The organism is Flaviaesturariibacter aridisoli (genome assembly GCF_004343705.1).
Classification (GTDB): domain Bacteria; phylum Bacteroidota; class Bacteroidia; order Chitinophagales; family Chitinophagaceae; genus Flavisolibacter; species Flavisolibacter aridisoli.
In genome coordinates this window covers 1-57,671 of record NZ_SKFH01000002.1, presented here as the reverse complement: position 1 = coordinate 57,671, position 57,671 = coordinate 1, and the positions used below count along the sequence as shown (strand labels likewise).

The following is a 57,671-nucleotide window of genomic DNA, read 5'->3' as shown; positions in this document are numbered from 1 at the left end:
TGAGGCGGTCCATCTGCGAGGCTACCAGGCGGTCGCCGAAGGTGGAGATCTTGCGCAGCGGCTCTTTGAGGTCGTGCGAGGCCACGTAGGCGAACTCCTCCAGCGAGGCGTTGCTCTGCTCGAGCTGGAAGGCATTCTGCAGCAGCGTGCGCTCCATTTCCTTGCGCCGGTTGATGTCGAGGGCGGCGCCGAGGATCTGCTGCACGCGGCCGTCGCCGTCTTTGCGGAATACGATCTCGCGGGCGAGGAGCCAGTACCAGCTGCCGTCTTTCTTCCGCAGGCGGCATTCATACTGCATCATCGATTCGTGGTATTGAAAGCGGCTGTCGCTGCCGGCCCGCTCGGGCAGCAGCGGACGGTCGTCTGGGTGATAGAGTTCGGATACTTCCTCGGGCGTCATTGCCAGCACTTCCTCGGGCGTATAACCGAGCACGTAAAAGATCTCGCGGTTGAGGTAGTGAAAGCGGCCGCTGCCGATGTCGAACACATACAGCACTGTCGGCGAGGCGTCGGCGATCTGCTGGATGAAATATTCCTGTTCTTCGATCTTGTGTTGCGCCTCCATCTGCGACGTGATGTCGAGGCTGATGTTGAGCACGTGCTCCACCTGGCCCTGCTCGTTGCGGTCGAACACGGTTCCGAAGGTCTGGAGCCAGCGCCAGGAGCCGTTCTTATGGCGTGCCCGGTACCGGAATTCGGCTACGGGCTCCGAAAGCGGGTGGGCATTGGCTTCTTCGAGGATGCGGCTGTTGCGGGTCCGCAGCGTTTCGCGGTCATCGGGGTGCACGAGGCTGCTTACGAACGGAAACCCGCCGTCGTAGACCTCGAAGGGCCGGTAGCCCAGGATCTTTTCCATGCCCTCGCTTACGAACGTGTATTGCCCTGTATGGATGTTGTAGGAGGAAATGATCGAAGGGGTGGCATCGGCAAGCTTGCGCAGGAAATTCTGGTTTTCCTTGAGCGCCTGCTCGGTACTGTGCTGGTCGGTGATGTCTTTTTCGGTGCCGTATACCTGCAGCAGGGTGCCGTCGGGGGCACGGCGCGCGCGCGCCAGCGAGTGGAGCACGCGCAGGGTGCCATCGGGGCGCAGGATGCGGAAAACGTGATCTTCCGAATCATCGGGGAATCCTTTTTCGAGGCTTTCAGTGACCCGTGCCCGGTCGGCGGGATGTACCAGCGAAAGGAAGCGGTCGAGGGTAACTTCTTCTGCCTGCGGCTCGAGGCCGTAAATGCGGTAGAGATTATCGGTCCACGACAGCTTGCCGCTGGAAGGCTCCCAGCACCAGTTGCCCATTTGCGCCAGCTCCTCGGCCTGCTGGTAGAGGCGCTCATTTTCCTGGGCGCGCTCGTGAAGCAGCTCCCGGTCGGTAATATCGAGCACGGTGCCGCTGATGGTGGCGGGGGCGCCATTCTGGTAATGCACCTTCCCGCGCGACCAGAGGTAGCGGAGCCCGTGGCTGTTTTGGTAGCGGAATTCGCTGTTGAAAAAACCCGTCTGCAGCGAGGCCCGCAGCTCGTCTTCCACGCGCTCGCGGTCGTCGGGGTGCACGTGGCGGAGGAAGGCCGGCGCGTCGTCGTCCACTTCCAGGATGCGCGACAGCTCGGGCGTTACCGTAGACCGTCCGGTCTTCACGTCCCACACGTACGAGCCGATATGGGCGATGGCCTGCGCTTCCAGCAATTGCGCCTCGCGATGTTGCAGGTGTTCCTGCATGATCCGGTTAAAGACGGTCATTACCTCGGTGCTGTGCTGCAGGTGAAACCGGTCGATGTCGTCCACCACTTGGAGCATTTGGGCACTGTCCACGCAATACGGCTGGAGAAAATGGAGGAAGGATTTTTTGCGGATGTAATTGAGCTTGATGATGTCTTCGGCCACGAGGTCGTAGCGATCGAAGGGAAAGTCGTTGCGCAGCCAGTGACGGATGCTGAGGTCGATCCATTCGGCGGCGCGGTTGTCGGCAAGCAGGGTCAGTTGCTCGTGGGTGTAGAGGCGCAGCAGCGACAGCTGCGTGTCGGGGTCGAGGTGGGCGAGTTGTTGCAACAGGGGCAGCGATTCCTCCTGCGCCAGCTGCCGCTGCAACTGAATGAGCTCGTCAAGCCGGTGGGTAAGGAGGTACTGCGCAAAGGCAGGCAGGTGGTCCAGGTCGAGCGAAGGCTTATCAGTTTCAGTTTGTGAATGCACGAGCGTTCATTTAGTGAGGCGGAGGCACGTTAAGGCTCCTAAAGGTACGGAAAGCCGCTGCATCCTAATGCCGGAAAGGGAGGCATGCCTCCCTTGAACCGGTTCTGTTTCCAAAGACTCAGGACTCGCGTCCCGGTCCCGAGTACGGGTCTTCTTCGTTGGGCTCGTGGCGGTCGCCGCCGAGGCTGTAGTATTTGTTCTCTTCATCGCCCTGACCCAGCGATTCGGTCTCTGTTTCATCCACTTCATCGGGAATGTCGAGGCCGGCGCTCGTTTGCATCGGGCCGAAGCTTTCTTCATTGAGCGGGTCGCCGTCGAAGTCGCGGTCGTCGAGAGAAGCGCGGCGCAGGTTGTCCTCGTCGGTGCTGCCGGTGTTCATGCTGGCGAGGGCGCGCACTTCATCGGGGCTCACATCGGCGTCGGTGCCGGGGCGCATCCCGAGGTCGTCATCGTCCACATCCTGCGGGGCTCCGATCTCGGAGGCGCGGGAGCCGGAGCTGCGGAGGGCGTCTGTGTCGCGGCCCTCGGAAGCGGGGTCGGGATCTTCGTTGTCGTTGCGGCGGCCCGTGGGCGGCATGCCGCGTTCGCTGTTGGTGCCGCTGTTGCCGTTGAAGCGCTGGCTGACACCGCTGAGGTTGCGCGAATTGGGAAGATTTTCTACATCCATATCCACCCGGTGGCTATCGGTGCGCTTGTCCATGATGTCTTCCTTGGAAGGGTAATGCGGGTAGCCGGGGAAGTCCTGGTCGGTCTTCGGGTCCGGTGACTGCTCCACCTCGCGCTTCGAATCCATCGCTTTGGACGGATCGTTCTCCGGAACGCGGTTGCGCTTATTGTCATCTGCCTTTGCCATAATCGTCTTTTCAGATAGTATGGCAACTGTCGTGCCCAAGCCCCCTGTCCCCCGAGGGGGGCACTTAGGTGGGCTTTTCCTTAGCATGTCGTCCCTGCTTTAGACCATCGGTTAATTAAAAGCCACGATCCCCTTGCGATTCGGACTTTTCTATTTTCCTTCCTATCGGGAAGGGGTAAGGGGATGGGCCGGCGGGCCGGGGCGGGGTCACAGCAGCGTGCCGCTCAGCACCAGGTAGGCCACCGAGAAATAAATGATCAGCCCGGTAACGTCTACGAGCGTCGCCACGAACGGTGCGGAGGAGACGGCGGGGTCGGCGCCGAGCCTCTTGAGCACCAGGGGCAGCATGGAGCCCGTAAGGGTGCCCCAGAGCACTACGCCCAGTACAGTGAAGCCGATGGTAACGCCAACGGCCATATAGTGCGGGCCGTAAAGATCTTTGATCCAGCCGCGCTCCATCATGTGGTGCCAGGCGATGATCCGGATGAAACCGATGAACCCGAGGATGGAGCCGAGCAGCAGCCCGCTCAGGATCTCGCGGCGCATGATGCGCCACCAGTCGGAGAGGTACACTTCGCCCATCGCCAGGGCCTGGATAATGAGGGTGGAGGCCTGCGATCCGCTGTTGCCGCCGCTGGAGATGATCAGGGGTATGAACTGCGCCAGCACGAGCGCCTTGCCCAGCTCATCGTTGAAATAGGCCATGGCCGAGGCCGTCAGCAGCTCGCCGAAAAAGAGCACCACCAGCCAGCCGGCGCGCTTGCGCACCAGGCGCACCAGCGGCATCTCGAGGTAGGGCTCCTCGAGGGCTTCGGTACCACCGATCTTCTGGATGTCTTCCGAGAATTCTTCCGACGCCACCCAAAGGATGTCATCGATGGTCACGATGCCGAGGAGCTTGTTGGAGTTGCTCACTACCGGCAGCGCCACCCGGTTGTTCATCTTAAAGGCCTCGGCGGCTTCTTCCTGGTCCTGGTAGGCGTTGAGGGCGATCACGCGGTCGTCCATCAGCTCGCTCACGCGGCTGTAAGGATCGGCGATGATGAACTCGCGGATCCGGATGTCGTCGAGGAGCTCGCCTTTATCATTAATGACATAGATGACGTCGATGGTCTCGGTGCTCTTGCCCACGCGGCGGATGACCTCGATCACTTCGGACACGGTATTGTCTTCGTACACATACACGTAGTCGGGCGTCATGAGTCGGCCAACGCTGTTTTCGGGGTAACCCAACAGCGAGAGGGTCACCTTGCGCTCTTCGGGATTCAGCTGTTTGATCAGCTCGCGCACGACGTTACTGGGCAGGTCTTCGAGAAAGGACGTACGGTCGTCGGGGGGCAGCTCGTTGAGCAGCTCGGCAACCTTGGACGGCGACAGCTCCTCGATGATGCGGCGCTGCAGGCTGAACTCCAGGATGCGGAACACCCCGGAAGCGCGGTGCACCGACATGGCGCTGATGATATCGCTGCCGCGCTCCGGCTCCTCGTATACGAGGTCTGCGATCTCGGTAATATTTTGCTGATCGAGGAACTGGTGCAGGGCCTGCGGGTCATCACTCTGCAGCACATGCTCGAACTCCTGCTTCAATAATTCCAGCGACATGCTTCAAAAATACGGGCCGAACTTGAAAGGGCTGGCCGTAACAAAGAGATAATTCCGAATCTTTGCCGCGTGAAACCCATTAACTATACGCACCCGGCGCTGCTGGTCAGTCATACCGGAACCCGCGGCCGCGGCGTTTTTACCAACCTGGCAATGGAAGCCAATACCCTCGTGGAGGTGGCACCGGTGATCGTGCTGACGGCGGCCCACCGCCGCATCGTGGAGCAGACGCTGTTGAACAATTACATTTTCGAATGGGGTAAGAGCCGCACCAAGTGCTGCGTGGCCCTCGGCTACGTATCGCTCTACAACCACGCCTACGACGCCAACTGCGAATACGAAATGCACTACGATGAAGGCCTCATCCTCGTGCGCACGGTCAAGCCGGTGAAGAAAGGCGCCGAGCTGTTCATCAATTACAACGGCATTCCCGACGACGACAGCCCGCTTTGGTTTAATGCTCACTAATCAAGCCGCCGAAAGGAACCGAAGAACAAGGAACAGCAAAATCGGAAGGGAGCACCCAATGAAAAAAGGGAGACCTGTTGGACCTCCCTTCGTAATTCTTTATTCCGTGCTCTGCGGTACTTCTAGTTGCTGCGCTGCAGGAGAATCTGGCCGCGCAGTTCGGGCACGGACGTCGACGCCTTCGTAAACACCTGAACGTAAAACAGCCCGGCGAGCAGCTCGTTTTCTTTCACGACCGTGTTGTCTACGGCGAGGGTTTGCGAAAAGCTGCCCGATTTACGGCGGGGCGGTGTACCGACGGCAGGCGTGTTGAAGGGGAATTGCTGTACCAGGGCGCCCTGGAAACCCGCTTCTGCCGGACCGTATACCCGGATAGAGGTCACGGAGTCGGTGGTGTTGGCCCAGGTTACGGAGTAGCTCAGGGTACGCGACGTGTTGTCGTAGCTGGCGTTGATGTTGCCGGTGGCCGGCGAGGGGCTGGCCGGTACGGGTACCACCTGGCTGGCGGTAAGCGGCAGGTTATTGCCGGCATAGGTCACGGTCTCCTGCGATTTTTTGCAGGAAGCCGCGGCGAGGGCCGCTACGGAGAGCACTGTGAAAGTCAGTCGTTGAAACATAGCAGGGCTGATTTGCGCCAAAAATAGCAATATTTCCGGTCTGCGAACAGGGAGTTACGCACATAATGCGGGAAAGTGGTCAAGTCGGAAGTGGGAAGTCGGAAGCGGGATTGCAGGGAAGGCATTCCCGTAGCTTACTTCCCACTTCCCACTTCCGACTTCCGACTTATTTCAACAGTCCCTTGATCTCATTGAGCTTGAGCAGCGCTTCCACGGGCGTCAGCCGGTTGATGTCGAGCGATTCCAGCAGGCTGCGGATGGCGTCGAAGGTCTGGCTGTGGGCGTCGAAGATGCTCAGTTGCATCTTGGGGGCGGCAAGCTGCTTCAGTCCTTCCGTGGGCGAAGCGTCCACGTGTTGCGATTCGAGCTGCTGCAGCACGTCGCGGGCGCGGGCCAGCAGCTCGGGCGGCATGCCGGCCATCTTGGCTACGTGGATGCCGAAGCTGTGGGTGGCGCCACCGCGGGCGAGCTTACGCAGGAAGATGATCTTGCCGCCGATCTCGCGGTTGGTCACGTGGTAATTCTTCACGCGCGGCAGTTTTTCCTCCAGCTCGTTGAGCTCGTGGTAGTGCGTGGCAAAAAGCGTTTTCGGCCCCTGGGGGGCGTTGTGCAGGTATTCGGCGATGCTCCAGGCGAGGGAAATGCCGTCGTAGGTGCTGGTGCCGCGGCCGATCTCGTCGAGCAGGATGAGGCAGCGCGGCGAAATGTTGTTGATAATGGACGCCGTCTCGTTCATCTCTACCATAAAGGTCGACTCGCCGGCGCTCAGGTTGTCGGACGCGCCCACGCGGGTGAACACCTTATCGGTGAGGGGGATGCGCGCTTCTGCGGCCGGCACAAACGAGCCCATGTGGGCCATCAGCGTGATGAGGGCCGTCTGGCGCAGCAGGGCGCTCTTACCGCTCATGTTCGGCCCGGTGAGGATGATGATCTGCTGATCTTCCTTGTCCAGCACGATATCGTTGGCTACATAACTTTCGCCTGCGGCCAGCTGCCGCTCGATCACCGGGTGACGGCCTTCGGTGATACGCAGCTCGTCGCCGTCGTGCAGCTGCGGGCGGCGGTAGTCGTATTGCAGGGCGTTCAGCGCAAAGCAGCCGAGGCAGTCGAGCACGGCCAGGATCTGGGCGTTGGCCTGGATGGGCGCCAGGTAGTCGTGCAGCTCGCCCAGCAGGTGGTCGAACAGCTGCAGCTCGAGGGCGAGCATCTTTTCTTCGGCGCCGGTGATCTTCTCCTCGTATTCCTTTAATTCCGGTGTGATGTAGCGCTCGCAGTTGGCCAGCGTCTGCTTCCGGATCCAGTCGGCGGGCACTTTGTCCTTGTGCGTGTTGGTCACCTCGAGGTAGTAGCCAAATACGTTGTTGAAGCCGATCTTAAGCGAGGGGATGCCGGTCTTTTGCGACTCGGCCTGTTGCAGTTGCAGCAGGTATTCCTTGCCGTTGTGGGCGATGTAGCGCCAGGAGTCGAGTTCCTCCTGCACGCCGGCGGCGATGAAGCCGCCCTTTGCGGCAAGGGCCGGCGGGTTCTCCGCGATGGAGGCGAGGATCTTATCGGCGATGAGGCTGCAGGGGTTGAGCGTATCGGCGAGGCGCGCCAGGTAGGGCACCGGCGAGCCGGTGAGCAGCTGGCGGATGGCGGCTACCTGCCGCAGGGCGCGCGCGAGCTGCCGCAGCTCGCGCGGGTTGATCTTGCGCAGCGGGATCTTCGACACCAGGCGCTCCAGGTCGCCGCAGGGGCGGAGGGCGTTGCCGAGATGTTCGCGCAGGCCGGCGTCTTCCAGCAGGTGCCCCACCACGTCGAGGCGCTCGTTGATCTTATCCGCGTCCTTGAGCGGAAACACGATCCAGCGCTTCAGCAGGCGGGCGCCCATGGGCGTGAGCGTGTTGTCGAGCACCTTCAGGAGGGTGTTGCCGCCTTCCACGGGGCTGTGCAGCAGCTCGAGGTTGCGGATGGTGAAGCGGTCGAGCCAGAGGTGTTCCTGGCGGTCGATGCGTTGGAGCGCCGTCACGTGCTGCAGGTTGGGGTGCTCGGTGTCTTTGAGGTAATGGAGCACGGCACCTGCCGCCACTAGGCCGGCGGCGAGGCCGTCCACACCGAAGCCTTTGAGCGAGTGGGTATCGAAATGCTTCAGCAGCGACTCCTCGGCGTAGTGTTGCTGGAACACCCATTCGTCGAGCGTATAGGTATAAAAGCGGGTGCCGAATTCTTCTTTGAACCGCTTCTGGTGCTGGCGCTGGAAAATCACTTCGGCGGGGCGGAAGCCCATGAGCAGCTTGTCGGCATACTCGCGGTCGCCCTGGGCGAGGAAGAACTCGCCGGTAGAAATATCGAGAAAGGCAAGACCGTAAACGCCGTCGGCTTCGAGGTGCAGGGCGGCGAGGAAGTTGTTGGAACCGTGCTCGAGGAGCTTGTCGCCGGTGGCGGTGCCGGGCGTCACCATTTCAGTCACGCCGCGCTTGACGATGCCTTTGGCTGCCTTTGGGTCTTCGAGCTGGTCGCAGATGGCCACGCGGTAGCCGGCGCGTACCAGCTTGTGCAGGTAGGTGTCGAGGGCGTGGTGCGGAAAACCGGCGAGCTCGTTGTCGGCCGTGCCGTTGTTGCGCTTGGTGAGGGTGATGCCCAGCACGCCCGCGGCTACGATGGCGTCGGCGCCGAAGGTCTCGTAAAAATCGCCCACGCGGAACAGCAGCACGGCATCGGGGTAGCGCGCCTTGATGGCGCTGTGTTGCTGCATCAACGGGGTTTCTGCGGTTTTCGTCTTGCTCATAGCGTAGCGGCAAAAATAGCCCGGCCGGCGCAACCAAACATGTGAAAAACCTCAGGAATTGCGGTTTTTATCCCCAACTTTGCCCCGCACATGCGCAAGCTTTCCACCGAAGAACTGAACCGCCTCTCCGTAGCCGAATTCCGGGCCGCCGACAAGCTGCCCGTGATCGCCGTGCTGGAGAACGTGCGGAGCGCCTACAACGTAGGCTCGCTGTTCCGCACCGCCGACGCCTTCCGCCTCGAGGCGCTCTACCTCGTGGGCTATACCGCTTTCCCACCCCACAAAGAGATCCGCAAGACCGCCCTCGGCGCCGAGGACACGGTGGCCTGGAAGCACTTCCGGCCCGTGGAAGAGGCCCTGGCCGACCTCCGCGCGCAGGGCTACCGGATTTACGCGGTGGAACAGGCCGAGGGCAGCCGGATGCTGCAGGACGTTGAAGTGGGAGCGGAGGAGAAGATCGCCGTCGTCTTCGGCAACGAGGTCACCGGCGTCGAGCAATCGACCATCGCCCAGTGCGACGGTTGTATCGAGATCCCGCAGCTCGGCATGAAACACTCGCTGAATGTGGCCACGGCCGCAGGGGTGGTGCTGTGGGAGCTCGTGCGGCAACATTTGAAGGAATAGCGAATAGCGAACAAGGAATAACGAATATCGAAGTGGTCGCAACGGCCGATGGCCGTCGTCGCGAGCGCAGCGAAGCAAACTCCTCCGTTACGCGGGGTGCAACTGAAGTAAAAGACATGACAACTGTAAAAAACTATCTCTCTCTCATCAAGTTCTCCCACACCATCTTCGCGATGCCCTTCGCGCTGATCGGGTTTTTCTTGGCGCTTTTCAGCATCAAACATATCGACTGGCCTGTCCTCGATGAGCCGGGTTGGCACATGACCCTGTACTCGAACGAATTTCTGATCAGGCAGTTCATTTTAGTCATCCTGTGCATGGTCTTCGCCCGCTCCGCGGCCATGGCCTTCAACCGCTATATCGACCGCAAGTTCGACGAAAAGAACCCCCGCACGGCCATCCGCGAGATTCCCAAGGGCATCATCACCCCGCAAAACGCATTGGCCTTTACCATCGCCTGCTGCCTGCTGTTCGTGGCCTGCACCTTCTTCATCAACCGCATCTGCTTTTTCCTTTCTCCCGTTGCTCTCGCTGTTGTGCTGGGCTACAGCTACACGAAGCGCTTCACGCCGCTTTGCCACCTCGTGCTCGGCGTAGGCCTGTCGCTCGCGCCCATTGGCGCCTGGCTGGCCGTGACCGGCTACTTCCACTGGCTGCCGCTGCTGTTTTCCTTTGCCGTCGTGTTCTGGGTGAGTGGGTTCGACATCATTTACGCCATGCAGGACGTCGACTTCGATACGTCGCAGCAACTGTATTCCATCCCGGCCGCCGTGGGTAAGGCCCGTGCGCTCCATATCTCCGAATTCCTGCACCTCCTGAGCGCCGCCTGCGTGGTGGCCGCCGGTAAATTCGGGCATTTCGGCTGGCTGTATTGGATCGGCGTGCTTGTATTTGGCGGGATGCTCATTTACCAGCACTCGATCGTCAAACCGACCGACCTGCGCCGCGTCAATATTGCGTTCATGACCGCCAACGGGATCGCGTCCGTCGTGTTCGCCGCATTCGTCATCGCCGACCTGTTTGTGCATTAACCCCAGCGGCCTTTATTCCCCGGAATGTCATGGCGGGCTACCAAGCGGGCATGCCTCCGGCATGCTGCCGGAAGCGTGGAAATGCAAAAAAAAACCTTCATAACCTGTTTATTATCAATACGCTGACAGCGATCCTACAACGGTGTATCGGACACGGGCGCTCGGTATGTAGAACACGATCCCTCGGTGTATAGAACATGGTCGCTCGGTGTAGAAAGCCTGGCTGCACCATGCAGGAAAAGCCGTACCCGGTTTCTACACTATGTTTGCGTCTTGATTTCCGGCGTCAGCCAACTACAAACGACAAACAACAAACGACAAACAATTATGGGCAGAGTGCTGGCTATCGACTATGGCGGCAAACGCACCGGACTCGCCGTCACCGACCCCTTGCAGATCATCGCCACGGGGCTGCAAACCATCGAGACCGGCAAGCTGCTGGCTTTCCTGAAAGAATATGTCAAAAAGGAGGACGTGGAGCTGGTACTCATCGGCATGCCCACCAACTGGGACGATTCTGACACCCACGCCACGGGCGCCGTGCGGAAGTTCATCGAGCTGTTCAAAAAGCAGCTCCCCGCCACGCCCATCCAGGAGGTCGACGAGCGCTATACCTCCCGCCTGGCTTCACAGGCCATTTCGCAGATGGGCCTGAAGAAAAAGCGCCGCGAGCAAAAAGGCCTTATCGACGAGGTGGCGGCAACCATCATGCTGCAGGAATACCTTCAAAGCAAAAGTTAGCCTTCGACTACGCTCAGGCTGACAAAAAGGTCCGCTGTCACGCTGAGCGCAGCCGAAGCGCCATTAACTTCGCGCTATGATTCTTCCCATTGTAGCCTATGGACACCCGGTGCTGCGCCAGGTGGCCCAGGACATTGACCCTTCCATTTACCCCGATCTCGACAAGCTCATTGCCGATATGTGGGAAACGATGTACGCTTCCAACGGCGTCGGGCTGGCTGCCCCGCAGATCAACCGCCCCATCCGGCTCTTTGTGGTGGACTCGGAACAGATCTTCGCCAACAAAGACGAGGACGACGACGACGATTACCCGGACGCGCCGGGCTACAAGGGGGTATTTCTCAACGCCCACATCGTGGAAGAAGGCGGCGACGACTGGGCTTACAACGAAGGCTGCCTTTCCATTCCGCGCATCCGTGAAGACATTTACCGCGCCGAGGAAGTGACGATCCGCTACCTCGATGAGCACTTCGAGCAACAGGAGCGCACCTTCAACGGCGTCACCGGCCGCATCATCCTGCACGAATACGACCACATCGACGGCAAGCTGTTCATCGACCACCTGTCGCCGCTGAAGCGCAAGCTGATGAAGCGCAAGCTCGACGACATCTCCCGCGGCTCTATCCGTACCGATTACAAAATGCTCTTCCCGAAAAAATGAGGACGGGCGCCCTGGCTTTGGGACTGCTTGGCGCCCTGGGCGCAAAAGCCCAGACGGCCGACAGCGCCGAGGTGGAAGCCGTGCGCCGCATGGTGACCCTCAGCGAAGTGGTGGTGCGCAGCGACCTCAACGTGCCGCGCTTCCTGCAACGGATCCGTAACGATTCGTCGTATTACAAGGCTTTCAAGAACCTGCACATCCTCGGCTACACGTCGGAGAACTACATCGAGCTGTTCGACAAGAAGGGTCGTTCGCAGGCGGGCCTGCGCAGCAAAACGCGCCAGCACCGCGACAGGAACTGCCGTACGATGGAGGTGCTGGAAGAAGCCGTGACGGGCGACTTTTACGACGGGAATCACAACTACAACTATTACACGGCGCAGCTTTACGACGCCTTCTTCTTCACGCACGGCACCGTTTGCGGCGAGACCAATATCGTGGCCGGCAGCCAGCACAGCGTGCAGGGCAAGAAGGGGCTCGAAAAAAACAAGGAGCAGCTCAAGATGCTGTTCTTTAACCCGGGCCAGAAGATCCCAGGCATCCCGTTCATCGGCAACAAGCTCGATGTGTTCGACGAGGAGATCGCGCAGAAATACAATTACTCCATCGACACGTCCTCGGTCATCAACGGCATTCCCTGCTACGTGTTCCGCATCGAGCGGCGCGACGACCTCAGCAGGTCGGAGCGGGGCGACATCGTGTTCGACAACATCACCACCTGGTTCAACCAGAAAACGATGGAGATCGTGGGCCGCAACTACGATCTGAGCTACGACGCCGGCGTATACGACTTCGACGTGCACATGAAGGTGGAGATGATGAAGGTGGGCGACTACCTGGTGCCCTACACCCTCAGCTACCGCGGCAACTGGCACCTGATGTTCAAGGGGCGCGAGCGCGGCCTGTTCAATGCAACGCTGCACGATTTCAAGATTCCCTGACCTCGCCCCCGGAGAGAAAGAACCCAAATCCCGCATGCGGGATACGCAGATTCATTAAGATTGGTTATGATATGCTGACGCAGGTGACGGCTATCTGCGTTCATCATAACAATCATATGGAATCGGCGTTCTTTCTCTTACTCCGTATCCTTCAGCCCCTTCGAATACCGCTGCCACTTCGCGATCACTGCGGCCAGGTCGGGCGGGAGCTCGGTGTCGAAGAACATTTCCTCGCCCGTCCGCGGGTGAATGAAGCCAAGCGTCTTGGCGTGCAGGGCCTGGCGGGGGCAAAGTGCGAAGCAGTTTTCTACAAACTGCTTGTACTTGGTGTAGATCGTTCCTTTCAGGATGCGGTCGCCGCCGTAGGTGTCGTCGTTGAAGAGGGTATGCCCGATGTGTTTCATATGCACCCGGATCTGGTGGGTGCGGCCCGTTTCCAGCACGCATTCCACCAGCGTCACGTAATTGAGGCGTTCCAGCACTTTGTAGTGGGTGATGGCTTCCTTGCCGTGATCGCCCTCGGGGAAGGCGTCGAACATCTTGCGGTAGCGCAGGTTGCGGCCTACGTGGGCCACGATGGTGCCCTCGTCCTGCTCCACGTTGCCCCACACGAGTGCCCGGTAGTTGCGCTTCACGGTGTGGTCGAAGAACTGCCTGGCGAGGTGCCGCATGGCGATGTCGGTCTTGGCCAGCACCAGGAGGCCGCTGGTGTTTTTGTCGATGCGGTGCACGAGCCCGAAGCGGGGGAGCGTGCTTTCGTCGATATCGGGATTCTGTTGCTTCAGGTAGTAGGAGACGCCGTTGATCAGCGTGCCGCTGTAGTTGCCGCTGCCGGGATGCACCACCATCCCCGCGGGCTTGTTGATGATCATCAGGTCGTCGTCCTCGTAGATGATGTTGAGGTCCATCTTTTCGGGCACCACGTCGGTACTCTCGGGCGTCGTATCGGTATATACGATGATCTGGTCGAGCGGCTTGATCTTGTAGTTCTGTTTTACGGGCTTCCCGTTCACCAGCACCATCCCGGCGTTGATCCCGCGCTGCAGCTTGTTACGCGTGGCGCCCTCGATGCGGCCCATAAGGAATTTGTCGATCCGCAGGGGTTCCTGGCCCTTGTCGATCAGGTAGGTAAACCGCTCGTAGAGCTCGTCGCTGGCGTCGGTGTTTTCGGGAAGATGGGTCTCGTCAGTGCTCATGAGGCTGCAAATATCGTGAATCGAGAATCGAGAATCGTGAAAGAACCATCCTCACGACCTCCTTCCCGGGCGGAAGGAAGGGGATTGCCTGCTATTTCGAAAGGAACACGCTCTGTTCCCCTTCCCTCAGGGAAGGGGGTTAGGGGATGGGTCTTACCTTTGCCCCGATGAAACAGCCCGTTCACTTCCGCGACCTCGGACACATGCCCTACAAAGAAGCCTGGGACTACCAGGAAGGCCTGCTGCAGGAGGCCCTGGCCGTGAAGTCGGTACGCCACACGACGGCGGCCCCGGTAGACCCGGCGGACCTGCCCACGAAGCACTACCTGCTGTTTGTGGAGCACCCGCCCGTGTATACGCTGGGCAAGAGCGGCAAGATGGACCACGTGCTCATCGGCAATGAAGAGCGCTCCGAAAAGGGCATCGAGTTTTATCAGACCAACCGGGGTGGCGACATCACTTTCCACGGTCCCGACCAGGTGGTGGGCTACCCGATCCTCGACCTCGAAAAGTTTTATACCGATATCGGTAAATACCTTCGCGCCCTCGAAGACGTCATTATCCTTACCCTGGCCGGCTACGGCATCAACGCCGGCCGATCGGCGGGTGAAACGGGCGTCTGGATCGATGCGCAGGTCAAAGGGCGCGAGCGCAAGATCTGCGCCATGGGCGTGCGCTGCAGCCGCTGGGTCACCATGCACGGCTTTGCCCTCAACGTCAACACCGACCTTTCCTATTTCAACCACATCATCCCCTGCGGCATCATCAACAAAAAGGTCACCTCCATCAAAGAGGAACTGGGCCGCGAAGTGCCGATGGAGGAGGTGAAGGAATACTTGAAGGAAAACTTCTGCAAGGTGTTCGACGTGGAACTGGTGGCGGGTTAAGGCCGCTGGAGGCCCGCGCACGCAAAGGCGCGGAGACGTAACGTTTCTTTCCCTAAAACAAAAAAGGAAAGCCGGCTTCCCTTTTTACAATTATGCTTCGCGTCTGTACGTCTCCGCACCTTTACGTGAAACCGGCGCTTGCGCCGCTACGGCTTCAGGTAAAATTTGTTCCGCTCCACGAGCTTGTCATCATTGTACAGCTCAAAGAAGAACCAGCCCGAATGGTAGAAGTTGCTCTTGTCGAGCAGGAGCAGCCTGTCTTTCATCGATTTGATCTCGAAGAGAAAGGTGCTGTCCTCGTAAAATTTCACGCTGTAATTCTTTTGTGCCGCATCGGGCAGGCGCAGCTGCACATAGCCTTCACTGTTGGCGAACACGAACGTGGAGGGCACCCACTCCGGCTTTTTTACCACAGGCGCGGGGCCGGGCTTAGGGCGGGAAAGGGTATCGTTGTTCTTTACCCGCAGCGTGTCGTGGTTGATGACCACAAAGGTGTCGCGGTTACGCACGAATACGGAGTCCTTGTATTTATACAACAGGTCGTTGGGCGTCACCACGGGACGCTGTGCCTGTGGCAGCTGGACGCGGCTCGTGTCAGGGCGGCGGGGTTTTGTAAAGTAGTAGGTGCCGCCTTCCATGGCATAAAACAGGCGGTACCACATGTGATCGTTGGGGGCGTTGCGGTCGGTGTAGCCGTTCTGTACCGACTTGGGGTCGGCTACGCTCAGGACCGTCTTGTATGTACCCAGGCTGTCGAAAGCCCTCTGGATCGAGATCTGCGCGATGTTGGGGTAGGGGTTCGTCCAGCTGACGATGCTCCGGTTGCTGCCGGCATTCCGCACATGGAAGCGGGGAAGAGTGTCCTGCGCGCGCAGCACGCCGGCTCCGGCAAGGCCCGCCATCAGCACCAGAAAGAGTCTTTTATTCATCCGCAATTCAGAGGCACGCATCGGTGCAAATATAGAAGGGCACCGGCAATCGCTCAGAACATTAACGTTCCTTCGGGCAGCGACCGGTTGCCCTGCAGACCGCCGCTGTGCACCAGCAGCACCCGGCTTCCCGAAGCGAAATAACCGACCTGGAGCAGCCGGTCGGCCGCGCGGAAGGCCTTACCGGTATACACAAAGTCGGACGGGATGCCGGTGGCCGTATACCATTCGTTCATGAACGTGAGCAGGGCCGTATTGTGGCGCGCATAGCCGCCCTCGTCAAAACCGTGCAGCACCGTATAGCGGGCTTGTTGCTCCGGGGTGAGAAGGGCTGCAACGGCCCCATCGAGGGAATGGTTGTTCTTCAGCACCGAGATGCCGATGCACTGCTGCCCGGGCCCGGCCATAGCTGCTAGTCCCGCCAGCGTAGTGCCGGTGCCCACCGCAACTACTATATGCGTATAGGCCTCCCAGTGGGTTGTTTGCGCGATGAGACTGGCGCCGGCGCACCCTTCGGCACCAGAGCCGCCTTCGGGGATAAGCAGGAAGTGTTCGGGCGGATAGGCAGGGGCAAGCTCCCCCGGCAAGCGCCCCGTGCGGTAATCGGAGCGGGAGAGGAAGTGAAGCCGCATGCCCCGGGCCTCGGCATCCTGCAGGGTGGCGGAGAGCTGCGCCGGGCGTTCGCCGCGGATCAGCCCAACGGCTTCGAGGCCCGACAGCCGCGCGGCTTCGGCCGTGGCCAGCAGGTGGTTGCTCCAGGCGCCGCCGAAGGTGATCAGTCCCTTCCGGTGCTCGGTGCGCGCACGCTCCAGCCAGTAGTGGAGCTTGAACCATTTGTTGCCCGACACCACCGGGTGGAGCTCATCCAGCCGCAACACATCGACCGAAACACCGGGTGGCTGGCACCAATTTTTTAGCGGCTCGGTGCGGATATGGGAATGCGGAAGCTCCATAGAAGACGGGGCCGTGAATGTAGTACATTCGCTCCCGATTTGTTTTCCACACGAATAATCAACGAATACAAATGAAACCTACTCTTGTGATCATGGCGGCGGGCATGGCGTCGCGCTACGGCAGTATGAAACAGATCCAGCAATTCGGCCCCAGCGGCGAAACGATCATGGACTACTCCATTTTTGACGCCATCCGCGCCGGCTTCGGAAAGGTCGTGTTCATCATCCGCCGCGACTTCGCCGAGGACTTCAAAAATATCTTCGAGCCCAAGCTGAAAGGCCGCATCGAAACCGAATACGTCTTCCAGGATATGGACGCCTACCTTCCCGAAGGCTTTGTAGCACCGGCCGAACGCAAAAAGCCCTGGGGTACCTCGCACGCCATCCTGTGCGCGCAGACCGCCGTGCAGGGGCCGTTCGCCGTTATCAATGCCGACGACTTTTATGGCGCCGACGGTTTTGTGAAGGCAGCCGGCTTTCTTACCACGCAGTGCGATGAGCGCACCTACGCGCTGGTGGGCTACCAGCTCAGCAAAACCCTATCCGAGAACGGCTCCGTCAGCCGCGGTGTGTGCCAGGTGGACGGGCAGGGCAACCTCGTTGCGATCAACGAACGCCTGAAGATCTACCGCAAAGACGGTCCGATGGTGTCGGAAGAACCCGACGGCTCCTTCCTCAACCTCGACGAGAACACCCGCGCTTCAATGAACTTCTGGTGTTTCCATCCTTCGCTGTTTCCTTTCCTCCAGGAAGAATTTGCCAAGTTCCTCGCCCAGCAGGGCCAGGATCCGAAGGCCGAATTCCTTATTCCCTATAGCTGCGACGTGTTCATCAAAAGCGGCCGCGGCGTGATCAAGGTGCTGGAAACCTCCGCCCAATGGTTCGGCGTTACCTACAAGGAAGACGCACCCGTGGTAACGGAAAGCGTGAAGAAGCAGGTGGAAAGCGGGGCGTATCCCAACAACCTTTGGGCAGCATAAAAGGGGGGACCCAATGAATACATGAATACATGAGTACATGAACCGTTGCGGTGAGGTACCAATAAAAAAGGCGAAGTGTGTACTTCGCCTTTTTTATTGGATTTCTAAGATCCTGTAATCCTGTAATCAAGTATTCTTCCCTCTTTAGCTAACCTTCACCATATACACGAAGTCCTGCATCTTTTTCACCTGCTGCTGGCGCGGAAGACCGCGCAGGGCCGTGTTGGACGGCGCTTTCACGCGCTTGAAGGACGTGTCGTTCTGCGCCAGCTGCGCGAGGGCCTGGTAGATATATTTCGATTGGGTGGCAAATACAACGCCTTCGGCAGAGGTCTGCTTTTGACGCAGCACACCGATCACCTCGCCGTTGTGGTTGAGGATGGGACCGCCGGAGTTGCCCGGGTTGGCCGCGATCGCGATCTGGCAGGAAAGCGTGTCGCCGTTGTAGCCGGTGCGGGCGGCCAGGTAGCCTTCGCCGTAAACGATGTCGTTGCGCGGGTAGCCGAGCGTGAATACCGGCTCCGAAATGTCGGCACCGGCCTTCCGCAGGGCATAGGGCAGGGCCGCCGGGGCCTTATAGGAATTGTCTTCGATCTTCAGGATGGCGAGGTCGCGGCTTTCGTCGGAAAATACCACGCGGGCTACATAATCGGCGCCGCTGGTGCTCTGCACGGCAATGTTGCGGGCGCCGCTGACCACGTGCGCGCTGGTTACCACGAGGCCCTTCACGTCGATCAGGAACCCGGTTCCCCCGGTTTTGTATACGATCGGACCGGCGTCCGTAACCGGCTGGATGCTGCTGCTTACCGCGCTTTTTACATTGTTGATCTCGCGGTCCTGCTCGCGGTTATGCTGCTGCAGGTTGTTGATCTGGCGGCTGAGGTCCTGCACATCGCGGGAGGTGCGCTTGCCCGGCGATACCGACCAGAGGAGGGCGGAGATGGCCACGGCGGTAACCCCGGCAATGGAGGCGGCGATGGCGCCCGTGCGCTTGTAGCGGTTAAAGAGGTATCGCACGCGGGCGCGGCCCTGGAGTCGGGGCGACTCGATAGCGCCGGCCTCGGCGAGGTCGAGGTGGATCTCGTTGAGGCGGGCTTTAAAGGTGCGCGTCTCGTCGAACCGGTGAAACTGTTGCAGGAAATAGGTGTGCTCGACCACCAGCTGGTCGATCTCGGGGTTCGACTTGCGCAAACCCTCGAACCAAACACGCTCATCCGGGCTCATCTGGCCGTTGATGTAGCGCTCCACCGCTTCGAGTAAATTAAGGTCATCCATCACTACACGTCATTTTTATACTGCGAAAAGAAGAGTTTCTTCAGCCGCACCAGGCATTTGTATTTCTGGTTCTTGGCATTGTCGGCATTGGTGTAGCCAAAGGCGGCCGCGATCTCCTGCATGCCTTTTTTCTGCAGGTAAAACGCCTCCAGCAGGCTGCGGCAGGGTTCCCCGAGGCCGCCCAGGGCTTTTTCCATCAGCTGGAAATCCTGGTCGCGCTGCTCGTGGCTCTCCAGCTCTTCCTCTACCGGCACCATTTCGCCGTGGGCTTCGCCGGTGATGAACCGGTTCTGTTGCATCAGGCGCTTCAGCCAGAGGCGGCGGCTGACGGAGTAGAGGTAGGTCTTTAGCTGGCAGTGCAGCTCGAATTGCCCGTTTTTCACCTTTTCATAAAGCACCAGCAGGGCTTCCTGGAAGATGTCTTTCGCATCATCGGCAGAGCCGCTGTTGTTGACCACCAGGGCCTGCACCATACCAAAATGCTGCCGGTAGATCGTTTCGATCGCCTTGCGGTCATCGCGGGCCAGTCCTTGCAGGAGCGTTGTTTCGTTCAGCACAGCCTTCACCAATCCTTTTTTAATACCAAACTTTAAAAATAGTAACCCGGAAGGGGCGTTAAAAAAATATTTTCCGGCGGCCGGGTTACCTTCTTTCCATTTGGGTATTAATCCTCTGTAAACCCCGGAACGTGATGAAGCACCTGTTCGTTTTTGCCCTGGGCTCCGCTCTTTTCGCTTCGTGCAACAACAGCGGCAGCGGCGAGACACCCGGTCAGAAGCTGGATACCTTCCTCAAAAAAGCCGATACGGTGACCGGAAAGGTCGGCGCAGCGGCGGAAAAGGTCTGGGATTCTACAAAGTCCAAAGTGCGCCAGCTCGACGATAAGGTCGACAACGCCCTGCGGAAAGACACGACAAAACATTAATAACCGCATTGAATAACCATTCAATAAACCCCTTAAAAAAACAAACAACATGAAAAAGTTCTTCCTCGCAGCCGTTGTTGCTGCCGCTCTCGTATCCTGCTCCAGCAACGAAGGTTCTTCGACGACTGAGACCAAAGACACCACGACCGTTGTTACCACCCCCACTCCCGACACTGCCAAAGTGGTGACGACGACTGAGGTGACTAAAGACACCACGCACGTTGAAGGCCACGCTGCCGATACGACCAAGCACTAATTTCCTGTGCGCCGCTTGCCCGCATCAATGAATTGACCTTTTATTCATATGGCAAGCAATCGAACGGCCCCGCATTCCTGCGGGGCCTTTTTAGTGAATAATCAATAAAAACCATCCAATCCTATTAAGGAAGCGGTTGCGGGAACACGTTTCACTCCATCCGCCACATCGCTAATTTTAGTTATACAATAGCCATTATTCCATAGATATTATCCACTAGACTGCCATTACCGGTACCTTTGCACCTTCATGAAAGAATCAGTTAAAGAATCAGCTATGACTTTTGACGCGCTCGGCCTGCAGGAATCCATCCTCCGTGCCGTCCAGGACCTCGGCTTTACCGAGCCGACCACCATCCAGGAAAAAGCCATCCCGGTATTGCTTTCCGGAACCAAGGACCTCATCGGCCTGGCCCAGACCGGCACCGGTAAAACGGCCGCCTTCGGCCTGCCCCTGCTGCAGCTCATCGATGCAGCCCAGAAGCACCCCCAGGCCCTGGTGGTATGCCCGACCCGCGAGCTCTGCATGCAGATCGTCAACGAGATCGAGCTGTTCAAGAAATACGAAAGAGGCATCAACGTGGTAGCCGTTTATGGCGGTACCTCCATTTCCCAGCAGATCCGCGACATCCGCCGCGGGGTGCAGGTTGTCGTGGCCACGCCCGGCCGCCTCATCGACCTGATCGAGCGCAAGGCCATCAACCTCGAAGAGATCCAGTACGTGGTGCTCGATGAAGCCGACGAAATGCTGTCCATGGGCTTCCAGGAAGACATCGAGTTCATCCTCCAGAATACCCCCAAGCGCAACAGCACCTGGCTGTTCAGCGCCACGATGCCCCCGGAGATCCGCCGCGTCACTCAGCGCTACATGAAGGAGCCCTTCGAGATCACCGTCGGAAAGAAGAACACCGCCAACAAAAACATCGACCACCAGTTCTGCGTGACCACGGCGCAGCACCGCTACGAAACCCTGAAGCGTATCATCGACTTCAACCCGGGTATGTACGGCATCATTTTCACCCGAACGAAGGCCGACGCCCAGGAAGTGGCCGAGAAGCTCACCCGCGAGGGCTACGACATCGACGCCCTCCACGGCGACCTCTCGCAGGGCCAGCGCGACAAGGTGATGGATGAGTTCCGCGAAAAGACGCTCCAGCTCCTCATTGCCACCGACGTGGCTGCCCGCGGTATCGACGTATCGGGCATCACCCACGTGATCAACTACGAGCTTCCCGACGACGTGGAAGTATACACCCACCGCTCCGGCCGTACGGGCCGCGCCGGCAAAACCGGCGTTTGCCTCTCCATCGTGCACCAGCGCGAGTCGTTTAAGATCAAGCAGATCGAGCGTATCGTGCAGCTCGCCTTCAACCGCGTGGAGATCCCCACGGGCAAAGACGTTTGCCGCAAGCAGTTCTTCTTCTTCATGGACAAGCTGACGCAAGCCGACATCTCGCACGGCGACTACGCTACCTACTTGCCGATGCTGGAAGAGAAGTTTGCCGATATGAGCAAAGAGGAAGTGCTGCAGCGCGTGGCCGCCCTCGAGTTCGACCGCTTCCTGCGCTATTACGAAAACGCTGAAGACCTCAACCTGCGCCAGTCCGACCGCCGCGACCGCAACGACGACCGCCGTGATAAGGCGCCCGATAACCGTGCCGACCGCAAAGGCAAGCACAACGTTTCGAGCAGCAACATGGTAAAGCTGTTCGTGAACCTCGGCACCAAGGACGGTTTCTACAAGGCTTCCTTCCTGCAATTCATCCTCGACCTGAGCGACCTTCCTAAGGATGTGCTCGGCCGCATTGACCTCAAGGAGCTCAATACCTGGATGGAGGTGGACCAAAGCGCCGCCCAGCAGATGATGCGCGCTATCGACGGCAAGAAGTTCAAGGGCCGCCGCATCCGCATGAACGAAGCCGATTCCTTCCGCAAATAATTTCAGATGTCAGATTCCGGATTTGCTGATCGGGTCAATTCTGAAATCTGAGATCCGAAATCTGATTTTTCTTTATATTTGAAGTACATGTTCCTCGCAAACGCATACCGCTGGTTTTATTTTTATTACTTCCAACCGAAGCCGGGAATGCTTTGATCGTGCACGAACACCAGTAACAATGTAAATGCATCATAAAGGTCCCGGCAACTGCCGGGACCTTCTTTTTTTATGGAAAACGCGACTGTATCCATACAAGGTTTCGAAGGCTCCTTTCACCAGGTAGCGGCCCGCCGTTTTTTCGGCGACGAAGTGGCCGTGCTGCCCTGTGCCACCTTCCGCCAGGTGGTGGAGGCGGTGGAGTCCGGCGCGTCCGCCGCGGGGCTGATGGCCATCGAAAACTCCATCGCCGGCTCGATCCTGGCCAACTATGGGCTGCTGCAGCGCAGCCGCCTGTTCGTCAGCGGCGAGGTGTACCTGCCCATCCGGCAACACCTGCTCGTCAACCCGGGCGTACGGCTGGAAGACATCCGCGAGGTGCATTCGCACCCGATGGCCCTGCAGCAGTGCGGCGATTTCCTGGCAGCGGGAGGGTGGAAGCTGGTGGAAACCGAAGACACGGCACTGAGCGCCAAACGCCTTCGTCAGCACGGCAACCGGCACGCCGCAGCCGTCGCGGGGAGCCTGGCGGCCGAGCTCTTCGGGCTCGAGATCCTGCGTGCCGACATTCACGCCGACCCGTATAACTACACCCGTTTCCTGGTGCTGCACCCCGCCCCGGCCAGCGCCGGCAGCGCTGACAAAGCCTCCCTGTCCTTTGGCCTGCCCCACCGTCGCGGCGCACTCGCCGCCGTACTTACGCTTATCGCCGGCGCGGGGATCAACCTGAGCAAGCTCCAAAGCTTCCCGCTGCCGGGCCCCGACTGGGAGTATACCTTTCACGCCGACCTCGAATACAAGCCCGGCGCGCCGCTCGAGGACCTGCTGGAGCGCCTGCGCCCCCTGACCCGGGCCCTCCGCGTATTTGGAATCTATAAAAACGGACGACCGCTATGAACCTCCGCACCGCATCCCGCCTCGAAGGCATCGGGGAATACTACTTTTCGCAAAAGCTGCGGGCCATCGAAGCGCTGAACCGCAGCGGCGCGCCCGTGCTCAACCTGGGCATCGGCTCCCCCGATGGCGCGCCGCACCCGGATGTCATTGCCACCCTCCAGGAACAAAGCGCCCGTCCCGGCGTGCATGCCTACCAGGGCTACAAAGGCATCGAGGCCCTGCGCATCGCCATGAGCGCCTGGTATGCCCGCTGGTACGGCGTTAGCCTGAACCCATCCGTAGAAATACTGCCGCTTATCGGCTCCAAGGAAGGCATCCTGCACCTGTGCATGACCTACCTGGGGCCCGGCGACGAAGCCCTCCTGCCCAACCCGGGCTACCCCACTTACCGCAGCGCCGTGCAGCTCGCCGGGGCAACAGCGGTTGATTATAAGCTGACCGAGGCCGGCGGCTGGACACCCGACTTCGCGGCACTGGAGGCCAGCGACCTGTCGCGCGTAAAACTGATGTGGGTCAACTACCCCCACATGCCCACGGGGCAACTGCCGCCGGCCGGACTCTTCGAACAACTCGTTGCTTTCGGGAAAAAGCACAACATCCTGATCTGCCACGACAACCCGTATAGCTTTATCCTCAACGACAACCCGCAAAGCCTGCTGGCAGTGCCGGGCGCCCTGGAATGTGCGGTGGAACTCAACTCGCTGAGCAAGTCGCACAATATGGCGGGCTGGCGCGTGGGCATGCTTTGCGGCAACGCCGAACGCATCGGGGACGTGTTGCGCTTCAAAAGCAATATGGACAGCGGCATGTTTCAACCGCTGCAACAGGCGGCGGTGACAGCCCTCGGCCTCGGCGCGGAGTGGTATGCTGCATTGAACGACACCTACCGCTCGCGCCGCGCCGCTGCCGGTGCCTTGCTCGAGCTGCTGGGATGCAGCTACGATCCCGGCCAGGCGGGTATGTTTCTCTGGGCGCGGATCCCGGGCCATTGGTCGGACGGCTTTGCGCTGAGCGATGCCGTTCTCGACGGCGCCCGTGTGTTTCTGACGCCCGGCGGCATCTTCGGCTCTCAGGGCGACCGTTACCTCCGCATTTCGCTGTGCAGTCCCGGCGAGCGCTTCACGGAAGCCGCCGACCGTATTTCTACGTACCTGAAAAAAGAAAACCTATGACGCTTGCGGTGATCGGACTCGGATTGATCGGTGGCTCGATGGCGCTAACCCTGAAGGAAAAAGGGCTGGCCGTGCGGGTGTTAGGTGTGGAAGCGGATCCCTGCCACGCGGCGGAAGCGCTGCGCCTTGGGCTGGTGGAAGAGATATTGCCGCTCGACGCCGCCGTTGATGCTGCCGACGTGCTGCTGCTCGCGGTGCCGGTGGACGCACTGGTAACGCTCCTTCCGCGCGTGCTCGACCGCGTGAAGCGGCAGGTGGTGTTCGACGCAGGCTCCACGAAAGAAGCGGTGCTCAACGCCGTTGCCGGCCACCCACGCCGCGGCCGCTTCGTGGCGGCGCACCCGATGTGGGGGACGGAATACAGCGGCCCGGCAGCGGCGGTTTCCAATGGCTTTATGGGCAAAGCCGCCGTCATCTGCGACAGCGAAGTGTCGGACCCCGACGCACTGGCCAAGGTGGAAGGCATCCACCGCGCCCTCGGCATGCACCTCGTATATATGAACGGCCGCGACCACGACGTGCATGTAGCCTATATCAGCCATATCTCGCACATCACGTCGTTTGCGCTGGCCAACACCGTGCTCGAAAAAGAGCGGGAAGAGGGCACCATCTTCGAGCTCGCTTCCGGCGGCTTCGAAAGCACCGTACGCCTGGCAAAAAGCAACCCGGCGATGTGGGTGCCCATCTTTCGCCAAAACAGAGAAAATGTGCTCGACGTGCTCAACGAGCACATCAGCCAGCTGCGCAAGTTCAAAGCCTGCCTCGAAAAAGAAAACTACGACTACCTCGGTGAGCTCATTGGCCAGGCCAACGCGATCCGGCGCATCATCCATTAACACGCACGGCAGCCCCTTACTTTCGCGCTGCCGGCACAAACGAATCGTATGAAAAACGTCCTCGACACCGTCCGCAATAAGCGGCCCCTCATCATCAGCGGTCCCTGCAGCGCCGAAACCGAAGAGCAGGTACTCGAAACCGCTGCGCGCCTCGCCGCTACCGGCAAGGTCGATCTGCTGCGCGCCGGCATCTGGAAACCCCGCACCCGCCCGGGCTCTTTTGAAGGTGTGGGCACCAAAGGACTGCCCTGGCTGCAGGCCGCCAAAAAGGCCACCGGCCTGCCCACCGCCGTGGAAGTGGCAACGGGCAAGCAGGTGGAAGACGCGCTGCACTTTGATGTGGACGTACTCTGGATCGGCGCCCGCACCACGGTGAACCCGTTCAGCGTGCAGGAAGTAGCCGATGCCCTGAAAGGTGTTAAAGTGCCCGTGCTCGTGAAAAATCCGATCAATCCCGACCTGGAGCTCTGGACCGGCGCCGTGGAGCGCGTAGCCAAATCGGGCGTGGAAGAGATCGGGCTCATCCACCGCGGCTTCTCGTCGTACGGAAACACCGAGTACCGCAATGCACCGATGTGGCACCTCGCCATCGAGATGAAGCGCCGCAACCCGGAGCTGCTGCTGATCAACGATCCTTCGCACATCTGCGGGCGCCGCGACATACTTCAGGAAGTGGCCCAGGAGGCCATTGACCTCGATTTCGACGGCCTGATGATCGAAAGCCATATCGACCCCGACAACGCCTGGAGCGATGCCAAGCAGCAGATCACACCCGAAGCGCTGGCGGCCCTCCTGGAAGGGATCATCTGGCGCAAGGAGGAGACCGGCAACGAAGAAGCGCACGCCGTGCTCGAAAAGCTGCGCCAGCAGATCAACCAGCTCGACGACGAGCTGATGCAGCTGCTCAGCCAGCGCATGAAGCTCGCCGACCGGATCGGGCAATACAAAAAGGAACACAACATCACCATCCTGCAAACGCGCCGCTGGAACGAGATCCTCGAACGCGCCATCCGCAAGGGCGAGCGCCATGGCCTGAGCCAGGAGTTCATCACCCGCTACCTCGACGCGGTGCATATGGAAAGCATCCACCACCAGAACAAAATCTTCAACAGCTGATGACCACTTTCAAGATCGGGAACGCATCGGTCGACTATCATTTCGACGGCAGCCTGAAAGACCTTAAAACCCTCGCCGACCCGAAACGGTCGGTGCTGCTCACCGACGAGCACGTATTTGCCGCGCACGGCAGCAAGCTCAAAGGCTGGAACAGCATCGTGCTGAAACCGGGGGAGGCCTATAAGATCCAGGCCACTGTAGACTCGGTGATCGGCGAGCTCATCGAGCTCGGCGCCGACCGCGGCTGGACCCTCGTGGGCATCGGCGGTGGTGTGGTGACCGACCTGGCCGGCTATATCGCTTCCGTATTTCTACGGGGTATCCGCTGCGGCTTCGTGCCGACGACGCTGCTGGCTTTGGTAGATGCCTCCATCGGCGGCAAGAACGGGATCGACTTCGGCTTGTACAAGAATATGGTGGGCACGATCCGTCAGCCCGCTTTTATCCTGCACGACTATACCCTGCTGAAAACACTACCCGAGGCCGAATGGCGCTCCGGCTTCGCCGAGATCATCAAGCATGCAGCCATCAAGGACGCCGGCCTGTTCGGAGAGCTGGAGTCGGGGAGCATACGATTTTACCAGAAGAACAAAACCGCGCTCGCCGAGCTGGTGGAGCGCAACGCGCTCCTGAAGACCCGGATCGTGCGTGCCGATGAGACCGAGCAAGGAGAGCGTCGCCTGCTCAACTTTGGTCACACCCTGGGCCACGCGCTCGAGAACCAATATGAGTTGACACACGGCGAGGCCATTTCGATCGGTATGGCATTTGCCGCGAAGCTTTCGGAGGAGCGGCTGCGCTTCAAAGAGGCGGCGCGCGTGGTTGCCCTGCTGGAACAATATGGATTGCCAACGGAAGCGCTGTATAAAAAGGAAAAAGTGTTGCCCGTGCTTGCGAAAGACAAAAAGAAGGAGGGGAGCAGCCTCCGCTACGTGCTGCTCCAGCGCATCGGCAAGGCGGTGACCGAAGAACTTTCGCTTAAAGAAATCGAAGAATTGCTGTAATGGAAGCTATCGTATCACCTTCACGGGTTTCGGGTATTTATACGCCCCCTGCATCCAAGAGCGCCATGCAGCGGGCTTGCGCGGCGGCCTTGCTCCACCCCGGGACCACCGTTGTGAATCATCCCGGCCGTTCTGAAGACGATGCCGCGGCCCTGCGCATCGTTGGGCAACTGGGTGCGCAGGTTTCCGATCACGGCGACCGCATCGGGATCGCATCGACCGGGCATCCGCAGCTGCCGCAGCAGCCGCTGATCGATTGCGGCGAAAGCGGGCTATCGATCCGGATGTTCACGCCGATCGCTGCGCTGGTGGACGGCCCGCTGCAGCTGACCGGCCGGGGCAGCCTGCTGCAGCGACCGATGCAGTTCTTTGCTGAAGTGCTGCCGCAGCTGGGTGTGCCCACCACCTTGAACAAGGGCCTGCTCCCGATCTCCATAAACGGACCGCTGCAACCCGGCGATATTGAGATCGACGGCTCACAGTCCTCGCAATACCTTACCGGCCTGTTGATGGCCTATGGCGCCGCCGCGCACACCGGCGCCACCATCCGGGTGCGCGACCTGAAGAGCAAACCCTACGTGGACCTGACGCTGGCATTGATGCAGCATTTCGGCATGAATGTGCCACGCAACGAGGGTTATGAAGCCTTTGTGTTCGGTCCGTCGAAGCCCCGCGCGCAAAGTGTCGTAACCTATACCGTGGAGGCCGACTGGAGTGGCGCGGCTTTTGGCCTCGTGGCCGGCGCTATTGCCGGCAGGCTGGAAGTAAACGGGCTCGACGTCTTTTCCGAGCAGGCCGACAAAAATATCCTGCAGGTTTTGATACAGGCGGGTATTCCACTCAGTGTACGGGAAGATGGGATTACGGTAGGTTCGGACTCCCTTCCCGGAAAGGGGCGGGGATGGGCATTCAACGCCACCGACTGCCCCGATCTCTTTCCACCCCTGGTGGCACTGGCGGCTTTCTGCGATGGCACCTCCGTTATAGAAGGTGTGTCGCGCCTGGCGCACAAGGAAAGCAACCGCGCCCTTACCCTGCAGGAAGAATTCGGAAAGCTGGGGCTAACCGTAGAACTACAGGACGACCTCATGATCATTCGCGGGGGCTGCCCACTCCGGGGCGGCGTCGTGTCCGCACGCCACGACCACCGCATTGCCATGGCACTCGCCGTAGCAGCACTGCGCGCCGAAGGGCCCGTGACCATTACCGGCGCAGAAGCCGTGGGCAAGTCGTACCCGCAATTCTGGCAGCACCTGCAGCAACTCGGTGCCGCTGTATCTTTAACCGGTCAATCCACCGCATGAACCAATTCGGCCGCCAGTTCCGGCTTTCCATCTTCGGCGAATCGCATGGCCCCGCCGTGGGCATTACCGTCGACGGGCTGCCCGCCGGCCTCGCGTTGTTGCCCGGCGACTTCGACTGCGACCTCGACCGGCGCAAGGGCGGCCAGCAGAAGGGCACCACGCCACGCCAGGAAGAAGACCGCCCGCATTTCATGAGCGGTCTCTTCAATGACCGCACAACCGGCGCGCCGCTCACCATGATCTTCCCCAACAGCAATACGCGCTCGGCTGATTACGAAAAGATCCGCGCCGTGCCACGCCCGGGCCATGCCGACCTCGTGGCCACGCAGAAGTTCGGCGGCTTTGAAGACTACCGCGGTGGCGGGCACTTCAGCGGCAGGCTGACGGTATGCCTCGTGGCTGCTGGCGTTATCGCCAAGAAGCTGCTGGCGAACCTGCGCATCGAAGCACGCATAACCGAAGTGGGCGGCGAACCCGACGTGGACACCGGGCTACAAAGAGCAATTGCCGCCAAAGACTCCGTCGGCGGCATCGTGGAGTGCCGCGTGCACGGACTGCCGCCGGGTTTGGGCGAGCCGTTCTTTGACTCGGTGGAATCGCTGCTGGCACAGGCCGTTTTCAGCATTCCTGCCATCCGCGGTATCGAATTCGGAACCGGGTTTGCGGCAGCGCGCATGCTGGGCTCGGAACACAACGACGCCATTCTCAACGGTAGCGGACAAACGAAGACCAACCATGCCGGCGGTGTCGTTGGTGGGATCACGAACGGCAACGAACTCGTGTTCCGTGTGGCGGTAAAGCCGACCTCGTCGACCCCCAAGGAACAGGAGACCTGGAACCGCGAAACCGGAAACGTGGCGGCTTTCTCGGTGAAGGGGCGCCACGATCTCTGCATCGCACTCCGGGTGCCACCCGTACTGGAAGCCGTCACCGCGCTCGTGCTTGCCGATCTCTACTTACAACAGGGGCTACTCCCGCGAATACTTTCCTGATGCACCAACATACCGTCAACGCCTCCCTGCAGCTCGTGCCCATCGTCCAGGACCGCCATCCTTATGCGTGGGTGGACGAAGCCATCGCCGTCATCCAACAATCGGGTATCACCCACGAGGTGGGTCCCTTCGCCACTGTTTTAGAAGGAACCTACGACGAAGTGATCGCCGTCTTCCATGCTTTAAACGAGCATTTGCAACAGCGTGGCTGTGCGGAATGGATCGTGCATTTTCAACTGCAGGTGCGGGCGGATGGGCCGATAACGGGAGAGGAGAAAACGGGGAAGTTCAGGTAAGTTTTTATGGTTCTTGACGTTCTTGTAGTTCTGAATGCATATCAGCGCAGTTTCCGGAACGGCAGGTCCAGCACCTCGTAATTCCGGTCGTTGGGCCAGTAGAAGTGCCACCACTCGGTGGCGAGTACCGTAAAACCAAAGTGTTCCATTATTCCGCGTAACAATGCCCGGGCCCTTAGAACCGACGGAGAAAGGGCGCTGAAATCGCTGTGCGCCGTATCGGTGAAGTTGTCGAAGCCCGTGCCCATATCCAACTCCTGGCCGCTTCGCAAATCCACCAGCGTCAGGTCGACGGCGACGCCGCGGTTGTGACCGGAGCCTTTCGCTGGGTTGGCCACGTAGCGCTCGTCGTGAACCAGGTCCCACATCAGGCGGGTGGCGGCATGCGGGCGGTACGCGTCAAAGATTTTAAGGGTCAGTCCGAGCTTCCGGAAGCTGTCCTGAGCGGCTGCGAGGGCCTGCGCGGGCAACACGCGCAGGTAGGTCTTCGTTCCCTGCTCATAAAGTACCCGTCCGGTGAAATTGTTCGCCGTTGCATAGCGCAGGTCGTACCGGATTCCCGGCGACAGCGTATGGAGTTCCACCATGCGTTGGGTGCTGTCCCGGCGAATCAACTGCCGGTAAATTTTTGATTTCCCGACAATTCTTATATTTTGTGCCCGGCACGACTGTGAGAGCGGCACCATTGTTGCTAACTGCAGCCCGGCCGTAACGAGGCAGCGGATCATCCTGTTGTTTTGTCGCATAATCGAATCGTTCATGAGCGAAAAGCCAATATCCACCTTTTGGGGCATCAGCCTCGGTATTTTCCTGCTGCTGGCTGCTGCTGCCGGCTGCAAGGGCAAGCGCAAGCACATCCGCCTCGATCAGAAGCAGGTGGTGGCGCGCCCTGAGGAGCTGAAGGCCACCGTGTCGGACCTGCTGGAGTCGGCACTCGAAGGCGCCCTTGACAGCACCGATCGCAGCGGCGCCCTTCCTTTTCGTAATGTGCCGGCCATGGCCGCTATTTATAAGAAATCGGAATACGCCCCGCTCTGGTCGCACGACAGCGTGTGGCTCAGTAAGAGCGACAGCCTGCTCGCGTTGCTGCACAATGCGCGCCACTACGGCCTTTTTCCGCAGGACTATTCGGTAAAAAAGCTCGACTCGTTGCTGCCGCGCGCCCGCGATACCGCTCGCGGCAACCGCCTCGATGCAGCGCTCTGGGCGCAGACCGACCTGTACCTGACCGCCGCCCTCGTGGACTTTGCCACCGACCTCAAGGTAAGCCGCCTGCAACCCGACTCACTGCGCCGCCGCGACAGCGCGCTCCATGCGCCTTTCTTCGACAGCGTGGCCCGGCGCTTCGGCACCCTTCCCGTCGACTCGTTCACACGCAGCCTCGAGCCGAAGCACGCCGGTTACCACGAGTTGCGCGCGGCCCTCGATTCCTTCCTGCTCAAAGCGCGCTTCCGTAATTATACGGCCATAAACCTGAAGGATACGCTGCACCTGCCGCAGCAACTGCGCAAGCGTCTTTCCGAAGATTCGATCCATTACGACGCCTCGCTGCCCGATTCGCTCGCGCTGGCTACGATGGTGCGTCAATACCAGAAACGCAAGGGCATCAAAGTGGATGGCCGCATCAGCCCGGAGCTGCTCACGCGGCTGAACATGAGCGATGCGGACAAGTTTGCGATCATTGCTCTCAACATGGACCGATACAAGGCTTTGCCGGAGTTGCCGGTGGAATACATTTGGGTGAACCTGCCTTCGTACCAGCTACAGGTAGTACACGGCGACTCCGTGACGCTTACTTCGAAAGTGGTCGTGGGCAAGCCTGAAACGCGGACGCCGGTGCTGGCCAGCGCGGTGAACAACATGATGACCTACCCGCAGTGGACGATCCCGCCGAGCATTATTAACAAAGACATCCTGCCGGCGCTGCAGCGCGACCCGGGCTACCTGGCGCGCAAGGGCTACAGCCTGCTCGATACGAACCGCAACGAAGTAGATCCGTATAAAGTAAAGTGGAGCAAGTATAAGAAAGGCATTCCCTACAAAGTGGTGCAGGGCAGCGGCGACGACAATGCGCTGGGCGTGCTGAAGTTCAATTTTCCCAACAAGTTCTCGGTGTACCTGCACGATACCAACCAGCGCGGATTCTTCAGCCGCAGCAAGCGGGCCCTGAGCCACGGCTGTGTGCGGGTGGAGTCCTGGCACAGCCTGGCCACTTACTTGCTGCATCGCGACTCGACGCTGCTGGCGATGGATTCGGCGTCGCGTGCCAAGCCCGTGTCGGTGGATTCGCTCGACAGCTGGCTGGCGCAAAAGAAGCGGCAGTATGTGCCGCTGCGCAGACCGATGCCGGTGTTCCTGCGCTATTTCACCGTGGGCCGCCAGGCTGGCAGGCTGGTGTTTTACGAAGACATCTACGGCGAAGACCGCCGCCTGCGGCAGGCCTACCTTACCCGAAAATAAACCGCTTATGCGCCACCTGATCCTGTCCCTGCTCTTCGTGCTGACGCTGACCGTTCCGGCGGCGGCACAGGAAGCGCCGACCGAACAAACGCCCCCGATGGAAGAAGCGGCCCCCGGGCTCCGGATATCGGACCTCAAACCCCTCTACGGCATCGCCTCTTATTATGCCGATAAATTCAACGGACGGCAAACCGCCAACGGCGGCATATACTGGAGCCACAAACTATCGGCAGCCTGTAACCGCGTTCCGCTCGGCACCTGGATCCGGGTGACCAACCTGCGCAACAAGCGCGTGGTGATCGTTCAGGTTACCGACCGCCTGCACCCGAAGAACAAGCGGGTGGTGGACATGAGCCGCATCGCGGCGCAACGCCTCGGTTATATCGGCCTCGGCCTCACGCAGGTGAAGGTGGAAATCCTCGTGCGCCGGGCCACCTGAAGCCGCACCGGGCCTGCATAAATAAATTCTCATTTTCGTTATCGGACTGTTATTTTTGTCTCCGTCTAACCAATCCACACGCTTTATGAAGAAAATACTGGTGACACTGCTCGCCGTTGTATGCGGTACCGCGGTTTTTGCCCAGACTCAAACAGGAGCCCAGACTCAAACAAGGTCGTATAAGCGGCCCGGTTCGATCGGCTTCAGCCTGTTTTTTAACGACTACCTCACGGCAAGCCGCATCCGTACGACCTCGTTCAACCAAACGACCAATACCAAGCAGCTCGCCAAGTTTCGCGAAATGGACCCAGGCCTGGCCATCCACTACTTCAAGGGGCTGACCAACTCCATCGATTTCGCGGGCTCCATCGGTGGCTCGACGCCGCGCATCATCTTTGCCGACGGCACGCGCATCACCGATCCGAAGCTCCAGCTCGAAGCCGACGCGTCTGCACAATTCAAGTTGTTCTCGGAACGCTATTTCTTTACACCCTACGCCACGGTGGGCATCGGCGCCAGTCACTACGACGGCACCTTCGACGCCATCATCCCCGCAGGCGCTGGTGTTAAATTCAACATTTTCAACGAAGCAGGCCTGTTTGCCGACGCCACCTACCGCATCCCGGTAACGAACCGCGCCAACAACTACCACTTCGTCTACCGATTCGGCTTCTCCGCCCGCCTGAGCAAAAAGAAGGAAGAGCCCGTTCCCGTAGTGGTGCCCGAGCCGCCGAAGGACAGCGATGCCGACGGCATCATCGACTCGCTCGACCGCTGCCCCACGGTGCCCGGTATTGCCAAATACAATGGCTGTCCCATTCCTGATACGGATAAAGACGGCATCAACGACGAAGAAGACCAGTGCCCCAACGAGGCCGGCGTGGCCAAATACAAAGGCTGCCCGATCCCCGATACGGATAAGGACGGTGTGAACGACGAGGAAGACAAGTGCCCGCAGGTTCCCGGCCTCGCCCGCCTGCAGGGTTGCCCCATCCCCGACACCGACAACGACGGCATCAACGATGAAGAAGACAAGTGCCCGACCCTGGCCGGTGTGCGCGAAAACAACGGTTGCCCCGCCATCAAGCAGGAAACCATCGTGCGCATGAACAAGAACGCCAGCCGCATCTTCTTCGTAACCGGCAAGGCTACGCTGCAAAAAACCTCCTACGCTGCACTCAACGACGTGGTGAAGCTGATGAACGAGGACAAAGACCTGAAGGTGTATATCGAAGGCCACACCGACAACGTGGGCAAAGACGAATACAACCAGAAGCTCTCCGAAGACCGCGCTGCCTCGGTGCGCACCTACCTCCTGAGCAAGGGTGTAGAAGAGTCGCGCATCCAGTCGCAGGGCTTTGGCGAAACGAAACCCATCGCCGACAACAAGACCGCTGCCGGCCGCGCCAAAAACCGCCGCGTGGTGATGCGTCCGAGCTACGAATAAAGACAACCAAATCTCCCAAAGGGAGGCCTATAAAAAGCCCCCGCCTCAGGCGGGGGCTTTTCTTTTTAAACGATCAGGCCGGAAGCGGAAGTTGGGAGCCGGGAGCTTTCACTTCCCCATGAAGACTTCCGCCATTATGACTTTACCAGGCGGATCCACCAGGGCAGCCGGTCGATGCGCCACTGGGGGTAAAGCTCCTGCCGGGCGCCGAACGAACTGTAGAAAAAGGCGAGGTTGCGGAGGTCGGAACCTTCGAAGTCGAGCAACAGTCCGCTGCCGGCATGGTCGGCAATGAAGGAGTCGATGAGCAAGTGCGAGGCACCGAGCGTGCGGCCGTTGGGGTGATTGCCCACAAGGATATAATAGGCCCGTCGGGCGTCCAGTAGAAATACGGCCGAGGCCAGGAGTTGCCCCTCTGCCGAGCGCACGCCGTAACGCCGCACCTGCCCGCGGGCATCGAGTTCCTGGTGTAAGCGGGTAAAGGCATCCAGGCTCGCCTCGTCGCGCGCATGCGCGCGCGCCAGGGTAATGATCTCCGGCAGGGGCGTACCCGTTTCGCTGCGGCAGCCATATTGGCGCGCCTTCCGGATGTTGCGGCGGATGTTGTCGCGGTAGGCCGCCTGCAATGTTTCGTAGGGTTCGTTCAGGGGCAGCACGTAGTTACTCCGTGCTGTAACCTTTTCGTCGCTGAAGAAATTACCTTCATTGAGCGGCAACTCTACCAGCCGGAAGTGGGCCGGGATAGCTGCTTCGAAAGCCGCCAGCTGCAGCCTTGAAGGAGCAGGGGCAAATAGCCCGAGCTGCGCCGTCAGGAAGGGTGCGTATACATAATGAATGCCCCACTTGCGCCGCCAGGGCAGCGGAAAGAGCCCTTCGTAATCGCCCTGCACGAGGGCGTCCCAGCCCGGGCTCATATGGTCCAGGTACAGGCTCGACGCATAGATCTTGCCGTTGGGGCAAAGCGCCAGCGCCGCATCCCAGCGCGCCTTGTCTATAGTGTCGTGGCGCAGGTACCGGATCTCCATCAAAACAGGCGCTGGTTTTTAATGAGCCCCGAGGTTCGCTGCAGGTCGATGCTGAAGGTCATGGTCTTGAAGAAGCGGTTCTTCGGATACATCGACTGCGCATACTCGCGGTACACTTTGCTGTATACGATCGGGAAGTAAAAGTTCACGAGGCCGCCGGCCACTGGCAGGTGCAGGCCTCCTTCAAAGAGGAAGCGTCCGCCCGTCGCGCCCGACTCCCAGGCGCCCGCCTGCGTGCCGATGTCGAAAAAGAGGTGCAGCGGAACTTTGATGGGCAGCACCCGCAGCGGGTTGACCGCGTCGGGAATGGAGGTATTGAAGTTGAGGGCCGTCAGCCAGTCGTCGCTCTGGCCTACCGGTTGCGACAGCAGGGGCGTCCGCATCTTGAAGCCGCCGTCGCGGATCGCGATCTGCTGCGAGGTGATTCCTTCAAAAGCGCTGCGGCCCACGAAATAGTGACTGTAGGTATAATCTTCTTCACCGCTGGCCCCACTCATGCTGAGGAAGAAGCGCCCGGGAAACAGGCCGTAGGGATAATCGTTGCGGTGCCGGTCGTAGAGCAGCTTGCCGGCGAAGGCGCGTAGTGACAGTCCGCCGCCTTTCGGGTAATTGAAAAAGTAATTGCCTTCGAGGTGCAGGCGCGTGAAGTACGCCGAGGTCTGCACCCAGGCGGCGGCGCTATACGGGTACAAGACGCGGATGTTGTCGATACGAAAGGCGAGCTGGTGCACGCTGTAGCGCAGGTCACGCTTCGTGGTGTTCAGCGCCAGCGTTGTGTCGGTGGCCGTGAACACCGAATCGTACGAAATGCGGAAGGGCTGCTCGCCGATAAAGTACGACTTCCAATGCAGCAGGCGGCGCTGCAGGCTGCGCCCGTCGCGGTTGCGGAACTCAAGCTCGGCGCCCGGCGCCACCTTGAAGAAGCGCGCCGTGAAGCGACGGTCTTTGTCGTCGGTAAATTCGTTGTAGCTGAAGGTGGAGGCGGCCGTGAACAGCTCGATGCGTTTGGGCCCGCGGTCGGGGTACATCGAGTACGAAAGCCGCCCGAGCCCGTTCCATTGCTTCGGCCCCGTGGCGTACAGCGGCAACAGCAGCAGGCGTAGCTTCGGTGGTGGCAGCAGGTAGTTGGTGAAGATCAGGCCGATCATGAAGCGGTCGTACTGGTTGACGCCGAAGGCGGGGGCCAGCAGCCAGGCATTCCGTTGGGGCGCCGCCAGGTAGTTGCTGTACGATTTGGGCCAGAGGGGCGTCAGCAGCGCGGAGCGTGGGCGGAGCCGTTGGATGGGAAGGGCGCTTTGCCGGTACACCTGCGCCTTGTATTCGTTCGCGCTCCCCGGCGTCCAGCGCTGCAGGTGGCGGAAGAAATCATCCGGTTGCACGTGCCGGAAACGATGCTCGCTATACCAGGCCTGCATCAGCTGCCGCATGCTGTCGCGGCCGAGGTCGCGTTCGATCCCTTCGAGCCAGCGGGCGGTCTTGAAATAGGTGACGAGGTTATAGTTGGCATCGGTCATGCTGTCGGCGGGCGTGGCGATGGGCACCGCGCGTTTCTGCCGTTCCAGCGTCAGGTAGAGCAGCTCTTCGACGTCGCCGTCGTTCCGGTAGCGCGCGTGGGCATACTTCCGCTCGAAATAGGTATTGAAGCCTTCATCGAGCCAGGGGGCATCGCGCTCGTTGTTGGCCAGCGCCCCGTAAAACCAGTTGTGACCGATCTCGTGGGCGATGGTGATGTCCAGCTCCTGCGCGCTCCGGATCGGCTCGATGACGGTAATGGTCGGATACTCCATGCCACCGCCGAAGGCTTCGGGCCCCTGCACCACCTTGCATACGTCGTAAGGATAGTCGCCCACTTCGGCCGAGTAAAACCGAAGGGCCGCCTTCGCGTACAACAGGCTGCTGTCCCAGTATTGTTTCTCTGCTTTCGTATAGTAAGTGCTGACGTCGATCACCTTCCCCGAGGGCAGGCGGCAGGTATCGCTTTTGACGATGAACCCGGTGTCGGCGAACCAGGCAAAGTCGTGGATGTTATCCTGCCGGAACCGGTAGGTCTGCAGCGGCTTCGGCTTCGCCGGGGCGCTTTCGTCGATCAGGTCCGACAGGTCCTGCGTCGGCCCCGGCCGGCCCGTGGCAGCAAGGCGGTAGGCCCGGGCAAGCGTGATGCGCACATCGTAGGAGCCGAACTCACCATAAAACTCCCCCTGATCGAGGTAGGGCATCGGGTGCCAGCCGCTGGCGTCGTACACCGCCGGCTTCGGGTACCATTGCGTCACCTGGAAGGAGTTCCCGGCAAAGCCGCCGCGCGAAAAGTTGTAGGGCAATTTCACATGAAACGGCGTGGTAATGTTGGCGGTGCCACCGGGCGGCAGCGGCGCCGGGAGTAGCAGCTTCACCACGTCGATCCAATGCGGGTGGTCTTCGGTGCGGGCAGCGGCGCCGTCAACGCGGAAGTCGAGGCGGTTGATGTAGCCGTGTTCGTCTTTGCCGGCAAAATAGTAGCGCGTGTCGCCGTTGCGCAATTGCTGATCGGTGAATGCGGTACGGTCGTTCTTGAAGGCGTTGGGCCAAAGGTGAAACCAGATGAAGCGCAGCGTGTCGGGCGAAGCGTTGTGGTAGATCAGTCGCTCGAAGCCGTCGAGGCTCTTCGTGGCTGCGTCGAGCGTTACATCGATGCTGTAGTCGGTGCGCTGCTGCCACGAGGCCTGCTGGCCCTTTGCGGTGAGTGCGGCCAGCGAAAGAAGAACGGGAAGGAGTCGTTTCACCTTTCGAAAGTAGCCATAGGCGCCTATTCCGCAAAGCGGCCTTTACGGCGGAGCGCTTCGAACCATTTTTGGAGCCCGGCATTCAGCGATGCCTCCAGGCTCGCCTGCAGGTCTTCGGGGTAGGGGTGCCGGAACTTCCACTCGTTGAAATAGCGCTTCAGCGCCTGGAGCAACGCCTCCTGTCCATAGGTTTTTTCGAGGCGGAACAGCCAGAGCGCCGCCTTGTCGTACACCGCTTCGTTGTAGTCAGACTCGCTGTCGAAATCGGCGGAGGGTGCATCCACGGCTGCGCGGGTGCGCACGCCGGCCGACAGCTGCGCGTAGCCCCAGCGCCGCAGTGCGTCTGGATCCTGGCGCAGGTAGAAGGGCGCACCCATCGTGTTGGCGCCCCCGAAGGTGCCGTATTTGCGTGCCGAGTACAGGTGCTCCAGCCAGGTGTTGAGACCTTCGTCCATCCAGGCGTGATCGCGCTCGTTGCTGCCCACGATCATCGGCAGCCAGTTGTGGCCCGCCTCGTGCGCGATGGTCACGTCGAGGGTGGAATCTTCAGCTCCGGGCACGCTGATCAGCGCAATCATCGGGTATTCCATTCCACCCGACATATCGTTGTACGGACCTTCCACCGCCTGTGCTACCGGCCAGGGATAGGCGCCCAGCCATCCGGAGTACTGCGTCAGCGCATCGCGCAGGAAGGCGGTGGAGCCCTGCCAGCTTTCGTGGGCGCCGGGGTGATGGTACGTAAACAGGTCCACGCTGCTGTCGCCGAGGGGCATACGGTCGTGCTCGATGAGGAAGTCGCGGTCGGCAAACCAGGCAAAGTCGCTCACGTTACGGGCAAGGAAGGACAGGGTTTTTTCCATAGCCGTGTTGCGATAAGCTTTGGGCGTCCCCTTGCCGCTTCGGTTGGCGTCGCCGAGGGCGATGTAGCGTTCGCGTTCCGCTTCCGTTTGCAATACCCCCGTGGCGCCCACCACGTAGGCGCCGGGCAGCGTGATGCTTACGTTGTAGTCGCCGAAGTCGTTGTAATATTCACCGCGGTCGAGGTAGGGCATCGGGTGCCAGCCTTTGCGGTCGTATACCGCCACCTTTGGATACCACTGGCAGATCATGTAGCTCTTGCCGCTGTGCCCCATGCGCGAGTTGTAGGTGGGCAGCTGCACGCGGAAGCCGGTGCGCACCTGGACGCTGTCCCCGCTTGTCAGCGGGGCCGGCAGCACCAGCTTCAGCACGTCGCTCCATTCGGGATGCGGCTCCGTGCGGGCTTCCACGCCGTTCACCCAAAAGCGCAGGCTGTCCATAGAGCCTTTATCGCGGATGGCGCGCAGGCGGCTTTTTCCGCCCTTCTCGCCCGCCAGCTGTTTGGCGAAGGCGGTGCGCGCGTCTTTGTACGCATTGGGCCAGCAGTGGATCCAGAGGTAGCGCAGCGTATCGGGCGAGCCGTTCACATAGGTAAGTTCCAGCGATCCGCGCAGGCGCTGCTCCCGGTCGTCGAGGCGGACGCCGATGCGGTAAGAGGCCCGCTGCTGCCAGTATTGGCCTTCGGCAGGCAGCGTCGCGAGTAACCCGATCAGCAACAGCAGGCGGAGCACTGGAAACAGGTTTGGTTAGAGCTTTCCTTTTTTCTTCAGCAAGTCGAAGTAGGGCGCTGTATCGGTGCCGGCAGCGGCATCGAAGGCGGCCTTCAGGTCTTCGGGATAGGGGTGCCGGAACTTCCATTGCGCATAATAGGAATGAAAGGCGCGGTCCACCGTTTCGCGACCCAACTGCAACTCCATCACGTAAAGCCAGAGCGCGGTTTTGATGTAGGTGCTCAGTGCGTATTCGTCTTTGCTCGGGTAGTCGGCCGACGGAATGTCGATCGGGCCATCCATCGTCATATTGTCGTTGATGGCCTTGTACACCACGGCCTGGAAGTCGGCGGGCGGCATCTTCCGCAGTTCGGCGGGAATGTTGTTGCCGAAGATGCTGTTGTAGCGGTACCGTTCGGCTTCATAGCGAAACTGGAAGTAGGTGTTCAGTCCTTCGTCAAGCCAGGCGTGGGTGCGTTCGTTGGAGCCCAGGATCGCCATGAACCAGTTGTGCCCTACTTCGTGGGTGATGACGGCATCGAGTGCTTCGCCGGTGGCGTCGGGAGAGGTGATGAGCGTGATCATCGGGTATTCCATCCCGCCCGAGCTTTCGTTCTTCGGTCCTTCCACCGCCTGCACCACCGGGTGCGGGTAGGCGCCGAGGTAACCCGAGTAGGCGCGGGCGCCGCTTTTCACATAGTCGGTGCTGTTCACCCAGTTGCTGTTGCCATCAGGATGGTGAAACGTAAACACGTCGATGCTGCGGTTGTCGAGCTGCATCGTATCGTAGCGGATAGTAAAATCTTTCGAGGCAAACCACGCAAAATCGGGAATGCTGTCGCCACGGTAGCTCAGTGTTTTGGTAGCCCCGGGCGGCGGCACATAGGCGACGGTATTGCTGCGGCTTCCGGCGGCGCGGTTGGCGCTGCCGATGGCTTTGTACTGCGCCAGCTCGCCCGCGTTCTGCAGCACGCCCGATGCCCCTACGAAGTACGACGAAGGCACCGTGATCGACACGTTGTAGCTGCCGAAGTCGGAATAAAATTCACCCTGGTCAAGGTAGGGGAAGGCATGCCAGCCCTTGCGGTCGTATACCGCCACTTTCGGGAACCATTGGCAGATCATGTAGTCCTGCTTGCGGTGGCCGCCGCGCGAGATGTACTCGGGCAGGTCTACCACGAAAGGGGTGCGGATTATGGCGCGCGCGCCGGGCGCGATGGGCTGGGCCAGCGTCAGGCGGATCACGTCGGGGTCGCTGTTTTCGTTCTGGTAGGAGGCCGGCTGCCCGTTGACGGTGAACTGCAGTGAGTCGATGGAGCCGCGGTCGCGGAATTTCGCCAGGCGGTCGCTGCCTTCCTTGTCGCGCGCGAGTTGCCGGGCGAAGGCGGTCCTGTCGTTGCGGTAGGCGTTCATCCAGAGGTGGATGTAAATTTCTTTCAGCGCGTCGGGCGAATGATTGATGTACTCGATCTCTTCGTGGCCGCGGAGCATATGCTTCTTGTCATCGAGCGAAACGTCAATGGTATAGTTGGCCTGCTGCTGCCAGTAGGGCGCCTGTTGCGCGGTGGCCTGCAAGCCGCCGGCGAAGGCAACAAGAACACAAAGCTTTTTCATGCAATTGGTTTTATGGAACTAAACTACAAACTACAAACTACAAACAATAAACTACAAACTCCCAGCCGTCTACTTCCCTTTTCCCTTCAGGATGATCCGCACGGTATGGATCATGATCTTGAAGTCGAGGGCCAGCGAGATGTTCTCGATGTACACGAGGTCGAAGCGCGAGCGCTTGATCATTTCGTCGACGTTTTCGGCATAGCCGAATTGCACCATGCCCCAGGAGGTGAGGCCCGGCTTCACTTTGAGCAGGTATTTGTAGTAGGGGAACTGCGCCACGATCTGGTTGATGTAATAGCGGCGCTCGGGGCGCGGGCCCACGAGGCTCATATCGCCCTTCAGGATGGAAAGCAGCTGCGGCAGCTCGTCGAGGCGCCACTTGCGCATGACGCGGCCCCAGCGCGTGATCCGCGGATCGTTGTCGGAGGAGAGCGCCGGCCCGGCGGCTTCGGCGTCGGTGAACATCGAGCGGAACTTATACATCCGGAACGGGCGTCCCTTGTAGCCGATGCGCTCCTGCGAATAGAAGATCGGTCCTTTCGATGAAAACCGCACCCGCAGCGCGATGAAAAGCATGAAGGGCAGGAGCAGCAGCAGGGCGAAAAACGAAAACACAATGTCGATGAGGCGCTTGCTGTTTTGTTGCCATTCGGGCATCAGGCCGGTTTTGATGTCCATCAGCACGGGACCCATCACGTTGCTGGTCTTTACCGACCCGGCAAGGATGTCGAGGGTGGTAGGCGGCATTTTCACCTCCACGTCGCGCTCGGAGAGGCGGTCCACAAGGCTTTCGAGGATGGGCACTTCGGTCTTGCGGTTGCCGAGGATCACGCAGCGGATCGCTTCCGCTTCGAGCACGCTTTCGAGTTGCCCGATATGCCCGAGCGAGCGGAGGCCCTTGCGGCCGTTGTCGGAAGGGAGCAGCGAGAGGTAGCCCACGATGCGGTAGCCTTCGTCGCGCAGCTTCGCGGCCGTATCGATGTGCAGCCGCTGCGCTTCTTCGCCCGTGGCCACAATGAGCGCCGGGAACGACACCTCGCCGCGGCGCAACTGGTGGTGCGCGCGCTGCAGGATCAGCAGGCGCCCGGCGAACAGGAGCAGGAAGTGCAGGCCGAGCAGGCAGCCGAAGGCGGCGTAGTAATAGGTATAGTCGCTCTGTACGTCGTCGAGCAGGAATACGAAAAACAGTACGATGGAGCCGAGCAGCGAGCCGATGAAGGTCTGGGTGAATTCCCCGAAGCGCGATTTCTTATACACCGACCCGTACGAGCCACCCACCGTAAAGAGGGCCAGCCAGCCGAGCGGGATGAGCATGGTGCCCAGCCAGAAGCGCTCCCAGTGACCTTCACTGATGTTCACGGGCTCATTCAGCAGCACTTTGCGCACGAAATAGAACAGCGCCCAGGACAGGGCCGCCATCGTATAATCGCTCAGGACATACACCGTGTTAGGAATCGTTCGGGTCCGCATGCACTCAGGTGGTCGACAGGTTGGCGTGGATCTTTTGCAGGATCTGGTGCGCCACTTCCATGGCGCGGAAGCCGTCGATCTCGTTTACAACGGTGCGGGTATTGTTGCGGATCGCGTCCACGAAGGCTTCGAGCTCGGCGCGGATAGCGTTTCCCGGTCCCACTTCGGGGTTGCGGATGCTGATGTTGCGGGTGCCGCCACCCGGCACTTCGATCGGGAACGAAAGGCCGTCGGCGGCCGCTTCATCGCTGAGGCGGATCACTTCGGTCTTTTTGTCGAGGAAGTCCACGCTGATATAGGCGTCTTTCTGAAAGAGACGCATTTTGCGCATCTTCTTCAACGAGATGCGGCTGGAGGTGAGGTTGGCCACGCAGCCGTTGTTGAACTCGATGCGTACGTTGGCGATGTCGGGGGTATCGGTAAGCACGGCCACTCCCGAGGCGGAGAGCTGCTTCACGTCGCTCTGCACCATGCTCAGCACGATGTCGATGTCGTGGATCATCAGGTCGAGGATGACGCTTACTTCGGTGCCGCGGGGGTTAAATTGCGCCAGGCGGTGGACCTCGATAAACATCGGCGCTAGGCGGCTCCGGTCGAGGGCCACAAACGCCGGGTTGAAGCGTTCCACGTGGCCCACCTGCAGCTTCACGTTCGATTCCTGCACCAGTTTCACCAGTGCGGCGCCTTCCTCCATCGTGTTGGCCATCGGCTTTTCCACGAACACATGCCGGCCCTTGCGGATAGCGGCGGCGCAGGTAGCAAAGTGATAGGGGGTGGGTGATACGACGTCGATGAGGTCGCAGTCGTCGATAAGGGCTTCCTCGCTGGGATAGCGTCGGATGCCATATTGCCGGACGATCTCTTCGGCGGTGGCGTCGTTGGGGTCGAAAAACCCGGCGATGATGGTCCCTTCGATCTCTTTCCAGTTGTTCAGGTGAAACTTACCCAGGTGGCCTGTTCCGAAAATTCCTACACGCAGCATGCTTGGCGGGGGTTAAAGGCCAAAGATAACGGATGCTGCTGATGCTGATGATTTTAAGCGCGCCCCGAAGCGATCGCAACGGATCGATCCGGAAGGACGGCGAAAAACTTTTTTTCAATTTTTTTTGGTGAAATAAACAGGCCCCTTATCTTTGCACTCCATTCAGCGAAACGCTCTCTGAATGAGTGAGTTGGATTGGTAGTTCAGTTGGTTAGAATGCCGCCCTGTCACGGCGGAGGTCGCGGGTTCGAGTCCCGTCCAGTCCGCAAAAAGCCCCGGTGAAAACCGGGGCTTTTTCGTCGTATGCCGCTGCGTTTACATCATGGAAAGTCTTTTGGACGGCACGTTTTGCAAAGGAGAAACGGCGCAACCCAATGACCTTCTCCGGCGCCACAATGCACGCCTCGCCTGAGGCGCGGGGGGGCGAGTCCCGTCCATTGTGCAGAACAAAATCAGCGCCCCTTGCCGCAGCGAGGGGCTTTTGGTGGCCCTTGTCGCGAGCCTGGTTACCGGACCGGATGAGTGTTCATAAAAAAAGGAGCCCTGAGGCTCCTTTCTTTAATGCAAACAGACCGAAATCAACCGGGTATCGAGTACACTGAGGTCACAACTTTGCCGCCGTCTTGTATGACGATGCACGCATTCCCGTTGGCACCGTTGGTGCCCAGCGACAAGGTGATACTCGGCTTGTCATTCAAGCCTGTCGTCACCAGGATATACATCAGCGGCGCATAGACGAAGGTTCCGTAATCGTAAATGATTTCTTTTCCGTTCGCATCCTGATTGCCGGTATCGTGGGTGATATGGACTGGGCTGTTTATAGTAAGTTTTTCCTGGGTGCTGCTGCTCGTCATGGGCACGCCTCCAAAAGCGGTGAGCGGTACCGGGTTGAAGAGCGTGAAGCCGGTAAGCTCGGTGTCACCAATCGACCCCGTTATGGATACCAGGGAAGCCTGGCCGGGCACATATTGCCGCGTGAACGTGAGTTGCAGTGCCGGTATGGTGCCGGAGCCTGCAAAACGGAGCGTGTCGCCCGAAAATTCCATCGTCGTATCCACCATAAATCCGATTGAACTGGAGCCATCCGCCGAGTAGCCGATTGTAGCCGAATAGGCGGGTGCGCTGCCTTCTAAACAAACGTATTGGCCGAGTACGCAGAGGAAGGCATTCGGCGACAGGCCTTTACCTGAAACCGGGTAATACCCGCTGAACTGCATCAGGGCCGGCGAAGCCGGGTTAGGAGTGGTGATCGCAGGTTGAGGCGGATCGGCAATGGTTTGAAGTATTCGCTGTGTCAGCGACGGAGCCGTTATGGTCATATTGTTACAGATAAGCCCATCCACGGCACCGGCACCCATAATCAGGCGGCCCGAGCCGCCAGGCATATCGAAATAGAAAAAATACATGTTCATATTGTATACCCAGGCCTGTATGGGCGCCAGCGGCGCGCCCGAGCCGCCGTCGAACAGCACCTGGTAGCCGTCGCAGATCTGCAGGGCGGCGGGTTTACCGGCGGCTTTTACATCATAATAGGTTCCTTTGAACGCGTCGTAACCGATCGGGTTGTTATAGGTTGTAGCGGTTATCGAACGGAAATGCTCGGTGTCGGGCTCGCCGATCGACAAGCAGAGGGTGGCTACAACGGCAGTCGTGGGATCGGCCTTGCTAACCGTATTATTGCGGGTAAACGTTGCGCATACATTCCCGAAAGGTGTGTCCGATTGCATCAGCGTAGTGCCATCGAAAGTACCGGTAAACGGCACGCGCTGACAGGATTTTCCATCGAGCGAAAAAAGCAGGTCGACCTGCTGAAAGGAGGCTTCGCTGGTACCTTTGAATACAAAATTGGTGTCTACGGCAATGAAGGCCCCCGGCACCTCATCCCAGGTGTAATAGCCGTTAAAGGGAACCAGTTTGAAGGCATCGGGCGAAGTGCTGGTTGCCGCCGTTTGTTCAAGAAGAAATTGCTGGTAGGTTTCGCTGCCTGCGGCGGCCTTCGCGGGGATCAGCACTTTGTCTGCGGTGATTTCTGAAATTTCAGGGAGCGTTGCATTTGCAGGCCCCTGGGGCAGAGGAATCGTTGATTGCATTTTGGTTGCGTTTAGGTAAAAAATAAAATTCTTACAGGTAAGATAGGCTTTTTGCCGGGCAACCGTGCCGGCTGTTTCGCGGACTGGGTTCGAAAAATTGGATTGCCCTGCCTGTCGAATTCCTTTTTCCTTATCAGGATAGATCCCGGAGCGGTTGAATGGGCCGGTCTCGAAAACCGGAATACAGGCAACTGTATCCAGGGTTCGAATCCCTGGCTGTTTTGTCTTTCGTTTTTATAAAAGGATGAAAGGCAAACCCGTCACCGGCTTTCGGTTTAACTTGACCGCTTCAAGCAGAACCATGCTCCGAACCCTGTTTTTATTCGCCCTGGTCAGTTTGCTGGCGTCGTACCCGTCAAACGCACAGGAATCCTCTGCAGCACCGCTGAGTGCCGACACTTCGTATGCCGACAATCCGCGCACACCGCTCGAGGCGACCTTCCTGACGGCCCCTCGTCTAGCGGAACTGGAGGCGGGCCGATTCCTTGTATACGAGCTTCAACTGGTCAATTTCATCCGGCAAACGCTTTTGCTGGACGGGGTGGAAGTCTTCTCTTCTGCGGGGAAAAATGCTCCAATGGACAAGATCAGCGGGGAGCGCTTGCGCAACAGCCTGCGCAACATGGGCGCGCAGGATGATTCCCTGGCCCTGCAACTGGCGTACGGCAGCCGGAGCACGCTGTTCATCTGGCTGCCCGTCCCGGCCGGAACCTTACCCACAACGTTGTACCACCGCCTGCTGATTGGCGGTTCGCGGAAATACGCGCTTACATTGTCGCCGCTTGCTGTTCCGAAGCGGGCAACGCCATTGCTGCTCGACCCGCCGCTACGCGGCACCTGGGTCACGGCACAGGGCTCCGATCCAGGCCTGGCCAGCAAAGAGGGCCATAACAAACTTCTTTATCCTTACGGCGGTTCGGTGCGGGTGCCGCAGCGTTTTGCTTACGACTGGGCGATGCTGGGCGCCGACGGGAAAGCTTACCACGGCGACTCCACCCGCAATGAGAATTATGCCGGGTTCGGAGCGCCGGTATACGCGGTGGCCGATGGCATTGTTGCGGATGCACAGGAGGATGTACCGGAGAATGTGCCGCCCCTGATGACGGTGCCCCGTACCGCCAAAAATGTTACGGGAAACTTTATCGTATTATCCCTGGAAAACGGTATGAGCGTATTCTATGGGCATCTTCACACCCGGAGCCTGACCGTGCGTAAAGGACAAGCGGTACGCAAAGGGCAGATCATCGCCCGCGTGGGCAATACCGGGAATTCATCCGGCGCACACCTGCATTTCCAGGTCAATGCCGGGAACCATTTCTGGGACGAGGGGCAACCGTTTTTATTTCGCGTGTATAAAAAAGTAGGGAAGCTTTCGCCAGCTGACGTCAGCCGCTGGTCCGATGAAGGTGAGGCCTGGAACGCGTTCCGGCCGGTGCAGGTGCAACGGCGCCTGATGCCTGTATACGGCGACGTACTGCAGTTCGGCGACTGACCGGATGCTCCTTTGTCCGCCGGCTTTTTTTGAAACAGCCCTGCTCCGGCCGGGCTTCCCGGTTACCTTCCCCCGAGACCTGCAATCGCGTTGATGGGGTTGATGGTGCTTAGGATCGTTCGGATGCTGTCCCGGTAACACCCCAACAACCGTTCTTTTGCGAACCGGTTTTTCAGGTGTGCCCGGTCGTAAAGAAATTTGTTTTCCTGTAGTCTTTCAATGACCTGCTGTGCGATAGCAACGACAGTGTCGTCTTCTTTTTAAAAACATCCAGGTCAAGCACTTCCGTGCCGACACAAGCTGTGCTTGGGTCGTTGCGGCGCGCGGGGGGAACGGTGCTATAACAGGCGCGTACAGCCACGTTGCGGGAGCGTTACGCACCGCCTGATCTATGTCGGAGCTTTTGTCGGCGCGCCTGCCGCGGTTCAACTTTTGCATGCATCAAGCGCCAGAAAATTCGCAAACCCCAAAACCGTTTCCATGCCGTATTTCTACCTATCAACACCTAACGTGCGGACGAGCTTCCGTCTCCTGTCCGCGATTCTATTATTCGTCCTATGCTCCTTCAACAGCCAGGCGCAGAAGCTGGCCGTCAACTCCGGTCCGTGGAGTGATAACACCACCTGGGGCGGCACGGGCGTGCCGGTGCCGGGTGATGCCGTTAGCATCGCTTCGGGTGTGTCGGTGACCGTTGATGTGAACGCTTCCGTCGCTGCGATCCAGGTCAACAACGGCGCTTCTGCCGCAACGTCCACGCTGTCGCTCGACCCGGGCGTGCAGCTCACCGTAGCGGGTACCGTATCGCTGGGCGCCGGCACCGGTGGCGGCGCACTAAACCTGGGCTCGGGAACGCTCACGGCCGCCGGCTTTGCAGCATCGGGCAGCGGGACCAACTCCTGGACCTCCGGCACGGGCACCGTTATCCTCAACGGCAACAACACGCTGCCCGCGGTATTTGACAATTTTTACAACCTCACCGTCCAGGGCGGCGTACCCGGCGACAGCCGCACCACGCACGCCGGCGCCCCGCTCAGCGTCAGCAACAACCTGACGGTCGCATCGAGCTCCGTGCTGGATATGGCCACCTTTGCGCTGACACTCGGCGCCGCAGGCCTCGTATTGGATGGCACGATTGAAACCCAGAGCACCTCGGCCACCGCACTGCCTGCCGGTCGCACCTGGGGCAACATCCTTGCCGGCACAGGAGCGGTGCTGTACAATGCCGCAAGCGGTGGCCAGACCGTCGCCCAGGGCACTTACAATAACCTGTACATCAGCCACGCTTCGGGGGGCGAAAGCAGCGCGTCAGGTGACATCATCATCGGCGGCGAAGTAGCCACCCTGACCACCGGCACAACCCTTAATATGGGCACCTTCCAGCTGGCCGCCCACCCGTCGGGAGGCATCGGCAGCCAGACCAATGTGGGCACCATCCGCACGCAGCATACCGCCACCCTTCTTCCCGTTCCCTCCGGCCGCAACTGGGGCGGCACGATCCAGTATGATGCTCCCGGTGGTGGACAAAAGATCGTGTTCGGCACCTATAACAACCTCACCGTGCTGGGGAGCGGCAGCGACGAGTCGTCGTCGATCGTGGTTAACGGCCTCCTCGTAACCGGCTCCGGCATCACGATCGATATGAACCAGGAGACGCTCGGCGGCACCTTCGACGCTACCGGTCACGCGGGCAACCTGATCGTGCGCGGCAGCACGCCCTTCGCCGCCGGCAAGACCTTCGGCGGTACCGTCACCTACGCCACCAACATCGCGCAGACCGTGCGCACGGGCAGCTACAACAACCTCAGCATCTCGAACTTCCGCCAGTTTGACCTGACCCTGGAGGCCGGCACCATCAGCGTTGCCGGCAACCTGCTGTTCAACGCAGTCGCTGAATCGGGCGGTACGATCATCAGCACCGGTTCCGTATTCAATTTCAATGGCAGCGCCGCGCAAAACATCACCGTAACGGCGAGGCAAACCGGGCCCACGGTGGACTTCGTCTTCACCGACGTGACTCTGTCGGGCGGCGGTACTAAAACGCTTCTCAGCCCCGTGTCCATTGCGGGACTGCTGACACTTACCGACGGTGTATTGATCAGCACGGCTACTGAGTTGCTGACGCTGCAGGCAAGCGCCAGCACAACGGGCGCCAGCACGGCTTCTTATGTTCAGGGCCCGCTGCACCGCCTTGGTACCAGCGCCTTCGTTTTCCCCGTTGGCGGCGGTGGGGTATATGCGCCGATCGGTATTTCGGCACCGGGTGCCGGTGGCGACTTCACGGCCACCTATAACCGCGGCAACCCGAAAGCCGTACTCGGTTCGGGGATGGTGTTGCCGGTGATGAAGGTGAGCGCCTGTGAATACTGGAACCTGCAAAAAGCAGGCGGCGCCAACACGCCTACGGTGACCCTGTTCTGGAGCCCCGAAAGCGGCTGCAACGGCCCGGGCGCCTACGTTTCCAACACGTCTACGCTGGTGCCGGTGCGTTTCAACGGGGCGGCCTGGGAAAGCATGGGGCAAAGTGCCGTAAGCGGCTCCGGTGGCCTCAACGGCTCCGGCTCCGTCACCTCCGACCCGGCGACCGCCTTCGACAACATCACACTGGGCTCTACCAGCAACGATAACCTGCTGCCCGTTCGCTTCATCTCGGTATCGGCGCAGCAGCGCAGTGGTTCGGTGGATGTACGCTGGACAACGGCTGCCGAATTCAATGTCGCCCGCTACGAGGTGCAGCGCAGCGCCGATGGCCGCAGCTTTACCGCTATTGGTATCGTACCGGTCGCACAGGGCACAGGTGGCAGCGCGCAGTACAGCTTTACCGACCGCGCCCTGCTTGCCGGCCACGACTACTACCGCGTGCGTGCCATCGATGCGGACGGCCGCGTCACGCTGAGCCCCGTGCTTCGTGTGCGTGCCACGGCCGTTACCGGCAGCCTCGAGCTCTACCCGGTGCCGGTGCGCAACCGCTCGCTCGTACTTCGTTCCGACAACCTCTCCGCCGGCACCTACGAGCTGCGCGTGATCGATGCTACCGGCCGCGTGCTGCTGCAGGAGTCCGTACGACACAGCGGCGGTGCGCTGAGCCGCGCGCTGACCCTGCCGGCAGGCATCGCCCCGGGCCACTACCGCGCCCTGCTGAGCGGTAATGACGAAGGCGCATCGCTTCCGTTCATCGTTCAATAAAAGTTACTGAAAATCATAAGCAGACCCGGGAGCACTCCCGGGTCTTTTTTTACCAGATCTGCCAGTTGAGAAGTTTGTTCTCGGCTCTTGAGGTGGGCACCTGCAAGCCCTTTGTCAGCTCTTTCACCCGCTTGTTGACATACTGCTTCAGGTCGTTGACGGAGCCGGTAGGACTGCGTTTCAGGAATTCAAGGAGGGCGTAGGTAAATACACCGTTTTGAACCGACCCGCCTTCGTGGGCTAGTTGGGTGCCGGCCGCGGCAGAGATCACGGTGGCGCCGGTGCGCCGGCCTACGTCCACGAAAAGCTCCTGCATCAGCTCGAAAGAATTTTTCATACCCATGCGGCTCGGTCCCGCTTTGGGCAGCACCACGCCCTTCATGCCTTTTGCGGGAAGTCCTTTTGCCGTTGAATCGTATCGGCGGACGTCTTCTTTGTCCACCTCGCCGCTATGGCAGGCGTCGATCAGCAGTAGCTTGCGGCGGGCGGGGATCGAATCAAGCAGGGCTTCGAGCGCTTCGTAGGGCAAGCCGTTCTTTTCGGGCGCATCGAATTGGACGCGGTACGTAGACAGGAAATAATTGAGGTCTTTGTCAAGCAGGCCGTGGCCGGAATAGGAGAGGATCACTTTGTCGTCGACGGAGCTTTCGAGCAGCCGTTTTTTCAGCGCCTGCACTGCTTCAATAGTCACCTGCCTGTTGAACAGGGTATCGATCCGGATGCGGCCGCGGTAGCGGCGGGAAAGAGCGGTGGCAAGGTCGCGCAGGTCCTTCACCGAGTAGCGCAGGTTGAAGCGGTTGTCGGCGAAGCTGTCGATACCGATGCCGATGAAATGGAGGCGGCCGGAGTCGGTCGCCGCGCTGCAATGAACGGTCAACGGGGAGCGGTAGCTTTCGGTACCTGCGGCATTGAGTACCGAAGTTTCCAGCACGTTGGTGCCGGCAGAAAGGGTAATGGCCAGGGTGGTGTCGAGCGTGCGCCGCCCCTGTGGAAGGGCGAGGCCGCGGGTGCCGAACAGCGGGCATTCGTTCACCCACAGGTTGAGCCGTTCCAGCGGTTTTTCCTTATCCTGCGCGCGGATGCGCAGCAACAGCTGCCGGTTGCGTTGCACCGGCGCAATGCTGTCGCGGTCGGCAAAGTCGGCCTCGGGCACCGAGAGCTGACCCTTTGTTACGGCAGTGTCGAGCCCAAGACGACGCACGCGCTTCATCCAGGCTTTGTGGTAGGCGTCAACGAGGGCCGGGTCGGCGGCTCCTACAGCGCGGAGCACCAGGTCGGGACGGTTTCGCTGCACGTCGAGCTGCTCGAAAGTGATGATCCGCATGTCGGCAGTGGCATAGTGTACCTGCTGCGCCGCCGCCCGCGATGATTGGTAAAAGCCATCGGGTGTGAAAAACAGGTGCTCTGCAGAGTCGATATACACAAGCCGGAACCGTTCGCGGCCCTGTGCCGTATCCCAGAAGCGGATGCTGTTGTCGATGCCTGCCGTCACCAATTGTCCGCTGTCGCCCATGGTGGCGTAATTGAACCAACCGAGGTCGGATACGACCGGCTTCGACAGCGCGCCGGAGGAAAGGTGCACCACGCGCACGCTGTCGTCTTTGGTGAGCAGCACCGCCGAATCTCCCGACAGCAACTCGAGCGACACGTAGCCCGGAGGGCCCGCAAAGGCGGCGATCTTCCGCTCCAAAACACCGCTGGTGATGTTCCAAACCTGGACGCCCTGTTCGTAGGCCACCAGCACACGCTGCGCATCGAGCTGCGCCACGTCGTAATACGTGTTGCCCCGCGCACGTACCGAATCCTGCAGGCGGAGGGTCCGATCGCATCTGACGAGGAACAGGATGTTCGAAAGCCCGGAGCTGAGTACAAAATCAGAGTGGCCGCGAAGAAAGGTGAGCCCCCAGATCTGGCCTGCCTTGCTTTCGTAGGAGTATTTTTTCTTCTGCCCGTCCCAGATCCGAAAGCGCGCTTTCGAATTGTCAACGCCACCGTGCGTTACGGGCACGACCGTATAGGCGATCCGTGCGCCATCGGCCGAGATGGTCAGCCCGGGGATTCCGCGGATGGTGGCGTTCCACTCGCGCACGAGCGTATCGCGGCGGCGGCGCTCCGGGTCATAGCGCACGATGAACGAATGGTACCCGCTGTCGGTATGCTGCCGCAACACGAGGTACAACAGGCGGCGATCGGCCGAAAGCCGGCTGCAGATAATCCGCGAACCGAGATCCTCCACTTCCAGCCGCCCGGTTTTGAGGTCCATAAAGCGAAGCAGGCCATCTTCCGAAGCAGTCAGCAGTTGGTTTCCGGACAGCCGGATGCTGTTGACGATGGATGTGTGGCTGCTGATCTGCTCCTGCAGGTGGGCGCCTGTGGGCCGGGCGAACAATACCGCGCTGGAATTGCCGTAGGCGATGCGTCCCTGCCGGTCCAGCGCCAGCTGGAACAGGGGAGCGGTGTTGGCGCGGTCGCGCAGCACAAACGAGTCGATGGGCGTGCGCCGTCCGATCCGCCATTTGCGGATCTCGATGGCGGGCCGGAGCCGAGACGTCGAGGCATCGCGGCTCATGGAATAAAACACGTCGTCGTTTTCCCCCGCGCTGACGCCCAGCGCCGGCATCGGGTGACCGGCAAAGCGGAAGGAGTCGAGGGCACCCATTCGGTGCAGGCGCACGTTGTCGACGGGGGCCTCTACCGCAGCCAGCAGCAGGCCGCTTTTCGTGAACAGGAAATCGTTGATCCGGCCATGGCGGTAGGAAAAGCTTTCGCGCTCCACGTAGGCGGCGGAATCGCCCAGGCGCCACACCGACAAGAGGCTGTCGGCCTGTGCGCAGGCGATCTTCGTGCCATCCGGGAAAAAACGCAGGCGCAGGCCGCGGCCGCTGAGTCCGGCAAAGAGTTGGCGCCTGCCACGCGCCAGCTCGTACACCACGAGGCTATTGCTGCTGCAGCCCGCCACCAGCCGGCCATCGGGCGAAAAATCAACGTCGGTGATGACGCGGTCGAAGAGCGTATCGAGGCGCCGCACGCACACCCCTTGCTGCACGCTCCAGAGCCGCAGGTCCATATCGACGCCGCCCGAAAGCAGCAGGCTGTCGTCGGGCGAGAAGCGGATGGCGTTCACCGGTTGGCGATGCCCTTGCAGCACCTTCAGCTCGCGGCGCGTACGCAGGTCCCAGATTTTTATCGTGTTGTCGTACGATGCCGTGGCCGCCCACTTACCGTTGTGCGAGAGGGCAAACTGCGTGATCCAGGCGGTATGCGCGGTCGGGAGTTTCAATACCGGCTCCTGTGCCTGCAGGATCGATCCGGCAGCCAGTAGAAATACGAGGAAGCAGTAGCGGGCATTCATGAAGCCCTAAGTTAGGTAATCGGGCCCTGAGGGGCTGAATGCGGCTACGCTCAGGGGAAATTCCACGCGGAGGGCGCAGCCCCTGTTGGGTGCGGACTGCACGCTGACGCGGCCGCCGTGCAGCTGTGCACGGGTGCTGATATTTTTGAGGCCCACGCCCTGTGCCTGTTGCTGCGGGTCGAAGCCGATGCCGTCGTCGGTGACGAGGAGCACCAGCTCATTGCGGTAATTGCGCAGGCTAACCGTTACCTGCCGCGCGCCGGCGTGCTTGATGATGTTGCTCCACTGCTCCTGCACGATGCGATACACCGTCAGTTTTAATTTGGAAGGCACGCATTCTTCCTCGAAGCGCGATACGTCGAGGTCTACTTCAAAGCCGGCCTGGGCGGGGCCCTGCAGCAGGTGGCGCATGGCCTCCTCCAGCGTTTCGCCGCTCAGCGTGGGCGGTATCAGCGAGTGACTGAGCTTGCGCACTTCCTGCATCGCCTGCAGGATGATCCCGCCGGTCTGCTCCAGGAAGCGACCGCTGTCGGCCGGTTCGGCGGTGGCCACCAGCCCGAGGTACAGCTTCGCGCTGGTGAGGATCTGGTTGACGTTGTCGTGGAGCTCGGCGCCGATGATCCGGCGCTCGTTTTCCTGGGCGGCGATCACCGCTTCGGTGATTTCGCGGTGACGGCGTAGTTGCTCCGCCTCCAGCTGGCGCTCGGCGTGCTTGCGCTGCTCCACAACGGCCAGGTACTCCGTAATATCGTTGGCAACGACGAGCACGGCCTGCACTTTGTTGCGGTACAGCACGGGCTCTACCGACACCAGCGTGTTGACTACACGCTGCCCGGCCTGGAAGAAGACCATATTGTTGCGCAGCGCCCGGCCTTCAAATGCGGGCTGCAGCACCTGTATATCGAATTCTTCCGCAGCCTCGGGCGAGCCGAAGCAGTGCGTCGTCAGCAGGGGCCGGTTGGCGGAAGCCCCGAAAAGGTCGCTGCTGTATTGGTTCAGTACCTGCACACTCCGGTCGGGGAGCACGGCCAGGACAATATTCTGAAACTGGCGGAGCACCATGCCCAGGCTGACCGACTCGCTGATATCGAACAGCCTGTAGCGCACCAGCGCCACAATCGTAAACAGGGAAAACATCGTGACCAGCGTCGGCGCCAGGGGCAACTCGTTGATGCCGAAAACAAGCGGGAAGAGCACCTGGCTGATAAAGCCAACGATCGTCGGCACGAGGATGCCCAGTGCCACCAGGATAGCCTGGGTGCGCCGGCGCGCGTTGTGGCGAACCTGGTAGGCAAACGTGAGCAGCATGCCCGTGATCAGGAACATGGTTCCGGTCATCACCCACATCAGCAGGGCATCGATGAAGCTTGTATCGGGTGCGATCACCCAGCCAAACAGCTTGTCGGCCACCAGTCGCTTGTATTGGTCCGACACATACATCCCATGCAATAGCAGGAAAGGCAGGTAGATGAGCACGAGGAATAACCGCTTTTCAACAAAGGGCTTCTTCGTATAGCTGCAGGCGAAGTGCAGGGCAACCGGGTTGAGGAGGATCCAGCTGAAACAGAAGACTTTGTCCCAGTGATAGGCGGCCGCCGCGTTGCTGATGTACATGTACCCGCCTTCCTCAACCTGCCAGATGCTCAAGGCCACGACGCAGACGGCGAAGAGGTCGATGGTGCGGCTACGCGGCAGGAAAAATACAATATAGGTGGCAATGCCGAGGTTGATCAGCGCTGGTAGAAAGAAGAGCAGCGAAAGAGGAAGAAAGGCAGGCAAAGCAGCTGGGTACGTTTAAAAGGCGACAGGACTTCCGGTAAAGGTAGCCAATTAGCGGGTACTCAGCAGGCGCAGTCGACGGGAACCGCCGGGTAACCGGCAGGCTGGCTGATGTACTGGCTGAAGCCACGGCTCCGGGTAGGGTGCAGGCCGGTGCCCGGAAAAGGGAAAAGTCTGGGGCTGAAGCCCTCAGTACCGTTTTATTCAGGTTCGGCCTAACTGGACGTGACCAGCTGGCAGTAGGCCAGCATTTCCTGCGCCATCTTTTCGATGCCTTTGATGTCGGAAGGCTTTACGAAGTAGGCGCGGGCGCCGAGGTCCATGCAGATCTGGCGGTACAGCGGGGAGTTGGACGTGCTCCAGACCACTTTCGGCACGGGAGCGTAGCGCTCCTCGGCGGCCAGCTGTTTTAAGATTTCCCCGCCATTGACCTCGGGGAGGTTGTAATCCAATATAATAAGGCAGGGGAGCTGCTGGGGCGGGAGAGCAAGCAGCTGTGTCATCGCCTTTTTGCCGTTCGCCGCTGTTTGTACCTGCATCGCCGGCACATACTGGGCCAGCGCCTCGATCAGCAGCTCCTGGTCGTCCACATCATCTTCAGCTAAAAATACAAAAGGGTTAGCGTGGGGGGCTGGTTCCGGCATAAGGTTTTCGACTTGCCGATAAAGGTATTAGCAGGCGTCTGTTTGAACCAAATAAACTTTTTGATACGGACTTCCCCCTAAACTGTTCCTCAGGAATTTGCTCAGGTTGGAGCGAAAAGAAGGGTTTGGCATTTATTTAGCCAAAGAAAGGAATTACTGCTCAGTTTTTTCGGGCGTTTTGCTGTAAGTTTGGGGTCACCTTAATCACCCTTTTTACCATGAATACGGAAATGCCCACTGGTAACGGCTCAGCACACGAGCCGCTCGAACCCATTGAGTTAACTGCACCCGTTGAGCCTACAGACGTTGTTCCGGCCAATGGCAACGGCAAAAAAGTTGCCCGGAAAACAAAGGCCAAGACCCCGGCTTCGCCCATTCCTATTGAAACGGAAGACCAGCTGGACGCGCGCCTGCTGCTCAAGATCCTGTCCGAAGTCCGCAACGGTAATTTCGGTGTACGGATGCCTGTAGACCAGGTGGGGATCTCCGGTAAGATCTGCGATACGCTCAATGAAATTATCGGTCTCAACGAACAGCTGATGAGCGAGCTTACCAAGGCCGGCAAGACCATCGGCAAGCAGGGTAAGCTTACCCACCGCGTGGAACTGCCCTACGCCCGCGGCTCCTGGAGCTCCGGGGTGGAAGCCATCAACGGCCTTATTTCCGACCTCGTTCACCCCACCATTGAGATCGCCCACGTGATCTCCTCGGTAGCAAAAGGCAACCTGTCGCAGGAAATGACCCTGCAGATCGGCGACCACGTGCTGCAAGGGGAATTTGCCCGCATCGCACGCGAGGTGAACGACATGGTGAAACAGCTGAACCTCTTTGCGGCCGAAGTAACGCGCGTGGCGCGCGAAGTAGGCTCCGAGGGTAAGCTGGGTGGCCAGGCCCGCGTGAAAGGCGTGGCCGGTGTGTGGAAAGACCTGACCGACTCCGTAAACCTGATGGCCGGTAACCTGACCGCCCAGGTGCGTAATATCGCCGAAGTAACCACCGCCGTGGCGAAAGGCGACCTCTCCAAAAAAATTACCGTAGACGTACAGGGCGAGATCCTGGAGCTGAAGAACACCATTAATACGATGGTGGACCAGCTCAACTCGTTCTCATCGGAAGTAACGCGCGTGGCGCGTGAGGTAGGTACCGAAGGTAAACTCGGCGGCCAGGCGGAAGTGCCGGGCGTAGCCGGAACCTGGAAGGACCTGACCGACTCCGTAAACCAGATGGCCTCCAAACTGACGGGCCAGGTACGTAACATCGCCGAAGTAACAACGGCCGTGGCCCGTGGCGACCTGTCGCGCAAGATCACGGTAGACGTAAAAGGGGAGATCCTCGAGCTGAAGAACACCATTAATACGATGGTGGACCAGCTGAACTCCTTCTCCTCCGAGGTAAGCCGGGTGGCCCGTGAAGTGGGCTCGGAAGGTAAGCTCGGTGGACAGGCAACTGTAAAAGGCGTCGGTGGTGTGTGGAAAGACCTTACCGACAACGTAAACCTGCTGGCCGGTAACCTCACCGTTCAGCTCCGTGACGTATCCAAAGTAGCAACCGCCATCGCCAACGGTGACCTTACCCAGAAGATCACGGTGGACGTAAAAGGTGAGATCCTCCAGATCAAAGACGTAATTAACCGGATGGTGGACCAGCTCAACTCCTTCGCTTCCGAGGTGACCCGTGTGGCCCTTGAAGTAGGTACGGAAGGAAAGCTCGGTGGCCAGGCCAAAGTGCAGGGCGTTGGTGGTACCTGGAAGGACCTGACCGA

At 59.9% G+C, this 57,671-nt stretch carries 46 protein-coding genes and 2 tRNA genes (1 of these 48 running past the window's edge); 27 read left to right on the top strand and 21 right to left on the bottom strand.

The window, feature by feature from the left end; translation table 11 throughout:
- The 3 genes from E0486_RS01885 to mgtE form a co-directional block, all read right to left on the bottom strand.
- A protein-coding gene (locus tag E0486_RS01885) for a PAS domain-containing protein (RefSeq protein WP_131850445.1) crosses the window boundary here: on the bottom strand, positions 1–2,185 show its 5' portion. The gene continues 593 nt to the left of window position 1, outside the view; 2,185 of the gene's 2,778 nt are visible here — the first part of the coding sequence; it begins with the start codon at positions 2,183–2,185; its stop codon lies off the left edge, out of view.
- Positions 2,186–2,303: 118 nt separating this feature from the next.
- The gene (locus tag E0486_RS01880; RefSeq protein ID WP_131850444.1) at positions 2,304–3,038 is read right to left on the bottom strand and encodes a hypothetical protein; all 735 of its coding nucleotides are present in this window, start codon (positions 3,036–3,038) and stop codon (positions 2,304–2,306) included.
- A gap of 207 nt (positions 3,039–3,245) precedes the next feature.
- Positions 3,246–4,640 carry a magnesium transporter gene (gene mgtE, locus E0486_RS01875; RefSeq protein ID WP_131850443.1) on the bottom strand — a complete coding sequence of 465 codons (1,395 nt, stop codon included), beginning with the start codon at positions 4,638–4,640 and terminating at the stop codon, positions 3,246–3,248.
- A gap of 69 nt (positions 4,641–4,709) precedes the next feature.
- On the opposite strand from mgtE, the gene E0486_RS01870 reads away from it, so the two are divergent.
- Positions 4,710–5,108: an SET domain-containing protein-lysine N-methyltransferase gene (locus E0486_RS01870; protein ID WP_243697355.1), complete on the top strand. Its 399-nt coding sequence runs from the start codon at positions 4,710–4,712 to the stop codon at positions 5,106–5,108.
- A 122-nt stretch (positions 5,109–5,230) separates the two neighbouring features.
- On the opposite strand, the gene E0486_RS01865 is transcribed toward E0486_RS01870, so the two are convergent.
- Entirely contained in the window at positions 5,231–5,725 is a 495-nt protein-coding gene (locus E0486_RS01865; protein WP_131850442.1) for a CHRD domain-containing protein, read from the bottom strand.
- Between the two features lie 166 nt (positions 5,726–5,891).
- A complete protein-coding gene (mutS, locus tag E0486_RS01860) occupies positions 5,892–8,492 on the bottom strand; it encodes a DNA mismatch repair protein MutS (RefSeq protein ID WP_131850441.1) in 2,601 nt (866 codons plus the stop codon).
- Positions 8,493–8,582: 90 nt separating this feature from the next.
- Between mutS and E0486_RS01855 the strand changes: the two genes are divergently transcribed.
- From E0486_RS01855 to E0486_RS01835, 5 genes are all read left to right on the top strand, one after another.
- Positions 8,583–9,116: an RNA methyltransferase gene (locus E0486_RS01855; protein ID WP_131850440.1), complete on the top strand. Its 534-nt coding sequence runs from the start codon at positions 8,583–8,585 to the stop codon at positions 9,114–9,116.
- 116 nt (positions 9,117–9,232) lie between these two features.
- Entirely contained in the window at positions 9,233–10,147 is a 915-nt protein-coding gene (locus E0486_RS01850; RefSeq protein ID WP_131850439.1) for a UbiA-like polyprenyltransferase, read from the top strand.
- Between the two features lie 327 nt (positions 10,148–10,474).
- The gene (ruvX, locus tag E0486_RS01845) at positions 10,475–10,888 is read left to right on the top strand and encodes a Holliday junction resolvase RuvX (protein ID WP_131850438.1); all 414 of its coding nucleotides are present in this window, start codon (positions 10,475–10,477) and stop codon (positions 10,886–10,888) included.
- A gap of 76 nt (positions 10,889–10,964) precedes the next feature.
- The gene (def, locus tag E0486_RS01840; protein ID WP_131850437.1) at positions 10,965–11,549 is read left to right on the top strand and encodes a peptide deformylase; all 585 of its coding nucleotides are present in this window, start codon (positions 10,965–10,967) and stop codon (positions 11,547–11,549) included.
- The gene (locus E0486_RS01835) at positions 11,546–12,490 is read left to right on the top strand and encodes a hypothetical protein (RefSeq protein ID WP_131850436.1); all 945 of its coding nucleotides are present in this window, start codon (positions 11,546–11,548) and stop codon (positions 12,488–12,490) included. Before def ends, E0486_RS01835 begins: the two co-directional genes overlap by 4 nt.
- A 137-nt stretch (positions 12,491–12,627) precedes the next feature.
- On the opposite strand, the gene E0486_RS01830 is transcribed toward E0486_RS01835, so the two are convergent.
- Complete coding sequence (locus tag E0486_RS01830; protein ID WP_131850435.1) at positions 12,628–13,686, bottom strand: RluA family pseudouridine synthase; 1,059 nt, start codon at positions 13,684–13,686, stop codon at positions 12,628–12,630.
- 167 nt (positions 13,687–13,853) lie between these two features.
- On the opposite strand from E0486_RS01830, the gene lipB reads away from it, so the two are divergent.
- Positions 13,854–14,573 carry a lipoyl(octanoyl) transferase LipB gene (gene lipB / locus E0486_RS01825; protein ID WP_131850434.1) on the top strand — a complete coding sequence of 240 codons (720 nt, stop codon included), beginning with the start codon at positions 13,854–13,856 and terminating at the stop codon, positions 14,571–14,573.
- A gap of 146 nt (positions 14,574–14,719) precedes the next feature.
- Here lipB and E0486_RS01820 read toward each other — a convergent pair whose 3' ends face one another.
- Positions 14,720–15,523: a hypothetical protein gene (locus E0486_RS01820; RefSeq protein WP_131850433.1), complete on the bottom strand. Its 804-nt coding sequence runs from the start codon at positions 15,521–15,523 to the stop codon at positions 14,720–14,722.
- A 32-nt stretch (positions 15,524–15,555) separates the two neighbouring features.
- Positions 15,556–16,455: a 1-aminocyclopropane-1-carboxylate deaminase/D-cysteine desulfhydrase gene (locus tag E0486_RS01815; RefSeq protein ID WP_131850432.1), complete on the bottom strand. Its 900-nt coding sequence runs from the start codon at positions 16,453–16,455 to the stop codon at positions 15,556–15,558.
- Positions 16,456–16,526: 71 nt separating this feature from the next.
- Between E0486_RS01815 and E0486_RS01810 the strand changes: the two genes are divergently transcribed.
- Entirely contained in the window at positions 16,527–17,435 is a 909-nt protein-coding gene (locus tag E0486_RS01810; protein ID WP_131850431.1) for a nucleotidyltransferase family protein, read from the top strand.
- A gap of 144 nt (positions 17,436–17,579) precedes the next feature.
- On the opposite strand, the gene E0486_RS01805 is transcribed toward E0486_RS01810, so the two are convergent.
- Positions 17,580–18,710, bottom strand: a complete 1,131-nt coding sequence (locus E0486_RS01805; RefSeq protein WP_131850430.1) for a S1C family serine protease — start codon at positions 18,708–18,710, stop codon at positions 17,580–17,582.
- Positions 18,711–18,712: 2 nt separating this feature from the next.
- Positions 18,713–19,276, bottom strand: a complete 564-nt coding sequence (locus E0486_RS01800) for an RNA polymerase sigma factor (protein WP_131850429.1) — start codon at positions 19,274–19,276, stop codon at positions 18,713–18,715.
- Positions 19,277–19,398: 122 nt separating this feature from the next.
- Here E0486_RS01800 and E0486_RS01795 point away from each other — a divergent pair, with 122 nt between their 5' ends.
- The 11 genes from E0486_RS01795 (at position 19,399) to E0486_RS01745 (ending at position 29,602) form a co-directional block, all read left to right on the top strand.
- Positions 19,399–19,635 (top strand): hypothetical protein, encoded by a 237-nt coding sequence (locus tag E0486_RS01795; protein WP_165917152.1) that lies wholly within the window; start codon positions 19,399–19,401, stop codon positions 19,633–19,635.
- A gap of 49 nt (positions 19,636–19,684) precedes the next feature.
- Positions 19,685–19,891 carry a hypothetical protein gene (locus E0486_RS01790; RefSeq protein ID WP_131850427.1) on the top strand — a complete coding sequence of 69 codons (207 nt, stop codon included), beginning with the start codon at positions 19,685–19,687 and terminating at the stop codon, positions 19,889–19,891.
- A 276-nt stretch (positions 19,892–20,167) separates the two neighbouring features.
- Positions 20,168–21,829, top strand: coding sequence for a DEAD/DEAH box helicase (locus tag E0486_RS01785; RefSeq protein WP_131850426.1), 1,662 nt, complete (start codon positions 20,168–20,170; stop codon positions 21,827–21,829).
- 228 nt (positions 21,830–22,057) lie between these two features.
- Entirely contained in the window at positions 22,058–22,882 is an 825-nt protein-coding gene (locus tag E0486_RS01780; protein WP_131850425.1) for a prephenate dehydratase, read from the top strand.
- Positions 22,879–24,054, top strand: coding sequence for a pyridoxal phosphate-dependent aminotransferase (locus E0486_RS01775; RefSeq protein WP_131850424.1), 1,176 nt, complete (start codon positions 22,879–22,881; stop codon positions 24,052–24,054). Before E0486_RS01780 ends, E0486_RS01775 begins: the two co-directional genes overlap by 4 nt.
- Positions 24,051–24,890, top strand: a complete 840-nt coding sequence (locus E0486_RS01770; RefSeq protein WP_131850423.1) for a prephenate dehydrogenase — start codon at positions 24,051–24,053, stop codon at positions 24,888–24,890. The genes E0486_RS01775 and E0486_RS01770 overlap by 4 nt, the downstream gene beginning before the upstream one ends.
- A gap of 48 nt (positions 24,891–24,938) precedes the next feature.
- Positions 24,939–26,006, top strand: a complete 1,068-nt coding sequence (locus E0486_RS01765) for a chorismate mutase (protein ID WP_131850422.1) — start codon at positions 24,939–24,941, stop codon at positions 26,004–26,006.
- Positions 26,006–27,010 carry a 3-dehydroquinate synthase gene (aroB, locus tag E0486_RS01760; RefSeq protein ID WP_131850421.1) on the top strand — a complete coding sequence of 335 codons (1,005 nt, stop codon included), beginning with the start codon at positions 26,006–26,008 and terminating at the stop codon, positions 27,008–27,010. Before E0486_RS01765 ends, aroB begins: the two co-directional genes overlap by 1 nt.
- On the top strand, positions 27,010–28,314 hold the full coding sequence (aroA, locus tag E0486_RS01755) for a 3-phosphoshikimate 1-carboxyvinyltransferase (protein WP_131850420.1): 1,305 nt from the start codon (positions 27,010–27,012) through the stop codon (positions 28,312–28,314). The genes aroB and aroA overlap by 1 nt, the downstream gene beginning before the upstream one ends.
- Positions 28,311–29,306, top strand: coding sequence for a chorismate synthase (locus tag E0486_RS01750; RefSeq protein WP_131850419.1), 996 nt, complete (start codon positions 28,311–28,313; stop codon positions 29,304–29,306). The genes aroA and E0486_RS01750 overlap by 4 nt, the downstream gene beginning before the upstream one ends.
- Positions 29,306–29,602: a thiamine-binding protein gene (locus E0486_RS01745; RefSeq protein ID WP_131850418.1), complete on the top strand. Its 297-nt coding sequence runs from the start codon at positions 29,306–29,308 to the stop codon at positions 29,600–29,602. The genes E0486_RS01750 and E0486_RS01745 overlap by 1 nt, the downstream gene beginning before the upstream one ends.
- Positions 29,603–29,643: 41 nt before the next feature.
- On the opposite strand, the gene ddpX is transcribed toward E0486_RS01745, so the two are convergent.
- A complete protein-coding gene (gene ddpX / locus E0486_RS01740) occupies positions 29,644–30,189 on the bottom strand; it encodes a D-alanyl-D-alanine dipeptidase (protein ID WP_243697353.1) in 546 nt (181 codons plus the stop codon).
- A gap of 172 nt (positions 30,190–30,361) precedes the next feature.
- Between ddpX and E0486_RS01735 the strand changes: the two genes are divergently transcribed.
- The 3 genes from E0486_RS01735 to E0486_RS01725 all read left to right on the top strand — a co-directional run bounded on the left by E0486_RS01735 (position 30,362) and on the right by E0486_RS01725 (position 33,948).
- Entirely contained in the window at positions 30,362–32,062 is a 1,701-nt protein-coding gene (locus E0486_RS01735; protein ID WP_131850417.1) for a L,D-transpeptidase family protein, read from the top strand.
- A gap of 7 nt (positions 32,063–32,069) precedes the next feature.
- Positions 32,070–32,501 carry a septal ring lytic transglycosylase RlpA family protein gene (locus tag E0486_RS01730; RefSeq protein WP_165917151.1) on the top strand — a complete coding sequence of 144 codons (432 nt, stop codon included), beginning with the start codon at positions 32,070–32,072 and terminating at the stop codon, positions 32,499–32,501.
- An 85-nt stretch (positions 32,502–32,586) separates the two neighbouring features.
- A complete protein-coding gene (locus E0486_RS01725) occupies positions 32,587–33,948 on the top strand; it encodes an OmpA family protein (protein WP_131850415.1) in 1,362 nt (453 codons plus the stop codon).
- A 134-nt stretch (positions 33,949–34,082) separates the two neighbouring features.
- Here E0486_RS01725 and E0486_RS01720 read toward each other — a convergent pair whose 3' ends face one another.
- The 6 genes from E0486_RS01720 to E0486_RS01695 all read right to left on the bottom strand — a co-directional run bounded on the left by E0486_RS01720 (position 34,083) and on the right by E0486_RS01695 (position 43,369).
- Entirely contained in the window at positions 34,083–34,973 is an 891-nt protein-coding gene (locus E0486_RS01720) for a GNAT family N-acetyltransferase (RefSeq protein WP_165917150.1), read from the bottom strand.
- Positions 34,973–37,732 carry a M1 family metallopeptidase gene (locus tag E0486_RS01715; protein WP_131850413.1) on the bottom strand — a complete coding sequence of 920 codons (2,760 nt, stop codon included), beginning with the start codon at positions 37,730–37,732 and terminating at the stop codon, positions 34,973–34,975. The genes E0486_RS01720 and E0486_RS01715 overlap by 1 nt, the downstream gene beginning before the upstream one ends.
- A 23-nt stretch (positions 37,733–37,755) precedes the next feature.
- Positions 37,756–39,321: a M1 family metallopeptidase gene (locus tag E0486_RS01710; RefSeq protein WP_131850412.1), complete on the bottom strand. Its 1,566-nt coding sequence runs from the start codon at positions 39,319–39,321 to the stop codon at positions 37,756–37,758.
- A gap of 15 nt (positions 39,322–39,336) precedes the next feature.
- Positions 39,337–40,914: a M1 family metallopeptidase gene (locus E0486_RS01705; protein ID WP_131850411.1), complete on the bottom strand. Its 1,578-nt coding sequence runs from the start codon at positions 40,912–40,914 to the stop codon at positions 39,337–39,339.
- A gap of 69 nt (positions 40,915–40,983) precedes the next feature.
- Entirely contained in the window at positions 40,984–42,387 is a 1,404-nt protein-coding gene (locus E0486_RS01700; RefSeq protein ID WP_131850410.1) for a sugar transferase, read from the bottom strand.
- 4 nt (positions 42,388–42,391) lie between these two features.
- On the bottom strand, positions 42,392–43,369 hold the full coding sequence (locus E0486_RS01695; RefSeq protein WP_131850409.1) for a Gfo/Idh/MocA family protein: 978 nt from the start codon (positions 43,367–43,369) through the stop codon (positions 42,392–42,394).
- 192 nt (positions 43,370–43,561) lie between these two features.
- On the opposite strand from E0486_RS01695, the gene E0486_RS01690 reads away from it, so the two are divergent.
- Positions 43,562–43,635 (top strand) — tRNA-Asp (locus E0486_RS01690).
- Positions 43,636–43,947: 312 nt separating this feature from the next.
- Here E0486_RS01690 and E0486_RS01685 read toward each other — a convergent pair.
- On the bottom strand, positions 43,948–45,381 hold the full coding sequence (locus E0486_RS01685) for a hypothetical protein (protein ID WP_131850408.1): 1,434 nt from the start codon (positions 45,379–45,381) through the stop codon (positions 43,948–43,950).
- A 213-nt stretch (positions 45,382–45,594) separates the two neighbouring features.
- Between E0486_RS01685 and E0486_RS18700 the strand changes: the two genes are divergently transcribed.
- The 3 genes from E0486_RS18700 to E0486_RS01675 all read left to right on the top strand — a co-directional run bounded on the left by E0486_RS18700 (position 45,595) and on the right by E0486_RS01675 (position 50,134).
- A tRNA-Ser gene (locus E0486_RS18700) sits at positions 45,595–45,683 on the top strand.
- A 20-nt stretch (positions 45,684–45,703) separates the two neighbouring features.
- Positions 45,704–46,951, top strand: coding sequence for a M23 family metallopeptidase (locus tag E0486_RS01680; RefSeq protein ID WP_131850407.1), 1,248 nt, complete (start codon positions 45,704–45,706; stop codon positions 46,949–46,951).
- Positions 46,952–47,431: 480 nt separating this feature from the next.
- Entirely contained in the window at positions 47,432–50,134 is a 2,703-nt protein-coding gene (locus tag E0486_RS01675; protein ID WP_131850406.1) for a hypothetical protein, read from the top strand.
- 49 nt (positions 50,135–50,183) lie between these two features.
- Here the strand turns inward: E0486_RS01675 and E0486_RS01670 are convergent, their stop codons facing one another.
- From E0486_RS01670 to E0486_RS01660, 3 genes are all read right to left on the bottom strand, one after another.
- Positions 50,184–53,486: a caspase family protein gene (locus tag E0486_RS01670; RefSeq protein ID WP_131850405.1), complete on the bottom strand. Its 3,303-nt coding sequence runs from the start codon at positions 53,484–53,486 to the stop codon at positions 50,184–50,186.
- Between the two features lie 6 nt (positions 53,487–53,492).
- Positions 53,493–55,265 (bottom strand): sensor histidine kinase, encoded by a 1,773-nt coding sequence (locus E0486_RS01665; protein WP_131850404.1) that lies wholly within the window; start codon positions 55,263–55,265, stop codon positions 53,493–53,495.
- A 215-nt stretch (positions 55,266–55,480) separates the two neighbouring features.
- A complete protein-coding gene (locus tag E0486_RS01660; protein ID WP_131850403.1) occupies positions 55,481–55,909 on the bottom strand; it encodes a response regulator in 429 nt (142 codons plus the stop codon).
- A 218-nt stretch (positions 55,910–56,127) separates the two neighbouring features.
- On the opposite strand from E0486_RS01660, the gene E0486_RS01655 reads away from it, so the two are divergent.
- Positions 56,128–57,671: HAMP domain-containing protein (locus E0486_RS01655; RefSeq protein WP_243697352.1), on the top strand; the 1,544-nt coding region annotated here is incomplete at its 3' end.

Coding starts and splice junctions, on each gene's coding strand:
- E0486_RS01880 (WP_131850444.1), bottom strand. CDS start 3,038: ATGGCAAAGGCAGATGACAATAAGCGCAACCGCGTTCCGGAGAACGAT.
- mgtE (WP_131850443.1), bottom strand. CDS start 4,640: ATGTCGCTGGAATTATTGAAGCAGGAGTTCGAGCATGTGCTGCAGAGT.
- E0486_RS01865 (WP_131850442.1), bottom strand. CDS start 5,725: ATGTTTCAACGACTGACTTTCACAGTGCTCTCCGTAGCGGCCCTCGCC.
- mutS (WP_131850441.1), bottom strand. CDS start 8,492: ATGAGCAAGACGAAAACCGCAGAAACCCCGTTGATGCAGCAACACAGC.
- E0486_RS01855 (WP_131850440.1), top strand. CDS start 8,583: ATGCGCAAGCTTTCCACCGAAGAACTGAACCGCCTCTCCGTAGCCGAA.
- E0486_RS01850 (WP_131850439.1), top strand. CDS start 9,233: ATGACAACTGTAAAAAACTATCTCTCTCTCATCAAGTTCTCCCACACC.
- ruvX (WP_131850438.1), top strand. CDS start 10,475: ATGGGCAGAGTGCTGGCTATCGACTATGGCGGCAAACGCACCGGACTC.
- def (WP_131850437.1), top strand. CDS start 10,965: ATGATTCTTCCCATTGTAGCCTATGGACACCCGGTGCTGCGCCAGGTG.
- E0486_RS01835 (WP_131850436.1), top strand. CDS start 11,546: ATGAGGACGGGCGCCCTGGCTTTGGGACTGCTTGGCGCCCTGGGCGCA.
- E0486_RS01830 (WP_131850435.1), bottom strand. CDS start 13,686: ATGAGCACTGACGAGACCCATCTTCCCGAAAACACCGACGCCAGCGAC.
- lipB (WP_131850434.1), top strand. CDS start 13,854: ATGAAACAGCCCGTTCACTTCCGCGACCTCGGACACATGCCCTACAAA.
- E0486_RS01820 (WP_131850433.1), bottom strand. CDS start 15,523: ATGCGTGCCTCTGAATTGCGGATGAATAAAAGACTCTTTCTGGTGCTG.
- E0486_RS01815 (WP_131850432.1), bottom strand. CDS start 16,455: ATGGAGCTTCCGCATTCCCATATCCGCACCGAGCCGCTAAAAAATTGG.
- E0486_RS01810 (WP_131850431.1), top strand. CDS start 16,527: ATGAAACCTACTCTTGTGATCATGGCGGCGGGCATGGCGTCGCGCTAC.
- E0486_RS01805 (WP_131850430.1), bottom strand. CDS start 18,710: ATGGATGACCTTAATTTACTCGAAGCGGTGGAGCGCTACATCAACGGC.
- E0486_RS01790 (WP_131850427.1), top strand. CDS start 19,685: ATGAAAAAGTTCTTCCTCGCAGCCGTTGTTGCTGCCGCTCTCGTATCC.
- E0486_RS01785 (WP_131850426.1), top strand. CDS start 20,168: ATGACTTTTGACGCGCTCGGCCTGCAGGAATCCATCCTCCGTGCCGTC.
- E0486_RS01780 (WP_131850425.1), top strand. CDS start 22,058: ATGGAAAACGCGACTGTATCCATACAAGGTTTCGAAGGCTCCTTTCAC.
- E0486_RS01775 (WP_131850424.1), top strand. CDS start 22,879: ATGAACCTCCGCACCGCATCCCGCCTCGAAGGCATCGGGGAATACTAC.
- E0486_RS01770 (WP_131850423.1), top strand. CDS start 24,051: ATGACGCTTGCGGTGATCGGACTCGGATTGATCGGTGGCTCGATGGCG.
- E0486_RS01765 (WP_131850422.1), top strand. CDS start 24,939: ATGAAAAACGTCCTCGACACCGTCCGCAATAAGCGGCCCCTCATCATC.
- aroB (WP_131850421.1), top strand. CDS start 26,006: ATGACCACTTTCAAGATCGGGAACGCATCGGTCGACTATCATTTCGAC.
- aroA (WP_131850420.1), top strand. CDS start 27,010: ATGGAAGCTATCGTATCACCTTCACGGGTTTCGGGTATTTATACGCCC.
- E0486_RS01750 (WP_131850419.1), top strand. CDS start 28,311: ATGAACCAATTCGGCCGCCAGTTCCGGCTTTCCATCTTCGGCGAATCG.
- E0486_RS01745 (WP_131850418.1), top strand. CDS start 29,306: ATGCACCAACATACCGTCAACGCCTCCCTGCAGCTCGTGCCCATCGTC.
- ddpX (WP_243697353.1), bottom strand. CDS start 30,189: ATGGTGGAACTCCATACGCTGTCGCCGGGAATCCGGTACGACCTGCGC.
- E0486_RS01735 (WP_131850417.1), top strand. CDS start 30,362: ATGAGCGAAAAGCCAATATCCACCTTTTGGGGCATCAGCCTCGGTATT.
- E0486_RS01730 (WP_165917151.1), top strand. CDS start 32,070: ATGCGCCACCTGATCCTGTCCCTGCTCTTCGTGCTGACGCTGACCGTT.
- E0486_RS01725 (WP_131850415.1), top strand. CDS start 32,587: ATGAAGAAAATACTGGTGACACTGCTCGCCGTTGTATGCGGTACCGCG.
- E0486_RS01720 (WP_165917150.1), bottom strand. CDS start 34,973: ATGGAGATCCGGTACCTGCGCCACGACACTATAGACAAGGCGCGCTGG.
- E0486_RS01705 (WP_131850411.1), bottom strand. CDS start 40,914: ATGAAAAAGCTTTGTGTTCTTGTTGCCTTCGCCGGCGGCTTGCAGGCC.
- E0486_RS01700 (WP_131850410.1), bottom strand. CDS start 42,387: ATGCGGACCCGAACGATTCCTAACACGGTGTATGTCCTGAGCGATTAT.
- E0486_RS01695 (WP_131850409.1), bottom strand. CDS start 43,369: ATGCTGCGTGTAGGAATTTTCGGAACAGGCCACCTGGGTAAGTTTCAC.
- E0486_RS01680 (WP_131850407.1), top strand. CDS start 45,704: ATGAAAGGCAAACCCGTCACCGGCTTTCGGTTTAACTTGACCGCTTCA.
- E0486_RS01675 (WP_131850406.1), top strand. CDS start 47,432: ATGCCGTATTTCTACCTATCAACACCTAACGTGCGGACGAGCTTCCGT.
- E0486_RS01670 (WP_131850405.1), bottom strand. CDS start 53,486: ATGAATGCCCGCTACTGCTTCCTCGTATTTCTACTGGCTGCCGGATCG.
- E0486_RS01660 (WP_131850403.1), bottom strand. CDS start 55,909: ATGCCGGAACCAGCCCCCCACGCTAACCCTTTTGTATTTTTAGCTGAA.